This window comes from Streptomyces sp. NPDC033165 (assembly GCF_055577965.1).
Map to the genome: position 1 here is coordinate 1 of NZ_JBVIPK010000011.1, position 56634 is coordinate 56634.

Sequence of the window (56634 nt, forward strand, 5' to 3'; positions counted from 1 at the left end):
CTCCCCTGCCCCCCTCCCCCCCCCCCCCCCCCCCCTCCCTCCCCCCCCCCCCCCCCCCCCGCGCCCCCCCCCCCCCCCCCCCCCCCCCCCCCCCCCCCCCCCGCTTCCGGGTGCTCCGGGGCCGCCGCCGGGCCGGTCGAGCCGGTGAGGGTCCTGGCTCGGTCTCCGGCGGGGCCCCGGAGGGGCGGGCCGCTCTGCGGCCCTGGTCGGTGGGCAGGGCCGTTCGTGCGGCCCTGCCCAGGAGATCCGGGGTGTTCGTGCACCCCGGACCGGTGAGTCCGGGTCAGCGGCTGTCACTGCCCCGGGACTCGGCTGCGGCCCGGCCTGCCTCAAGGCGGGCGACCGGGATGCGGAACGGCGAGCAGGAGACGTAGTCCAGGCCCACCTCGTGGAAGAAGTGCACCGACTCCGGGTCACCGCCGTGCTCGCCGCAGACGCCGAGCTTGAGGTCCGGGCGGGTGGCCCGGCCCGCCTCGACGGCGCTGCGGACCAGCGCGCCGACGCCGTCCTTGTCGATCGTCTCGAACGGGGAGACCCCGAAGATGCCCTTCTCCAGGTACGCGGTGAAGAACGAGGCCTCCACGTCGTCGCGGGAGAAGCCCCACACCGTCTGGGTCAGGTCGTTGGTGCCGAACGAGAAGAACTGGGCGGCCTCCGCGATCTGGCCCGCCGTCAGCGCGGCGCGCGGCAGCTCGATCATGGTGCCGATGGTCAGCTTGAGGTCGGTGCCGGTGGCCGCCTGGACCTCCGCGATGACCTGGTCGGCCTCCTCGCGGACGATCTCCAGCTCCTGGACCGTGCCCACCAGCGGGATCATGATCTCGGCGCGCGGGTCGCCCTTGGCGTTCTTGCGGTGGGCGGCGGCCTCGGCGATCGCCCGCACCTGCATGGCGAACAGGCCGGGGATGACCAGGCCCAGGCGCACCCCGCGCAGGCCCAGCATCGGGTTCTGCTCGTGCAGCTTGTGGACGGCCTGGAGGAGGCGCAGGTCGTTCTCGTTGGCGTCCTTGCGGGACTCCGCGAGCGCGACGCGCACCGACAGCTCGGTGATGTCGGGCAGGAACTCGTGCAGCGGCGGGTCCAGCAGCCGTACGGTCACGGGCAGCCCGTCCATCGACTCGAACAGCTCGATGAAGTCGGCCTTCTGGAGCGGCAGCAGAGCGGCGAGCGCGCTCTCGCGCTCGCCGTCGGTGTCCGCCAGGATCAGCTTCTCGACCATCTCGCGGCGCTCGCCGAGGAACATGTGCTCGGTGCGGCACAGGCCGATGCCCTGGGCGCCGAAGCGGCGGGCGCGCAGGGCGTCCTCGGCGTTGTCCGCGTTGGCCCGCACGCGCAGCCGGCGCACCCGGTCCGCGTACGCCATGATCCGGTGCACGGCGGCGACCAGCTCGTCGGCGTCGTCGGCGCCCGCGTGCATCCGGCCCTCGAAGTACTCGACGACCGGGGACGGTACGACGGGTACCTCGCCCAGGTAGACCTTGCCGGTGGAGCCGTCGATGGAGACGAGGTCGCCCTCCTCGATCACCGTGCCGCCGACCGTCATCCGGCGGCGCTTGGTGTCGACCTCCAGGTCCTCGGCGCCGCAGACACAGGTCTTGCCCATGCCGCGCGCCACGACCGCCGCGTGCGAGGTCTTGCCGCCGCGCGAGGTGAGGATGCCCTCGGCGGCGATCATGCCTTCGAGGTCGTCGGGGTTGGTCTCGCGGCGGATCAGGATGACCTTCTCGCCGGAGCGGGACCACTTGATCGCGGTGTACGAGTCGAAGACGGCCTTGCCGACAGCGGCACCCGGCGAGGCGGCGATGCCCCGGCCGAGGAGCTCGGTCTTGGCGTCGTCGTCGAAGCGCGGGAACATCAGCTGCGCGAGCTGGGCGCCGTTGACCCGCTGGAGGGCCTCGGCCTCGTCGATCAGGCCCTGGTCCACGAGCTGGGTGGCGATCCGGAAGGCGGCACCGGCGGTGCGCTTGCCGACCCGGGTCTGGAGCATCCAGAGCTGGCCGCGCTCGATGGTGAACTCGATGTCGCAGAGATCCTTGTAGTGGTTCTCCAGCGTCTCCATGATCTGCATGAGCTGGTCGTACGACTTCTTGTCGATCGACTCCAGATCGGCGAGCGGCACCGTGTTGCGGATACCGGCGACGACGTCCTCGCCCTGCGCGTTCTGGAGGTAGTCGCCGTAGACGCCCTGGTGGCCGCTGGCCGGGTCGCGGGTGAAGGCGACGCCGGTGCCGGAGTCGGGTCCCAGGTTGCCGAAGACCATCGAGCAGACGTTGACGGCCGTGCCGAGGTCGCCGGGGATGCGCTCCTGGCGGCGGTAGAGCTTGGCCCGGTCGGTGTTCCACGAGTCGAAGACCGCGTTTATGGCCAGGTCCATCTGCTCCCGCGCGTCCTGCGGGAACTCCCGTCCGGCCTCGGTCTCGACGATCTTCTTGAACTGCTTGACGAGCTTCTTGAGGTCGGCCGCCGCCAGATCGGTGTCGACCGTGACCTTCTTGGCGTGCTTGGCCGCCTCCAGGGCCTCCTCGAAGAGGTCGCCGTCGACCCCGAGGACGGTCTTGCCGAACATCTGGATGAGGCGGCGGTAGGAGTCCCAGGCGAAGCGCTCGTCACCGGACTGGGTGGCGAGACCGGCCACCGAGGCGTCGGAGAGGCCGATGTTGAGGACCGTGTCCATCATCCCGGGCATGGAGAACTTGGCGCCGGAGCGGACGGAGACCAGCAGCGGGTCGTCCGCCTGGCCGAGCCGCTTGCCCATCCGCGCCTCCAGCGCGGCCAGGTGCGCACTCACCTCGTCGCGCAGCGCGGTCGGCGCCTCGCCGCTCTCCAGGTAGACCTTGCAGGCCTCGGTGGTGATCGTGAAGCCGGGAGGCACCGGCAATCCGAGGTTGGTCATCTCGGCGAGGTTCGCACCCTTGCCGCCCAGAAGATCCTTCAGATCCTTGTTGCCCTCGGTGAAGTCGTAGACGAACTTCTGGGGATCGTTGTTTTCCGACACGGGTCTCGACTCCTCGAGGACGCGGTGGCTGCCCTGACGGCGAGGAACATACCCAGATCGAAGGTGTCTGGGTACGTCCACTTGGTCGTCATGCGGCCGCAACCACCCATCCGCCAGCAGATCGAAAGGGCCGCTCTGCTGAGACGAGCAAAGTCATGCATTCATCTCTTGAAGGCCGCATGGCCGAAACTTGACCATTCTCGCTCATCTGAGCTTCTCAAGTAGCAAGTGAGTCCACTTCTCGAAACCAGCGACGTGGCACTGAGTGCCAGGCCTTCCAGAAGTGCAGCCACCCGAATTTCGCTCATCTGAGCGCAACCCCGATCAAGGGTGGCGCGAATCACGCTCGGTTCGGACCCCGAATTTCAGGATTCGGACCTCATCAGCACCTCATCCGGACCTCAGGCAGTCGCTCAGCACTCCGAGGTCGACCTCTTCCAGGCTACGGGCGAAGGTGCGCCCCCGCGCGGGCTCCACCGGCAGCAACGAGGGCACCACCAGCACCGCACACCCCGCGGCATCGGCGGAGGCCGTGCCGTCCGGGGAGTCCTCCACGGCGACACAGGCCGAGGCCGGGACGCCGAACCGCAGCGCCGCCGCCCGGTACGGATCGGGATGCGGCTTGGTCCGTACGGTGTCGTCGGCCGACAGCGTGAAGGCGAAGCCCGCCCCGGCCAGCGAGCCTCCCACCACCGCGTCCACCACACTCCGCGGCGAGGCGCTGACCAGGGCGTACGGCACTGCGGCTCCCTTCAGCGCGGCCAGCAGGGCGGCGGCCCCGGGGCGCAGCGGGGCGCCCGCGTCGACCTTGCGGAAGAACGAGTCGGTCAGCTCCACGGCGATGCCGGGGAGCGCGGATGCGGCCCGGCCCGTCACCGCGATCAGATGAGCGGCGGTGTCCTCGACGGCCCGGCCGACGACCTCGGGCGCATCGGCGGCGGTGAGCTCGTGGCCGAGCCCGGCGGCGACCTCCCGTGCCGTCTCCCACCAGAGCACCTCGGTGTCGACGAGGGTGCCGTCCATGTCGAAGAGCACGGCGGCGGGGGCGTTCACGCGTCCACCCGGCGCTCGTCGGCGTCCACGGCTTCCGGCGCCGGCGTTTCCCGTACCGGCACGACCAGCACCGGGCGGCGGACCGGGGTGACCCGTGCCCGTACCCCGGGAGCAAGCTCCGTGGCGTCCCGGGAGGGGAGGTCGGCCTTGGCCGCGACGCCGTCCGGGAGGTCGAGGAGGACCCGGGTGACCGAGCCGAGGAAGGAGGCGGAGACGACCGTGGCGGTGCCGTCCGGGTCGGCGGTGACGCCGATGCTCTCGGGCCGGATGAGCACCTCGACCGGGCCCCGGCCTGCGGGAACGTCACCGTCGACGGGGAGGGTGGCCCCCGCGACCTCGACCGAACCGCTGCCCGTCAGCCGTCCCGGCAGCCGGTTCATGGTGCCGACGAACTCGGCGACGAACGCGGTGGCGGGGCGCTCGTACAGCTCGGCCGGGGGCGCGCACTGCTCCAGGCGGCCCGCGTTGAGGACGGCGACCCGGTCGGCCATGGAGAGGGCCTCCTCCTGGTCGTGGGTGACGAAGATGGTGGTGATGCCCAGCGAGAGCTGGAGGCGGCGGATCTCCTCGCGGAGGGAGAGCCGGACCTTGGCATCGAGTGCCGAGAGCGGTTCGTCGAGCAGCAGCACCCGGGGCCGCAGGGCGAGCGCGCGGGCCAGGGCGACCCGCTGCTGCTGGCCGCCGGACATCTGGTGCGGGAAGCGGCCGCCGTGGTCGGGCAGTCCGACGAGGTCGAGGAGTTCGGCGGCGGTGGCGTGCCGCTCGGCGGCGGGCGCCTTCCGTACGCGCAGGCCGAAGGCCACGTTGTCGCGGGCGTTGAGGTGCGGGAAGAGGCTGTAGGACTGGAAGACCATGCCGGCGTCGCGCCGGTTGGCGGGGATGCGGGTGATGTCCTCGCCGTCCACGAGGACCTCGCCGGAGTCCGGCTGCTCGAATCCGGCCAGTACCCGCAGCGCGGTGGTCTTGCCGCAGCCGGAGGGGCCGAGGAGGGCGAGCAGTTCGCCGGGTTCGGCGGTGAGGTCGAGTCCGTCGAGGGCCACGGTCGGGCCGAACGCCCGGCGCAGCGAGCGGAACTCCACTCGCGCTCCGGTGGCGGCGCGCCCGTCGGCGGGCGACCCGGCCCGGGCGGTCCGGGTCGGCTCGGGGCGTTGGGCGGCGGCGGTGGGCAGGGCTGACATGGGTGGCTACTCCTTGCCGGGTACGGAGGTGGTGGAGGCGGCCGCCGGGACGGCGGTGGAGGACCCGGTTCCGGCACGCGAGAGGACGAGCAGGAGGGCCCAGGTGATCAGCAGGGAGAGCAGGGACACGGCGACCGACATCCGGGCCTCGGCGCCGGAGACGGTGACGATCCACACCGCGAAGGGGCGGAAGCCCAGCAGCGAGGCGACCGTGTATTCGCCGAGCACCAGCGCGAGGGTCAGGAAGGAGGCCCCGGCGAGCGAGGAGCGCAGGTTGGGCAGGATGACGCGCGCGATGACGTACAACCGGCCCGCTCCGCAGTTCCGGGCCGCCTCCACCAGCGTGGGCACGTCGACCGCGCGCAGTCCGGCGTCCAGCGAGCGGTGGACGAACGGCAGTGCCAGCACGGTGTAGGCGAGCACCAGCACCACCGGGAAGGACTCGTTCTGCACGGCGAGGAAGGTCTGGTAGAGCGGGGTGCGCGAGAAGTGCTCGGGCCCCCAGCGCAGCACCGTGGCGATCCCGGTGACCAGCGCGATCGGCGGCACCACCAGCGGCATCATGCAGACGATCTCGACGACGGCGCGCAGCCGGGGCGGCCCGAGCCGGACCGCGACGAGGGCGGGCACGACGAGCAGCAGGGCCAGGGCGATGGTGGCGGCGGCGAGGGAGAGCGAGAGCAACAGGCTCTCGGTGAAGCCTTCGGCCGACAGGATCCCGGTGTACGCCTGGAAGGAGACGCCCTGCCCGGGGACATGGACGGTGAAGACGAACGAGGAGACGAGGGGGGTGACGAAGTACAGCCCGGCGATCGCCAGCACGGCCCCGCGCCAGTAGCGCGGGCGCGGGCGGCGGGCCTTCTTCACCGTGGTGGGGACCGGAGCCGTGGAGACAGGGGTCAGTGCAGCCATCGGGAGCTCCGTCGCTGGAGGGGCAGGTAGACCGCCATCACCAGTCCGGCGATCACGATCATGTCGAGGCTCAGCGCGAGCGCCACGTTCTCCTGGCCGACCAGGACGTTCCCGGCGAGCGCATCGGCGATCTTGAGGGTGACCAGCGGAACGGAGCCGCCGACGAGGGCGGCGGCCGTGGCGTGCGCGGCGAAGGCGCTGCCGAAGAGCAGGACGAAGCCGCCGAGCAGCGAGGGCGCGAGGACCGGCAGGCCGACGTGGCGCCAGAACTGCCAGGTGCCGGCCCCGGTGTTGAGCGCGGCCTCCCGCCACTGCGGGCGCACCCCGTCCAGCGCCGGGACGACGACGAGCACCATGAGCGGGACCAGGAAGTAGAGGTAGATGACGGTGAGCCCGGTGAAGGAGTAGAGGTTCCAGCCGAGCGCCTCCAGGTGCCCGAGCTCCGTGACGACCCCGGAGATGCCGAGGGTCGCGACGAAGGCGAAGGCCAGGGGAACCCCGCCGAAGTTGGCGAGCACCCCGGAGGCGGTGAGTACCGCCCCGCGCAGTGCGCCGCGCCGGGAGGTCACGACGGCCTGGGCGATCAGCACCCCGAGCACGGTGGCGAGCGCGGCGGTCAGCGCGGACAGCTGGACGCTGCCGGTGAGCGAGGTGAGGTAGGGCCCCTGGAGCGAGCGGGACAGGTGTTCGCCGGTGACCTCGGTGGTGCCGGCGACCGGGTCGGTGCGGGTGACGGCCCCGTACAGCAGGGCGCCCGCGGGCAGTCCGAAGCAGAGTCCGGCGAAGACGAGCAGCGGGAGCGCGCCGAGCCAGGCGCGGGGCGGCCGGCGGCGGGTGGTGCGGCCACCGGCCTTCACGGCGGCCGCCCCGGGTCCCGGGGCGGCGGACGGGTGGGGAACGGTCATCAGGAGACGGCCTTGTCCCAGTTCTCGGAGAGCGTGGTGTTCGCCTTGTCGAGCTCTTCGGAGCTCGGGAAGGTCGGGGTGCCCTCGACCTTGGGCAGCTTGGCGACGAAGGTCTCGTCGGCGGTGCCGTCCTCGGTCATCGCGGGCAGCAGCACGGGCCGGGCGTAGCCCTTGAGCCAGAGGTTCTGGCCCTCGGCGCTGTAGAGGTACTCCATCCACAGCCGGGCGGCGGCCGGGTGCGGGGCGTCCTTGTTGACGGCCTGCGAGTAGAACTGGGCGTAGACGCCGTCGCTCGGCACGGAGACCTGCCAGTCGACGCCCTTGCTCTTGAACTGGTCGGCGTAACCGGCGTTCAGGTAGTCCCAGTCGATGCTGATCGGCGTCTCGCCCTTCTCGACGGTCGCCGGGGTGGACTCGACGGGGATGAAGTTGCCGCTCTTCTTCAGCTTGCCGAAGAAGTCGATGCCGGGCTGGATGTCCCCGAACGAGCCCTTGTTGGCCAGGGAGGCCGCGTACACCCCGCCGAACGCGGAGCCGGACTTGGTCGGGTTGCCGTTGAGGGCGACCTTCCCCTTGTACTCGGGCTTCAGCAGGTCGGCGAAGGTCTCGGGGCAGTTCTTGATGCGGGCGGCGTCACAACCGATGGAGACGTAGCCGCCGTAGTCGTTGTACCAGCGGCCGTCCGCGTCCTTCTGGCTGTCGGGGATCTTGTCCCAGGAGGCGACCTTGTACGGGGCGAAGAGGTTCTCGGCCGCGCCGCTGCGGGCGAAGGCGATGCCGAGGTCGAGGACGTCGGGGGCGCGCTCCTGGCCCTTGCGGGACTTGACGGCGGCTATCTCGTCGGCGCTGGAGGCGTCCGGCGTCTCGCTCTTGATCTTGATCTTGTACTTCTCCTGGAAGGCCTTGATCAGCTCGCCGTAGTTGGCCCAGTCCGGCGGCAGAGCGATCACATTGAGCTCGCCCTCCTTCTCGGCGGCGGCGACCAGCTCCTCCAGCCCGCCGAAGTCGGCGGCCGAGGTGGCCTCGGTCCACTTCACCCCGTTCACGCCGGTCTCGGCCTTCTCCTCGGGTGCGGCGCCGCAGGCGGTGAGCGCGGTGAGGGCGGCGGTGGAGAGGGCGAGGGCGGCAACGGCACGGCTGTTGGCGCGGATACGGGGGCGGGGTCGGGCTCTGCGCACGGTAGGTCTCCCAGGAGCGAAGCGTGAGGGCCACTTGTTCATACAAGCTGGCACCAGTTCGCCCGGACCAGGTGTCGGGGAAGTAAACGTCCCATGTCCGCTGCCGCAAGAGGACGGGAAGAGGAAGGCCCACTATCCAGGGGCTGTGCTAGGTAACGACCGCGCATCGAAACGCTCCGCGACGACGTTAGAGTGAGCGGCAGGACCGTCACCGAAGAGCGGACCTGTACACAGCCACGATCCGCATCAGCCGGCCGAGGGGGGCGCGTGGGCCATTCGCGTTATCGGGAGATCGCCGAGTCGCTGCGCCAGGCGATCCGCAGCGGCGCCTATCCGCCGGGCTCCCGGCTGCCGTCCGAGAGCGACCTCGCCGCCCGCTGGGAGGCCTCGCGCGGCACGGTCCGCCAGGCGGTGGCGCTGCTCGCCTCGGAGGGCCTGATCGGCTCCAGGCAGGGAGCCCGGCGGGTGGTCCTGCGCCAGGAGCGCCGCCAGAGCTTCCAGCAGCTCAACAGCTTCGCGCAGTGGGCACAGGCGATGGGGTGCGAGGTCACCAGCCGCATCCTGACCCGCACGATGCGCACCGCGACCGCCGAGGAGGCCGAACGCCTGGACACCGAGCCGGACAGCGAAGTGCTGTACGTGCTGCGGCTGCGGTGGCTCGACGGCGAGCCGGTGATGGTCGAGCGGACCGTGTACGCGGACTGGGTGGCTCCGGTGGTCCTGGCGCTGCCGGAGGACTGCGTCTCGATCATGGACAGCATCGCGGAGCGGGCGGACATCGTCGCGCACTACGGCGAGCACCTGATCGACGCGGTCGCGGCGGGCAGCGAGGACGCCCGGCTGCTGAGGGTGCGCCGGGCCAGCCCGCTGCTGCGGCAGCGCCACCTGACGTACACGGCGGCGGGCCGGGCCATCGAGTGGACGGACGACCGCTACCGGGCGGGCAGCGTGGTCTTCAACGTGATGAACTCCGCTGCGGCGGCCCCGCTGGAGAGACGGGCGGGCCCGGACGTAAGGGGGTGAGGCCCTTCGCGTGCGGCTGTGTACGGCGTCAGCCGCCCGATCCCATGCGGCTATCTACGGCGTCAGCCGCCCCGATCCCATGCGGCTTCGTACGGCGTCAGCCGCCCGAGGTGTCCAGCTCCGCGTCGGCGCTGACGCCCGAGCAGTCGTACGGGTCCTTCAGCCAGCCGTCCGGCAGGACGACCCGGTTGTTGCCCGAGGTCCGCCCGCGCGGCCCGTCGGCGCCGTCCGGCCAGGGCTGGTCGAGGTCCAGCTCGTGCAGTTGTCCGGCCAGCTCCTCCAGCGAGGAGGTGACCGCCAGCTTCTTGCGCATCTCGGAACCGACCGCGAAGCCCTTCAGGTACCAGGCGACGTGCTTACGGAAGTCGATCACGCCGCGCGCCTCGTCACCGATCCACTCCCCCAGCAGCGTCGCGTGGCGCACCATGACGTCCGCGACCTCGCGCAGGGCGGGCGCGTGCCGGGTCGGACGCCCCTCCATGGCGCTCACCAGATCGGCGAAGAGCCAGGGCCGCCCCAGGCACCCGCGCCCGACGACGACGCCGTCGCACCCGGTCTCGCGCATCATCCGCAGGGCGTCATCGGCGCACCAGATGTCACCGTTGCCGAGGACGGGGATCTCGGGGACGTGCTCCTTGAGCCGGGCGATGGCGTCCCAGTCGGCGGTGCCGCCGTAGTGCTGGGCGGTGGTGCGGCCGTGCAGGGCGACGGCGGTGACGCCCTCCTCGACGGCGATGCGGCCCGAGTCGAGGAAGGTGAGGTGGTCGTCGTCGATGCCCTTGCGCATCTTGATGGTGACGGGCAGATCCCCGGCGTTGGAGACCGCCTGGTTCAGGATGGCCCGCAGCAGGGGCCGCTTGTACGGCAGCGCGGAGCCGCCGCCCTTGCGGGTGACCTTGGGAACCGGGCAGCCGAAGTTCAGGTCGATGTGATCGGCGAGGCCCTCGTCGACGATCATGCGGACGGCCTTGCCGACGGTGACCGGGTCCACTCCGTACAGCTGGATCGAGCGCGGGGTCTCGGTGGCGTCGAAGTGGATCAGCTGCATGGTCTTCTCGTTGCGCTCGACCAGCGCCCGCGTGGTGATCATCTCGCTGACGAAGAGCCCCTTGCCCCCGGAGAACTCCCGGCACAGCGTCCGGAACGGGGCATTGGTGATGCCGGCCATCGGGGCCAGCACGACCGGCGGCTGCACGGTGTGCGGGCCGATGCGGAGCTGCGGGAGGGCGGGGGCGAGCGTGGTCATTGCTCCATTGTCGCGTACGCCGGACGGGGGGCGGCCCCGCTGCCGCGCACGGTGGCCCGATGGGTGTGACGTGCCTGCGAGTCCTTGAAGGACGCGAAGACTCTCAAGGAGCAGGCAGCGCAGATGAAACTGGACGCAGCCGAGTACGTGCGCCCCGAGAAGTGGGGCAGCGGCGCCATCAAGCCGATCGCCGAATTCCTCAGCTACCGCTCCTGGATCGGCGGCGAAGGGTTCGGTCCTGAGCGGCGTCAACGGAAAACACCACCGCCCCGGGGCCGAGGCCCGGACGACGCTCGGGCTGTTCGGCATCGGGGCCCTGGGGCTCGCTATGACCATCCCGGGGGTCGTGGCGTACTTCCGGGAGCACTGAGATCGCCATCCACCGTCCGGCGCGGCGCGGGCGGTGGTCCGGTGGCGGCCCGAACGGTGCGACGCGCATTCCCTGTCATGCCGTTCGACCGCCCCGGCCCGGAGAGACCACCCCGGTCAGAGACTCGCGGTCCGCAAGACCGGTGCGGGCGCGGAGGAACTCTTCGGTCACGCAGCGTATCCGCCGCGTACTGGCCAAGCCGACCCCGCAGCACATCAGAAGACGGACAACCCGGTGAGCGTGGTGAAGCGGTCGAGGGCCGACACGCCCGCCACCGAGTTGCCGCGCCGGTCGAGGCCCGGGCTCCATACGCACAAGGTGCACACCCCGGGCACGATGGCGATGATCCCCCCGCCGACACCGCTCTTGCCCGGCAGCCCCACCCGATAGGCGAAATCTCCGGCCGCGTCGTACGTCCCGCAGGTGAGCATCACCGCGTTGACCTGCTTCGCCTGGCTGCGGGTCAGCAGCGCGGAACCGTCGGCCCGGACCCCGTGCCGGGCCAGGAACCCCGCAGCCAGGGCCAGGTCCGCGCACGACGCCTCGATCGAGCACTGGCGGAAGTACGCGGAGAGCAGCTCGGGCACCGGGAGTGTGATGTTGCCGTAGGCGGCCATGAAGTGAGCCAGAGCGGCGTTGCGGTCACCGTAGGCCGCTTCGGAGGCAGCGACTTCCGGCATGAAGTCGATGGCGGGATTGCCACTCTCCGAGCGCAGCAGCTCCCGCACCTGACCGGCGGCGTCCCCGGTCAGGGCCTGTAGCCGGTCGGTCACCACCAGAGCGCCGGCGTTGATGAACGGGTTCCGGGGGACACCGTTCTCGTATTCCAGCTGCACCAGGGAATTGAAGGGGTTGCCCGAGGGCTCGCGGCCCACGCCCCGCCAGAGCTGCTCGCCGTCCAGGGAGAGCGCCAGCGCCAGGGCGAACACCTTGGTGATGGACTGCGTCGAGAACGGCTGCTGCCAGTCGCCGACACCGTAGACGGTCCCGTCCGGCTCCGCGACGGCCATGCCGAACCGCCGGGGGTCGGCACCGGCGAGCATCGGTATGTAGTCGGCAGGGCTGCCGTGGTCGGTGAGGGTGGCCATCTCCTCGGCTATGCGGCTGATCACATCGCTGAAGCGGTGAGGGCCGACGCGCGGGACCGGGCTGCCTGGCCGGGGGGCGGCGGAGGTGTGGGACACGGCAATTCCTGACGGGGAGAGAAAGCGAGGAGGCACGGCGGGCGGAGTCGAAGCGGAAGGTCGCCCATAGTCTGACCCGCTCACCGGAATCAGCCAACAAGACCCCCGCGCTACGAGCCCCGGACACCTCCCGGGGCGGGCGGTCACACGTCGAGGTCGCCCCGGACCAGGCCGTCACGCGTCGAGGTCGCGCTCCGGGACAGGGGCAGCCCCCTCCCGGCCCTGTGCCCCTCCGGGTGATGGCTGATCCCTGGAACAGAGACGCACGAAGGTACGGCATCGACAGAAGCACGGGCTTGCCGCCCAGGACGAACCGGCGACTCCCGACCCAGACGCTCTCCCCGTCTGAAGGCCGAGCCCCCTCGCCGCGTTCTCCGAGGCGGCCCCTCGCACGCCTCGCCCTGGTCCACCACCAGGTCCCGCCCCGCGAGATCCGCCACCCGGACAGATCGGCCGGTCTCCCGCTGCTCGCCCACCAACCGCCCGACCGCTGAATCCGACGGCGTCTGAGCGACCCACCGGGTACTCAGCGCACGCGCGATCCGCCGGCGCTCGGGCTCGCGCCCGCTGTGTGGATCGCGGCCCCCCGGAACGTTCCTCTGCTCCCCGAACAGCAGGATCGCCCCACCATGCGCGGCACAGTGGGGCGGTCCTGGTCCGACTTGTCAGACGGCGTCGAACGTCCCGGTCCGCACGCCCGCGACGAACGCGGAGAACGCGGCGACCGGAACGTCGACCACCGGGCCGTCCACGCTCTTGGAGTCACGGACCGGGACGATGCCGCGCGAGGCGACGAGGTCAACGGCGACCTCCACACAGTTGCCGCCGTTGTTGCTGTACGAGGACTTGAACCATCGAGGGGATTCGGTCGTCACTGGGTGCCCTTTCGCAACTGGCTGATCTTGGCCACAGACGCCGTCTGCGACAGCGATGCGCCCTGGAGCTGATGGTAGGCCGTCAGCATGGGCAGCACGAACGAGCTTTCCCGGTCGAGATGGCCCTGGGTCTGCGACTCGGCATAGCAGATCACTGACCGGTCCGGCAGCGTCAGGATGTTCACCGGAAGGTCGAAGGTCCGCTGCTCGCCGATCTCGTACGGAGCCACCTGGAGCAGCGTGTTGGGCAGTTCGGCGAACTCGATCAGACGGTCCAATTGAGCATTCATGACGGCTGAACCACCCACAGGGCGACGGATGCAGCTCTCGTCCATGGTCACGAACAACATGGGCGGTCTGGGCCTCACCAATGCCGCCTGCCGCTCCGCCAGGAAGGACACGCGTTCGTCGGCCTGCTCCGGCGTGATCGCCCCTCGCCGTACGGCGCTGTCGGCGAGCACCCGTGCGTACTCCGGGGTCTGCAACAGACCCGGAATGATCCCCACTTCGTACAGCCGGAGCTCAACCGCGCGACCCTCGTACCCCACGTACTCCGGGAACCCCTCCAGCAGGCTCCCGTGCTTCATCTCCTGCCACTCGCGCTCGAACGATTCGGCCGACCCGATGAGATCAAATACCCGGTCAGTTTTCCTCGCGAACGGCAGAGTTGCCGGTTTGCGGCCGGTTTCGATCGCAGAGACATGCCTGCCCGAGCAGCCGACCAGCGTCGCCAGCTGATCCTGAATCCAGCCACGTTCCTCGCGCATCCTGCGTAAACGCGCGCCGAAGGCTGCCTGCGGGCTCGCCTCCGGATTCAGCTCCTTACGGTTTACCAACGTGCCCTCCCGTATCCCCACGTTGAAGACAGCTCGACCCTAGGTCACGCTGAATCGCCCCGGTAGCCGAACAGCTACGGAGAGGAGCGATCGATGTACGGTGAGAACGTACGCCCGAATACGCAAGAGCCCCCCGAACTCCCCGCCCCCGGAACCCTCCTGGTCGACACCAGCCGCGGCGACCGCGTCGGCGAGTTCCGGGGCGTCGCAGGCCCTCGCTGGTCCCTCCGCCCCGTCGGCGGCGGCACCGAGTGGGAAGCCGAGCCCCGCCACGTACGGCCCGCGCTGCCCATAGAGCGGCTTCGCGCCCGTACCGCACACGTCAACGCCCGTAGCCGGGGTGAGGTCCTGTGAGCCCCCTCGGCGTACTGGCCCAGTACCGCGCGCACGGACTCGCCGTATGACGCGCGCGACGGGTTACGCGGCCGAGGTCACCCTGTCCGACGGGCAGCGGTCCGCCTCGCTCGGCGGGGTCAGCGTACGGAACCGGCGGCTCGTCCTCCTGTGGCTGCGCCGACAAGCCCTCCGCCTCGCCAACGGGCACGGGCTTCCCGCGGCAGCCGATCCTGTGCGGCCGCCGACCGCCGACGTACGACCGGTCCGCTTCCACGGTTCCGGCGCTCCGGAGGGGCTGCGCCTCTGGGCCACTGATGCCGCGCACCAGGATCACGCGATACGGGCCCTGGAGGCGGGCCTTCCCGCGCTGTTCACGGTCCTCGACCCTGCCGTCGGGCTGAGTCTGACGCTCGCCGGGTGGCAGGACACGACACGGAGATGAGCGACGTGCTCCAGTGCACCGCCGTAACCCCTGCCCCTCCGCACCTCTCGCACCTCTTGCGCCTCCCCTGCCTCTCCCATCTCCCGTACCTCCTCTGCGAACTCGGCGAGCACGACCAGCGCACCGAGCACGCAGCGTGCCTGGGGGCGGCCGAGACGCCGGACGCACCGGCCCCGTGGTTCTTCTGGACCGGCGCCGGACCGGAACGTGTCCACCGGGCCGAGGCCGTCCCGTGGTGTCCCGCCGTCCTCCGGCACCTCGGCACAGGCGTCGTGCGGCGATGCACGTTCTTCGACCACCACACCTCGCCCCACTCCTGGGGCGTGACCGACCCGCTCGGTGATCTGATCGCCGAGGGGCCCACATCCGGCGAGGACCCGAAGGGGTGGGCTCAACCGTGAACCAGCGCAAGGCCGTTGCGCCGCCTGCCGGACCGGCTGAGCCGCTGGTGGGCCGCATCGTCGAGGCGGCCCGACATGGGCAGGTCAGACCTCAGTGAGAGCGGCGGCGACGATCCTGCCGAGCTGTTCGGCCAGGCCGTCCGGGGAGCGGTTCTGGAGGTAGACCGTGGCGAAGACCGGGCCGGCCACCAGGGCGTGGACGAGGTCGACGTCCGGGGAAGACAGGAGCTCACCGCGGGCGACCGCTCGGCCGAGCAGTTCGGCGAGGCCGGCCTGCTGGACGGTGACGAAGGCGTTGCGGAAGCGAGCGGCGAGCTCCGGCGAACTGCGTATGTCGGCGAGCAGCCCGGGGATCGCGGCGGCGGCGACCGGCGTGGTGACGTGGTCCACGATCTCCTGGACGAGCGCCGTCAGATCCCCGAGCAGGCTTCCCGTATCGGGGGGCGGGGGCAGGTCCACGCTGTGCACGGCTGCCGCGAACACCATCTCCTGCTTCGTCGCATAGCGCCGGTAGATCGCCGCCTTGCCGATCCGCGCGCGCTCGGCCACGGCGTCAACCGTGAGCCCGGCGTATCCGCTGTCCGCCAGGAGGCTGCGAGTTGCGGCGAGGATCGCTTCGTCGACCCGGCTGTCTCTAGGTCGTCCCATGAGGCCATGTTACGGTACCCCCGGTTCCGAAACTCACGGTCTCGAAAAGGGGGAGCGGTAATGGGGCGCTGGGCAGGACGAATCCTGATGTTCCTGGGAGCGATGCACCTCATCGTGATGGGCGTGCAGAACGTCGAGTACGTCGACGAGTGGTTCACCGGGGCGCTGTGGGGGCTGCCGCGTGACGAGTTCATCCACCCCCGCGACGCGAACGGCGCGTTCTGGGTCTCGATCGGCAGCTTCGCCGCGCCGATGATGCTGCTGGGTGCGCTCGTGTCCGACCTGGCCCGGCGGAGCATCGCACCGCCGGCGTCCATCGGCTGGGGGCTGGCGGTGTGGTGCGTGGTGGGGGCCGCGGTTCTGGAGCCGACGCCGATCCTGCTGGGGCTGATCCCGGCGGTACTGCTGATCCGAGGCGCGCGGGCTGCTCGTTCGGCGTGAGGCACCTTCGGTCCCTCCGGCGCATCGACGCGCCCCACCCGAACCGGCCTGCCGGGACACGCGCGTGGGCCCGGATCACGGGTGATCCGGGCCCACCGTCGTACGAGATGGAGCTCAGGTGTCAGCTCTGCGCGGGGCCGTCCTGCTCGCCCGGCTCGGCGGTGGTGGCAGCCTGAGCCTCGGCGCGCTCGCGCATCTTGCGGACCAGCTCCTGCTTCTTGCTCTCGGCGGCCTTGCGGTCGGCGTCTCGCGCGGAACCCGCGCCCTGCTGTTCGGCGCGGGACAGCTTCTTGCGCTGTCCGCCGACACCGAGGAGGTTGTTGCGGCTCTTGGCCACGGCGTTCTCCCATTCGTGGTGAGAAGTGAGGAAGGAAGTGATCGGGTGATCGGTGATCGCAGTCGATCCGATGGGCGGCGGGGGACGTCGCACCCGCCGCGCTCTCACTCGTAGATCTGGAAGAACGAAGACATGCCGGAACCGTACCCCGCTCCCGGAGCGCGCCGCACCAGGTTTTCGGGCCGCCGGGGGAGCTCAGGCCGTCGGGTCGACCGTCGCCTGGTGAGCCTCGGTGAGGTGCTCCTCGGCCTTCAGCCACGGCAGGAACTGCGCCGAGCGCCGCCACCCGCAGGTGGCGCACGCCAACTGGCGCGTCATGCCCGACTTCCTTACCCGCACGACGTGTTCACGGCCGTGCTGGTCCCATCTGGTGACCTTGCTGGTGGTGATCGACGGCATCGCGTACCTCCCGGATCGGCGGGGCTCCGGTGGACGACGAAGCCCCCGGTTCCGTACCCGGAACCGGGGGCCTCACGCGCGTACGGACGCGTACGGAGCCGTCAGCAGCCGAGCAGACGGGCGCCCAGGTACGCCTGGATCTGGTCCAGGGAGACGCGCTCCTGCTTCATGGTGTCGCGCTCGCGCACGGTCACCGCGTTGTCGTCGAGGGTGTCGAAGTCGACGGTGACGCAGAACGGGGTGCCGATCTCGTCCTGGCGGCGGTAGCGGCGGCCGATGGCGCCCGCGTCGTCGAACTCGATGTTCCAGTTCTTGCGCAGGTCGGCCGCCAGGCCCTTGGCCTTCGGCGAGAGCTGCGGGTTGCGGGAGAGCGGCAGGACCGCGACCTTGACCGGCGCCAGGCGCGGGTCGAGGCGCATCACGGTGCGCTTCTCCATGACGCCCTTGGCGTTGGGCGCCTCGTCCTCGACGTAGGCGTCGAGAAGGAACGCCAGCATCGCGCGGCCGACACCGGCCGCGGGCTCGATGACGTACGGCGTCCAGCGCTCATTGGCCTCCTGGTCGTAGTACTGGAGGTCCGTGCCCGAGGCCTTGGAGTGCGCCTTCAGGTCGTAGTCGGTGCGGTTGGCGACGCCCTCCAGCTCACCCCACTCGCTGCCGCCGAAGCGGAAGCGGTACTCGATGTCGGCGGTGCGCTTGGAGTAGTGGGACAGCTTCTCCTGCGGGTGCTCGTACCAGCGCATGTTCTCCTCGCGCATGCCGAGGTCCGTGTACCAGTTCCAGCGCTGGTCCATCCAGTACTGCTGCCACTCCTCGTCCTCGCCCGGCTTGACGAAGAACTCCATCTCCATCTGCTCGAACTCGCGGGTCCGGAAGATGAAGTTGCCCGGAGTGATCTCGTTCCGGAAGGACTTGCCCATCTGCGCGATGCCGAACGGCGGCTTCTTGCGCGAGGTCTGCTGCACCTGGCCGAAGTTGGTGAAGATGCCCTGGGCGGTCTCGGGGCGCAGGTAGGCGACCGAGCCGGAGTCCTGGGTCGGGCCGAGGTGGGTGGAGAGCAGACCCGAGAACTGCTTGGGCTCGGTGAAGGTGCCCTTGTTGCCGCAGTTGGGGCAGTTGAGGTCGACAAGGCCGTTGACCGGCGGCTTGCCGTGCTTCTCCTCGTACGCCTCCTCCAGGTGGTCGGCGCGGTAGCGCTTGTGGCAGGAGGTGCACTCGGTGAGCGGGTCCGAGAAGGTGGCGACATGGCCGGAGGCGACCCAGACCTCCGGGGCCAGGATGACCGACGAGTCGATACCGACCACGTCCTCGCGCGCGGTGACCATGTAGCGCCACCACTGACGCTTCAGGTTCTCCTTCATCTCGACGCCCAGCGGCCCGTAGTCCCAGGCGGCCTTCTGACCACCGTAGATCTCACTGCAGGGGTAGACGAAGCCACGGCGCTTGCTCAGGCTGACGATGGTGTCGATCTTGTCGGCGGCCACGGTGCTCTCTTCATTACGACGGCGAAATTGGACAGGTGCGGCGCGTAGCGCCTCGGTGGGGGGTGGTGGTGGGGAGACGGGCGGGCGAATGCTTCAGATTACCGGCGCGCGCACCCCCCGGATCAAATCGGTGGGGACGCGCAGGACTCCGCCGCCTCCGCTCTGTGATCTTCCGGGCATCTCATCTGCCTTGTTGACAATCGTTTCCACATTTGTTGAAAATGACTGTCATGAACGTACGTCGTCTGATACCCACCACCGCCGTCGCCGGAGCAGTCGCCCTCGGTCTGACCGCTCTCTCGGCCTGCTCCACCTCCGACGCAGCGGACGGGGGCAGCGGCGGCAGCGGCAGCGGCAGCGGTGACAAGCTGAAGGTGACGGCGTCCTTCTACCCGATGCAGTTCCTGGCCGAGCGGATCGGCGGCGAGCACGTCGCCGTCACCAGCCTCACCAAGCCGGGCGTCGAGCCGCACGACCTGGAACTCACCCCGCGCCAGATCGGCTCCATCAGCGACTCCGACTACGTGCTGTACCTCAAGGGCGTCCAGCCCGCCGTGGACGACGCGATTCTGCAGTCCGGTGTGAAGAACACCGTCGACGCCGCGACCCTCACCACGCTGGAGAACCACGGAGCCGAGGTCAGCGGCCACGACCACGGCCACGAAGGCGAAGAAGAGCACGACCACGAGGACGAGCACGGCCACGAAGAGGAAGCCCCCGAGGAGCACTCCGAGGGCGACGGCCACAACCACGGCGAGGAGGGCGGCGACCCCCACGTCTGGCTGGACCCGGTGAAGTACGCCGAGGTCGCCAAGGGTGTCGGCAAGTCCCTGGAGAAGGCCGACCCCGACCACGCCGCCGACTACAAGAAGAACACCGAGGCCCTGGTCACCGAGCTGAACCAGCTGAACACGGCGTACGAGACCGGGCTGAAGAACACCGCCACCAAGACCTTCATCACCACCCACTCCGCCTTCGGCTACCTCGCCGAGCGCTACGGGCTCACCCAGCAGGGCATCGCGGGCATCGACCCCGAGGCCGAGCCGACCCCGGCCCGTATCCAGGAGCTCCACACCATCGCGGAGAAGGAGAAGGCCACCACGGTCTTCTTCGAGACGCTCGCCAGCGACAAGACCGCCAAGACCCTCGCGAAGGACACCGGGCTGAAGACCGACGTCCTGGACCCGCTGGAGGGAATCACGAAGAAGTCCAAGGGCGCTGACTACTTCGAGGTCATGCAGTCCAACCTGACCGCGCTGCAGAAGGCGCTCGGCGCGAAGTGACCCGCACCGCCACCGGGCCCCGCACCGCCGTCAGGACCCGCACCACCACCGGATCGGAGGCACTCATGGCAGAGGGTGAGAGCACCACCCGCGAGGCCGTCCTGAGCCTGCGCGGCGCCACGGCCACCCTCGGCGCGCGCTCCGTCCTGCGCGGGGTGGACGTCACCGTGCGCCGGGGCGAGGTCGTCGCGCTCCTCGGGGCCAACGGGTCCGGCAAGTCCACCGCCGTACGGTCCGCGATCGGCCAGGTCCCGCTGACCGGCGGCACCGTCGAGCTGTTCGGCACCGAGCTGCGCCGCTTCCGCCAGTGGGGCCGGGTGGGCTACGTCCCGCAGCGCACCACGGCCGCGGGCGGGGTGCCTGCCACGATCCGTGAGGTCGTCGCCTCCGGGCGGCTCGCCCGTACGAAGCTGCGGTGGCCGGGAAAGGCGGACCGGGCAGCCGTCGACCGGGCCATCGAACTGGTGGGCCTGGCCGACCGCGCCAAGGACTCCGTGAGCGCCCTCTCCGGCGGCCAGCACCAGCGGGTCCTGATCGCCCGTGCCCTGGCCGCCGAGCCGGAGCTGCTGATCATGGACGAGCCGATGGCCGGGGTGGACCTGGCCAGCCAGGAGATCCTCGCCTCGACCCTGCGCGAGCAGGTGGCGCTGGGCACCTCCGTGCTGCTGGTGCTGCACGAGCTGGGCCCGCTGGAGCCCCTCATCGACCGGGCCGTCGTCCTGCGCGACGGCTGCGTCACACACGACGGCCCGCCCCCCGAGGCGCTCGGCCAGCACGCCCTGCCCGGCCACGACCACGTACACCCCCATGCGGCCGCCGAGCCGGTCCGGACGGGACTGCTGACCTGATGATGCTGGAATTCCTGAACCCTCCCTTCATGCAGCGGGCGCTCATCGCGGCCGTCCTGGTCGGCATCACCGCGCCCGCCATCGGCATCTACCTGGTGCAGCGCCGGCAGGCCCTGATGGGCGACGGCATCGGGCACATCGCGATGACCGGGGTCGGCCTCGGCTTCCTGCTCTCCACCAGCCCCGTGTGGATGGCCACCGCCGTCGCCGTGGCCGGTGCGGTCGCCATGGAGCTGATCCGCTGGTACGGACACACGCGCGGCGATCTCGCCCTGGCGATGCTGTTCTACGGCGGTATGGCGGGCGGCGTGATGCTGATCAACCTGTCCGACACGGGTTCCAACGCCAATCTGACCTCGTACCTCTTCGGATCGCTCTCCACGGTCTCCGACGAGGACGTCATCGCGATCTGCGCGCTGGCCGCCTTCGTGGTGCTGGTCACCGTGGGACTGCGGCGGCAGCTGTTCGCCGTCAGTCAGGACGAGGAGTTCGCCCGGGTGACCGGGCTGCCGGTGCGGGTGCTGAACCTGCTGGTCGCGGTCGTGGCCGCGGTGACCGTGACCGTCGCGATGCGGGTCGTCGGGCTGCTGCTGGTCAGCGCGCTGATGGTGGTACCGGTGGCGGCCGCCCAGCAGATCACCAAGTCCTTCAAGGTGACCTTCGTGCTCTCCGTGGCGATCGGCACGGCGGTGACCCTGACCGGCACCGTGACCTCGTACTACCAGGACGTTCCGCCGGGCGCGACCATCGTGCTGCTGGCCATCGCGGTGTTCGTCGCGCTGACCGCGCTCGCCGCTCCGCTCGCGAAACACCGGGCCCGGGCGAGCGCGGCGAAGGAGGCAGAGTGCACCCTGGAGGTACCGGCCGCCCGCCGGGGCACGGACGACGTGCACGTGTGACGACGTCCCACCGTGCACGTGTGACGGCGTCGCACCGTACGTGTGCGCCTGAGGCACCCGGGCGGGCTGGCACAATGGCCCGACACATGTACGGGCGACACGAGGAGGCACCTGTGGCCACGGCGCCGATCAGTGGCACGAACGCAGCGCCGGTACGCGGCCGGTCCACCCGGCAGCGGGCGGCGGTGGCGGCGGCGCTCGACGAGGTCGATGAGTTCCGCAGCGCCCAGGAGCTGCACGACGTCCTCAAGCACCGCGGCGACTCCGTGGGCCTGACCACGGTCTACCGGACCCTTCAGTCCCTCGCCGACGCGGGCGAGGTCGATGTGCTGCGCACCACCGAGGGCGAGGCCGTCTACCGGCGCTGCTCGACCGGTGACCACCACCATCACCTGGTCTGCCGGCTCTGCGGCAAGGCGGTGGAGGTCGAGGGCCCGGCCGTCGAGCAGTGGGCCGAGACGATCGCCGCCCAGCACGGCTATGTCAACGTCGCGCACACCGTCGAGATCTTCGGGACGTGTGCGGAGTGCGCCGAGAAGAAGGCGTAGGAGACATCAGGAAGGGGTGGGCCCGGTACGCGTACCGGGCCCACCCCTTCGCGTGATCACTTGGCGGCTTCCGCCTCCACCGCACCGCCGAAGCGGCGGTCGCGCTGGGCGTACTCCAGGCAGGCCCGCCACAGGTCCCGACGGTCGAAATCCGGCCACAGAACGTCCTGGAAGACCATCTCGGCGTACGCGCTCTGCCAGATCAGGTAGTTCGAGGTGCGCTGCTCGCCGCTGGGACGCACGAAGAGGTCCACGTCCGGCATGTCCGGGTAGTAGATGTACTTCTGGAACGTCTTCTCGTTGACCTTCGACGGGTCGAGCTTCCCGGCCGCCACATCCTGCGCGATGCGCTGCGCGGCGTCCGCGATCTCGGCGCGGCCGCCGTAGTTGACGCAGAAGTACAGCGTCATCGCGTCGTTGTCCTTGGTCTGCTCCTGGGCGACCTGGAGTTCCTGGACGACGGACTTCCACAGCTTGGGCATCCGGCCCACCCAGCGGATGCGGATGCCGAGCTCGTCCATCTCGTCGCGGCGGCGGCGGATCACGTCGCGGTTGAAGTTCATCAGGAACTTCACCTCGTCCGGCGAGCGCTTCCAGTTCTCGGTGGAGAAGGCGTACAGCGAGAGGTTCTTGACGCCCATCTCGATACACCCCTTGAGAACGTCCATGACGACGCCCTCACCGACCTTGTGGCCCTCGGTGCGGGGCAGACCCCGCTCCTTGGCCCAGCGGCCGTTGCCGTCCATCACGACGGCGACGTGCTGGGGCACCAGCTCGCCGGGGATCTTCGGAGGCGTCGCGCCGGAGGGGTGCGGCTCGGGGGTCTTGTACGTGCGCCGGTTACGGCCGCCGAGGATCCCGCGTACTGCCATGAGCTTCTCAGTCTCCCTGTGTCACTTCTCCACGCACCGCGTCATCTGCCGACGCACCGCGTCACTTCTCCACGTACCGCAGCGAGCGCAGGCCGCGCTCCAGATGCCAGTGCAGATAGGCGGACACCAGCCCGCTCCCCTCCCTGACATGACGCGCCTCGCACGCGTCCGCCGTCGCCCAGTCGCCGCTGAGCAGCGCGCTCAGCAGGCCGAGGGCCTGTGCCGAGGGTACGACGCTGCCGGGGACCCGGCAGTCACCGCATATGACGCCCCCCGCCGCGACGGAGAAGAACCGGTTCGGACCGGGCATTCCGCACTTGGCGCAGTCCTCGAAGCTGGGCGCGTACCCGTTGACCGCGAGCGAGCGCAGCAGGAACGCGTCCAGGATGAGGTGGGGGGCGTGCTCGCCCCGGGCGAGGGTCCGCAGGCCGCCGACGAGCAGCAGATACTGCTGGATCGCCGGTTCCCCCTCGTGGTCGGTGAACCGCTCGGCGGTCTCCAGCATCGCGGTGCCCGCCGTGTAGCGGGCGTAGTCGGCGACGATGCCCCCGCCGTACGGGGCGATCGTCTCGCTCTGGGTGCAGAGCGGCAGCCCGCGGCCGACGAGCTCGCTGCCGCGCGCGAAGAACTGCACGTCGACGTGGGAGAAGGGCTCAAGGCGGGCGCCGAACTTGGACTTGGTACGGCGCACCCCCCGGGCGACGGCGCGGACCCGGCCGTGGCCGCGGGTCAGGATCGTGATGATCCGGTCGGCCTCGCCCAGTTTCTGCGTACGCAGCACGATGCCGTCGTCCCGGAACAAGCTCATGGGCCCATTGTCGCCCACCGGGGGCCGGTGGCGGAGGCCCCTGGGCCGTTCTCCCGGTCCACGCGGGGTGTACGGGTGCTACGAGGGCGTGCGGGCGGCCGCGGCCAACAGGCGGGCGGTGTCGTCGGCGGGGAGCTGGAGGGCGCGGCCGACCGTGGTCAGCACCTGGCGTTCGGCGGCGCAGTAGGGGCCGTCGGCGAGCGCGATCCGGGCCCCCTGGAGGAGTACGGACTCGCGGCCCGCGGTGGCCAGATGCGGGGCCAGCGGGGCCAGCACCTCGTGCAGCTCGATGGCGAGGGTCGGGCCGCACGCCTCGGCCGCCGGGTCGGCCCCGGAGCCGTGGCCGGTGTCGGCGGCCAGCACCTCCACCACGGTGTACAGCTGCTCCTGGGTGCAGTCGTCGAGTCCGGCGTCGCGCACGGTGGATACCGCGGCCTCCAGGACCGTACGGGAGGTGGTGCCACCGGCGGCGAGGACGGCCAGTGTGACCGTGTGGACGGCCTCGCGGAGCATCGCGGAGAACCGGGTGGTGGTGGGGTGGTCCAGCGCCTGGGGGGCGTGGTGGGCGCGGCAGGCGGCGCACTCGACGACGGGCCCGGTCTCGCCGCGGCGGAGCAGCGGGACGCCGAGGACGGTGAGGCGGCGGTGGCCGGTGAGCCGGCGGTAGTTGCGGTCTCCCCCGCAGCCGGGGCAGAAGAAGGAGCCGTCGCCGACGGCGTTCCAGACGGTGCGAACGCCGCAGAGGACCGGCCTCAGAGCGCGTTGTCCTTTGACTGATCGCACGTCGCACACCTCCGTGACGCTCCGGCAACACTGCCGTGGGTTGGACGTGATGTTAGCCACATCCGTGATGTGGCGTCAGCCTCTCGGACGTCACAACCCTCGGACATGGCCGAACCCCGACCGCCCGGAGGGGGCGATCGGGGCTCGGCGATGCGGCCGCACAGGGTCGAACCGGACGTCCGTACGAGGAGGTCCTCAGCCGGTCAGCGGGCCGCGCGGTTGACCGCGGAGACGACCGCCTTGAGCGAGGCGCGGGTGGTGTTGGCGTCGATGCCGATGCCCCACAGGACCTTGCCGTCGATCGCGCACTCGATGTACGAGGCGGCCTGGGCGCTGGCGCCCTCGCTCATCGTGTGCTCGGTGTAGTCCAGCAGCCGGGCGTCGATGCCGATGGCCTGCAGCGCTTCGAAGAACGCGGAGATCGGGCCGTTGCCGGAGCCCGTCAGGACGGTGTCGGAGCCGTCCACGACCGCCTCGACGGTCAGGGTGTCGGTGCCGTCGGTGTCGGAGGTGGTCTGGCCGGAGCGCAGCTGGATGCGTCCCCAGCGGGCCTCGGCGTCGTCCGGGTTGGGCAGGTACTCGTCCTGGAAGGTGGTCCAGATCTGGGCCGGGGTGACTTCGCCGCCCTCGGCGTCGGTCTTGGCCTGAATGATCCGGGAGAACTCGATCTGCATCCGGCGCGGCAGGTCCAGCTTGTGGTCGTTCTTCAGGACGTACGCGATGCCGCCCTTGCCGGACTGCGAGTTGACGCGGATGACGGCCTCGTAGGAACGGCCGACGTCCTTCGGGTCGATCGGCAGATACGGCACGGCCCACTCGATGTCGTCGACGGTCTTCCCCTGGGCGGCCGCATCGGCCTCCATGGCGTCGAAGCCCTTCTTGATGGCGTCCTGGTGGGAGCCGGAGAAGGCCGTGTAGACCAGATCGCCCGCGTAGGGGTGGCGGGGGTGGATCTCCATCTGGTTGCAGTACTCGCTGGTGCGGCGGATCTCGTCGATCTGCGAGAAGTCGATCTGCGGGTCTACTCCCTGGCTGAACAGGTTCATGCCCAGGGTGACCAGGTCGACGTTGCCGGTGCGCTCGCCCTGTCCGAACAGGCAGCCCTCGATGCGGTCGGCACCCGCCATGATGGCCAGCTCGGCGGCGGCGACGGCGGTGCCCCGGTCGTTGTGCGGGTGGACCGACAGGCAGACATGCTCGCGGCGGGTCAGGTGGCGGGACATCCACTCGAAGCGGTCCGCGTGAGTGGAGGGCGTCGAGCGCTCCACGGTGGCGGGCAGGTTGAGGATGATCTCGCGCCCCTCCTCCGGCTGCCACACGTCGCAGACCGCCTCGCAGACCTCCAGGGCGAAGTCCAGCTCGGTGTCGGTGAAGATCTCCGGGCTGTACTGGTAGCCGAAGACCGTCTCGGGGCCCAGGATCTTCTCGGCGTACTCCATGACCAGCCGGGTGCCGTCCACCGCGATCTGCTTGACCTGCTCCTTCGAACCCCGGAAGACGACCCGGCGGAACGTGGGGGCGGTGGCGTTGTACAGGTGCACGGTGGCCCGGCGGGCGCCCACCAGCGACTCGACGGTCCGCTCGATCAGCTCCTCGCGGGCCTGCGTCAGGACGGAGATCGTCACGTCCTCGGGGATCGCGCCCTCTTCGATGATGGAGCGGACGAAGTTGAAGTCGGTCTCGCCCGAGGACGGGAAGCCGACCTCGATCTCCTTGTAGCCCATCTTGACCAGCAGGTCGAACATCTCGCGCTTGCGGGCCGGGGACATCGGGTCGATCAGCGCCTGGTTGCCGTCGCGCAGATCGGTGGACAGCCAGCGGGGCGCCACGGTGATCCGGTTGTCGGGCCAGGTGCGGTCGGGGATGTCGACGGCCTCGTATCGGCCGTACTTGTGGACCGGCATCCCGGAAGGCTTCTGCAGCTGCGTCGCGTTGGTGATCGGCGTGGGGCGGCCGACAGCGTTACCGGCGGGATTCACGGTGGTCATGACGTAGGGCTCCTCGGGGTCCGACAAGGGGTCGGCCGACTGTGTCGCTGCACACCAGACTCCGCGGGGAGGGGGTCGGCCTACGACTACAGGCCCTCGCCGCGGCAGCTAAGGAGAAGCAGCCCGAAACGCATGATGCGACGAGCGTAACCGAGTGTGGCCCGTGGTGTCGGTGCGTATCAGTATGCGGGACCGGTCACCGATGACGGGTAAACAGTGACTCATCACTCCATTTCGTCAATCGCCGTCGCAACCAGTGACAGCACGGTGACGTACTGCCACAGTCGTGGGTATGCACCTTCGAACCGACGGCGAGCTCCACCCCGTCTTCTGCACCATCGTTCCGCCCCACGTCCTCGACCGCCTGGCCCGGTCCGCCGACGCCCGGCTCGCGGATCCGGCCCGCCGCACCCTGGAGGCGGATGGCCTGCGCCGCGACCGCCGCCGGACGACGGCGCTGGCCGCCACCCCCGCCGCCCCGAGCGCGGGCGCCGTCCCGACCAGGCCGCACCGCACGGTGTACGACTGCGAGAACCGCACCGCGCTGCCGGGCGTCACGGTCCGCGGCGAGGGCGACAAGCCCACCTCCGACGCCAGCGTCAACCGCGCGTACGCCGGGCTCGGCGCCACTTTCGAGCTGCTGCTCTCCGCGTACGGCCGCAGCTCCATCGACGGCAAGGGCCTGCCGCTGATCGGCTCCGTGCACTACGGCCAGGAGTACAACAACGCGTTCTTCGACGGCGAGCAGATGGTCTTCGGGGACGGCGACGGCGAGATCTTCCTCGACTTCACCGTCGCGGTCGACGTGATCGCCCACGAACTGGCCCACGGACTCACGCAGTACACCGCCAACCTGCGCTACGAGGGCCAGTCCGGCGCGCTCAACGAGTCCGTGTCCGACGTCGTCGGCGCGCTGGTCAAGCAGTACTCGCTGGGCCAGAGCGCGGAACAGGCCGACTGGCTCATCGGGGCGGGGCTGCTCGCGCCCCGGGTGAGCGGCGTCGCGCTGCGCTCGATGAAGGCCCCGGGCACGGCGTACGACGACGATCTCCTCGGCAAGGACCCGCAGCCGGGCTCCATGGCGGACTACATCGAGACGGACCGGGACAACGGCGGCGTCCACCTGAACTCCGGCATCCCCAACCGCGCCTTCTACCTCCTGGCCACCGCCCTCGGCGGCAACTCCTGGGAGCGCGCCGGGCAGATCTGGTTCGACGTGCTGACCGGCGGCGAGCTGACGGCCACCGCGGACTTCGCGGAGTTCGCCCGGCTGACGGTCGCGGCGGCGGGGAGTCGCTTCGGCGAGGGCGACGAGCGGGAGGCGGTCCTCAAGGCCTGGTCGGAGGTGGGCGTCCCGACCCGGGCCTGAGGAGCGCCGCGAGGCGGTCTTGAGCGTTCACCCGGCCCCGGCTAGACAGGACCCCATGCGTATTCAGGTCACCCGGACCGGCGGCTTCGCCGGCATCGCCCGCCGCTGCGAGGTCGACACGGAGGGCCGGGCGGACGCGGCGGAGTGGGAGTCGCTGGCCGAGGAGGTGCTCGCCGACGCCCCGGGCGCGCCGCCGCCCGGGGTGCCGGACGGATTCCGGTACGAGATCACGGCCGGGGACCGCACCGTGTACTGCGCTGACCCCGATCTGACCGGGGCGCAGCGCACGCTGATCTCACGCGTCCTGAAGGAGGGCGCGTGAGATCGGCACCCGTGCCGTACGCGAGCGGGAACCCGGGCTCGCACGGCTGCTCCGGGGCCGTTCCCGGGGCCGCACTCGCACCCTTCGGCCCCGGGGAGCCTCAGCGGCTTCCGCACGGCCGCGGCGTCCTCCGAACCCCGTGGCGTCGAGCCGCCGGTCCCGGTCCGGCTCAGAACCCGAGCTTGCGCAGCTGCTTGGGGTCCCGCTGCCAGTCCTTGGCGACCTTCACATGCAGGTCCAGGAAGACGGGCGTGCCGAGCAGCGCCTCGATGTGCTTGCGCGACTTGGTGCCGACGTCCTTCAGACGCTTGCCCTTCGGGCCGATGATGATGCCCTTCTGGCTGGGCCGCTCGATGTAGACGTTGGCGTGGATGTCCAGCAGCGGCTTGTCCGCCGGCCGGTCCTCGCGCGGCAGCATCTCCTCGACGACGACCGCGATGGAGTGCGGCAGCTCGTCGCGTACGCCTTCCAGCGCGGCCTCGCGGATCAGCTCCGCGACCATGACCATCTCCGGCTCGTCGGTGAGGTCACCCTCCGGGTAGAGCGGCGGGCCCTCGGGAAGCAGCGGGGCGATGAGGTCGGCGAGCAGGGCCACCTGGCCCGCCCCTCGCCCGTCATCACCCTTGCCCTCGCCCGAGGGAGCGCGTCCGGCCCCCTGCTCCTCCTTGACCGCCGAGACCGGAATGATCTCGGTCCACTCGAAGCCCAGCTCCTCGGCGAGCGCGGAGACGGCCAGGAGCTGCTCGGCCAGCGCCTTGGACTCGACCAGGTCGGTCTTGGTGATGATGGCGATCTTGGGGGTCTTCTTGATCCCCGCGAGCTCCTTGACGATGTACTTGTCGCCGGGGCCGAGCTTCTGGTCGGCGGGCAGGCAGAAGCCGATGACGTCGACCTCGGCCCAGGTGGTCCGTACGACGTCGTTGAGCCGCTCGCCCAGCAGCGTGCGCGGCTTGTGGAGGCCGGGGGTGTCGACCAGGATCAGCTGCGCGTCGTCACGGTGCACGATGCCGCGCACCGTGTGCCGGGTGGTCTGGGGGCGGTTGGAGGTGATCGCCACCTTCTGACCGACGAGAGCGTTCGTGAGGGTGGACTTGCCCGCGTTGGGACGGCCCACGAAGCAGGCGAAACCGGCCCGGTGGGGGGAGGTGTTCTCCGCCTGCGGGGCAGCGGCTTCTTGGTTCGGTCGAGCGCTCATGGCGACCATTCTCCCCGATCGCGGCGGCGCTCCGGCACAGTGGGCCCGCGGGGGCGCGCCGGAGCACCGGGCGCGCCCGCCCCGGACCTCCTGTCTCAGCCCGCCGAGACCCGCAGCCGCAGGGTGCCGTCCGGGCCCGCGAGCAGCACCGGGGTCTCCGGTCCGCCCAGGTCGCGGACTGCGGCCCGGTCGTCGTCGGAGGGCGTCTCGGCGGCGGAGACGACCGCCGCGGCCTCCAGGGAGGTGGCGCCGCTGGCGACCGCCATGGCGACGGCGGTCTGCAAGGCGCTGAGCTTCAGCGAGTCGAGCGCCACCGTGCCCGCCACATACGTGCGCCCCGTCTCGTCCCTTACGGCGGCGCCCTCGGGCACCCCGTTGCGGGCCCGGGCGCTGCGCGCCAGCGTGACGATCTTGCGGTCCTCGGCGTCGAGGTCGGTGGTGCCGGTGGTGTCGGTCATGGCACGAGCATACGAAGGGCCCGCCGGGCCGGGTGTCCTCACCCCTGGTCAGGGGCCGCTCTCCGGGGCGCTACGGGCGGTCCAGCCGCAGCCGGTCCGCCTTCGGGAGTCCGGCGACCACCAGGTCGTAGGAGTCCTCGATCATTTCGCGCAGCAGCTTGTCCGGGACTCCGGAGACGGTGACCGTGTTCCAGTGGCGCTTGTTCATGTGCCAGCCGGGCACGACGGCCGCCGGATGCACCCCGCGCAGCCGGATCGCCTCGTCCGGGTCGCATTTGAGGTTGACCGTCAGCGGGCGCGCGTCGAGCGCGGTGAGGGCGAACATCTTGCCGAGGACCTTGAAGACCGAGGTCTCGGGTCCGAACGGGAACTCCTCCACGCTCGCGTTGAACTCCAGGCAGAAGGCCCGCAGCCGCTCCGGCGTCATTCCGTCTCCCCCTCCTCGCCCTCGGGGCCCTTCTCCTGCGGCTCCACCAGCACTGTGACGATCTTGTTCCGGCGGCCGGCCGTGGACTCGGCGGTCAGCCGGAGCCCGCGGCCGTCGGGGAGGTCGACGACGGCCGACGCACCGGCGATCGGGACCCGGCCGAGCGCCTTGGCGAGCAGTCCGCCGACGGTCTCCACGTCCTCGTCGTCGTACTCGTCGAGCCCGAAGAGGTCGCCGAGGTCCCCGATGTCGAGGCGCGCGGTCACCCGGTAGCAGCCGTTCGCCAGCTCCTGGACGGGCGGCAGCTCGCGGTCGTACTCGTCGGTGATCTCGCCGACGATCTCCTCCAGGATGTCCTCGATCGTGACGATGCCCGCCGTGCCGCCGTACTCGTCGATGACGACGGCCACATGGCTGCGGTCCCGCTGCATCTCGCGCAGCAGGTTCCCGGCGTTCTTGGTGTCGGGGACGAAGGCGGCGGGGCGCATCGCGGTGGAGACCGGATCGGACTCGGACTGGCGGTTGATGTGCGTCTTGCGGACCAGGTCCTTCAGATAGACGATGCCGACGATGTCGTCCTCGTTCTCGCCGGTGACCGGTATCCGGGAGAAGCCGGAGCGCAGGGCGAGGGTGAGGGCCTGACGGATCGTCTTGTAGCGCTCGATGGAGACCAGGTCGGTGCGCGGCACCATGACCTCGCGGACCAGGGTGTCGCCCAGCTCGAAGACGGAGTGCACCATGCGGCGCTCGTCGTCCTCGATCAGCGACTCCGCCTCGGCGAGGTCGACCATGGCGCGCAACTCGGCCTCGCTGGCGAAGGGCCCCTTGCGGAACCCCTTGCCGGGGGTCAGCGCGTTGCCGACGAGGATCAGCAGCTGCGGGATCGGCCCCATGATCCGGGCCAGCGGCAGCAGGACGTACGCCGAGGCCGTGGCCGTGTTCAGCGGGTGCTGGCGGCCGATGGTGCGCGGGGAGACGCCGATGGCGACGTAACTGACGAGGACCATCACGCCCATCGCGACGGCCAGTGCCTCCCAGGTCTCCGGGAACTTCTGGAGGCAGACGTACGTCACCAGCACCCCGGCCGACATCTCGCAGGCGACCCGCACCAGCAGGGCGACGTTGAGATAGCGGGTCGGGTCGGCGGCGATCTGCGCCAGCCTCGCGCTGCCGCGCCGCCCGGCGCGGACCGCCTCCGCCGCCCGGAAGCTGGAGGTGCGGGCGATGCCCGCCTCGGCGCAGGCGGCCAGCCAGCCGACCATCACCAGCAGCACGGCACCGGTGATCAGGGGCGCGCTCACGAGACGGTGGGGGCCGGGGACGCGCCGGTGAGCCCCTGCTCCCCGCGCCAGCCGTCCACGATCGCGGCCTGGAGACCGAACATCTCGGCCTTCTCGTCGGGCTCCTCGTGGTCGTACCCCAGCAGGTGCAGCACTCCGTGGACGGTCAGGAGCTGGAGCTCCTCGTCCATGGAGTGCTGGGTCGGCGCTTCCTCGCCCTGCTTCTTCGCGACCTCCGGGCAGAGCACGATGTCACCGAGGAGCCCCTGCGGGGGCTCCTCGTCGTTCTTCGCCGGCGGACGCAGCTCGTCCATCGGGAAGGACATGACATCGGTCGGACCCGGGAGGTCCATCCACTGGATGTGCAGCTGCTCCATGGCGTCGCTGTCCACCACGATCACCGAGAGCTCGGACAGCGGGTGGATCCGCATCCGGGCCAGTGCGTAGCGGGCGATGTCGAGGATCGCCTGCTCGTCGACCTCGGTTCCGGACTCGTTGTTGACGTCGATCGACATGGTGCGCTGCGACTACTTCCCTTTTCGGCGGTCACGTCGGCCGTCGGCGCGGCCCTCTGCCCGGCCGTCCGACTCACCGTCTCGTTGACCGTTTCGGCTGTCGTACTTCTCGTACGCGTCGACGATACGGCCGACGAGCTTGTGCCGGACGACATCCTGGGAGGTGAGCCGGGAGAAGTGCACGTCGTCCAGGCCCTCCAGGATCTCCTGGACCTGCCGCAGCCCGCTCTTGGTACCGCTCGGCAGGTCGACCTGGGTGATGTCACCGGTGATGACGATCTTGGAGTCGAAGCCGAGACGGGTGAGGAACATCTTCATCTGCTCGGCGCTGGTGTTCTGCGCCTCGTCGAGGATGATGAAGGCGTCGTTGAGGGTGCGGCCCCTCATATACGCCAGCGGCGCCACCTCGATCGTGCCCGCCGCCATCAGCCGCGGGATCGAGTCGGGGTCGAGCATGTCGTGCAGGGCGTCGTAGAGCGGGCGCAGATACGGGTCGATCTTGTCGAACAGGGTGCCCGGCAGGAAGCCGAGCCGCTCCCCCGCCTCGACGGCGGGGCGGGTCAGGATGATGCGGCTGACCTGCTTGGACTGGAGCGCCTGGACCGCCTTGGCCATGGCGAGGTAGGTCTTGCCCGTACCGGCGGGGCCGATGCCGAAGACGACCGTGTGCTGGTCGATCGCGTCGACGTACCGCTTCTGGTTGAGCGTCTTGGGGCGGATGGTACGGCCGCGGTTGGAGAGGATGTTCTGTGTGAGCACCTCGGCGGGCGTCTCGCCCTGGGGCTCCCCCTGTCCGTTGCCGGCCGCCCTGAGCATGGCGATCGACCGTTCCACTGCGTCCTCCGTCATCGGCGCTCCGGTGCGGAGCACGAGCATCATCTCGTCGAACAGGCGCTGGATGAGGGTGACGTCGGCCGCCTCGCCCGTGGCACTGATCTCGTTGCCCCGGACATGGATGTCGGCCGCCGGGAAAGCCTCTTCGATCACGCGCAACAGCGAGTCACCCGATCCGAGGAGCATCACCATGGGGTGTGCGGCCGGGATCCTGATCTGGGCACGCGCCTGCGGCTGTGTGGGTGTCTGAGTCATGGGCCGGCCCTCGGGCCTGCGCATACCTCCCGTTGCAGGGTTCTCGCTGCTCGACAACCTCTGGATTACCAAGCCTACGACCTGCCACGGACAACGCGGAGTGGTTTTACCGGCCGTGTGTACGACATGGCCGGAGCCCGTTCACTGCCGGAAGTGCCCGCTCACTGGCGGAAGCCGATCGTGGGCACCGCGCGCCGCAGGGGCCAGGCGCGGGCCGTGGTGGGCAGCAGGTCGTCCAGGAAGGCGTAGCGCTCCAGGGCGGCGGGGTCCTGGTCGTCGCAGGTGCGGATCTGCTGCCACCAGGCGGCGACCTCCGCCCAGCCGGGTGCGGAGAGCGAGCCGCCGAACTCCTGGACGGAGAGGGCGGCGGTGAGTCCGGCGAAGGCGAGCCGGTCGGCGAGCGGCCAGTCGGCGAGGGTACCGGTGACGAACCCGGCGACGAAGACGTCGCCCGCGCCGGTGGGGTCGAGCGCCTCCACCTCGATGGCGGGCACCTGGGCGCTGACGCCGGTGCGCCCGTCGACGGCGTACGCGCCCTCGGCGCCCAGGGTGACCACGGCGAGCGGGACACGTCCGGCGAGCGCGTGGGCGGCGGCGAGCGGGCAGTCGGTGCGGGTGTAGCGCATCGCCTCCTCGGCGTTGGGCAGGAACGCCTCGCAGTGCGCCAGGTCGGGCAGGGCGTCCAGATCCCAGCGGCCGGTCTCGTCCCAGCCGACGTCGGCGAAGACCCGGGCCCCGGCCCGGGCGGCGGTGGCGACCCAGGGCTCGCTCCGGCCCGGGGTGAGCGAGGCGATCGCGGCGCGGGCGCGCGGCGGACACTGCGGGAAGGCCGGGCCGGGCGCCCCGGTTCCGGTGGGCGGCGGGGCCTCGTGGCCGTGCGAGACCATCGTGCGCTCGCCCTCGTACGCCATGGAGACGGTGACCGGGGAGTGCCAGCCGGGGACGGTGTGCGACATCGACAGGTCGATGCCCTCGCCCTGTTCGAGGGCGTCCCAGCAGTATTCGCCGTAGTGGTCGTCGCCGAAGGCGGCGGCGAGCGAGGTGCGCAGGCCGAGCCGGGCGAGCGCGGTGGCCATGTTGGCGACGCCGCCGGGGCTGGAGCCCATGCCGCGGGCCCAGGACTCGGTGCCGCGCACGGGGGCGCTGTCCAGGCCGGTGAAGATGATGTCGAGGAAGACCGGGCCCGTCAGGAAGACGTCGCAGAAGGGGTCCCGGGGGGCGCGCAGCGCCAGCAGCGGGTCGATGCCCGGAGTGTCTGTGCTCACCGTGCGCTCCCGGTCGTGCGGCGGATCTCGGGGTGATCCGGACAGTGTGAGATGCGGCCAGTCTGCCCGATCGGGCGCCGCGAACGGGGGTGTCGTCGCCGATCCGCTCCGCCCGGTCCGACCTGCATAAACATGCGCGACTACCCCGGGTTTCCCTGCATAAACGCATAAGTGACCCAGATCACATCTGACTGGCTTTCGTGGGGCCGGAAGCGCTTGATACAAATTGCCCCGCGCGCACCTTCGGGGACGTTCTCCGACGAGAGCCGCATCTCCCAGCACCTCGCTGCGAACCTCCGCGTTCTTGCATTCCCCGCTCGCTTCGCTGTGCCCTGCCCTGCCCTGCTCCGCCCTTCCACTGTGCCCTCGCCGCTGTACCCCTCCCCTCCCCCTGCCTGCTCAGGCATGTCTTCAGGAACGCCCATGTCCTCGCGCCCGCGCGCCGCGTGGCCCTTGGTCGCCGTGTTCACCGCCGGTTACCTCGCCGCCTATCTGCTCCCCACCGTCGTCGGCCGGCTCAGCGCCCATCTCGGGCTGAGTCCCGCCCAGGCGGGCCTGGTCGGGAGCGCCCTGCTGCTGAGTTCGGCGAGTGCCGGGTTCACCCTGGCGGGCCGGGTGGAGCGGTACGGGGCCCGCACCCCGGCCCGGGCCGGTCTTGTGCTGGCCGCCGTGGGATACGGCTGCGCCGCGCTGGCCGGGTCCGTGCCGCTGGTGGTGGCCGGCGTGGTCGTCGGCGGCTTCGGCTCAGGGACCGCGACGGCGGTCGCCGCGGCCGGGATCGCCGCGCAGCGCGACCCGCACCGGACGTCCTCGCTCGGCCTGCTCACCGTGTCGGCCACGGCGGGCGCCCTCTACCTGACCATCCCCCATCTCGGCGGCGGGCACCGGCTTCCGTTCGCCTCGATCGCCCTGGTGGCCCTGCTCGTCTGGCCCGCGACCGCCCGGCTGGGCGGTGCGACGACGGCCGGGGAGTCCCCCTCGCAGACCACCGGGCGGCTGCCGCGCCGGCGCTCCGGTCTCGTACTGGCCGGCGGCATGCTCGTCTGGTCCATGGCACAGAACGCGCTGTGGGGCGTCAGCAGCCGCATCGGCGTGGTCCAGGCGGGGCTGTCCGAGGTCACCGTCGGCGCGGTGTTCGCGGCCGCGCTCGGCGCGGGGCTGCTCGGGGTGATGGGCGCCGGGGTACTCGGCGCGCGGCTCGGCCGGGCGGTGCCGATCGGGCTGGGGACGATGGTCATCGCGGGGAGCATCGTGCTCAGTTCCTCTGCCCGGGACCTCGCCTCCTTCGCGACCGGCGAGGTCCTGTGGAACACCTTCTACCCGGTGGTCCTGTCCTATCTGATCGGTCTGGCCGCCTCGCTGGACGTCCGCGGCCGCTGGGCGGTCCTGGCGGGCTCCGCCTCCTCCCTGGGGGTGGCCTGCGGCCCGTTGCTGGGCAGCGTGCTCTCCGAGGAGGCGGGCTACCCGGTGATGGGGCTGATCCTGGGCGCGGCCACTCTGCTGGTCGCCGCGCCCGTCACCGCGGTGGCACTGCACGTCGGTGGCCGTCCGCTGGTGCCCGGTTCGGTGCGCCGCCGCGGTGGCGCACCGGCCGCCCTGCTGGCCGCCACCACCGGCAGCCTGTCCGGCGCCGTACCGAAGCTCGGTTCGCCGGAGCAGCCCGTCACGGAGCTTCGCGTACCGGCCCTGCGGCGCAGGCGGCTGGTGCGCAGCGCGATCCGGACGGCCGGTCCGGACGGCGGACCCGGTCAGTCGAACGCGTACGCCTCGACCTCGGAGAGGTAGCGCGCCCGGCGCTCCTCGTCGTGGTCGAGGAAGGCCGCCTCGAAGGAGTTGCGGGCCAGGGTGCGCAGCTGTTCCCGGTCCAGGGCGAGCGCGTCCCGCACGGCGTCGAAGTTGTCCCCGGCGTACCCGCCGAAGTAGGCGGGGTCGTCGGAGTTCACCGTGCACAGCAGGCCCGCCGCCATCATCTCCGGCAGCGGGTGGTCCTTCAGCGTGTCGACCGTCCGCAGCCTCACGTTGGAGAGCGGGCAGAGCGTGAGCGGCACCCGGTCGGCGACCAGCCGCGCCACCAGCTCCGGGTCCTCCAGGCAGCGCAGCCCGTGGTCGACGCGCTCGACGCCGAGGACGTCGAGGGCCTCGCGGATGTACGCGGGCGGGCCCTCCTCCCCGGCGTGGGCGACCTTGCGCAGACCGAGCGCGGTGGCCGCCTCGTACACCTCGCGGAACTTGGCGGGCGGGTGGCCGACCTCGGCGGAGTCCAGGCCGATCGCGCTGATCCGGTGCAGATACGGCTTCGCGGCGTCCAGGGTGCCGAGGGCCGACGCGGCGGAGAGGTCGCGCAGGAAGCACATGATCAGCTGGGTGGAGACGCCGTGGGTCTCCACGCTGCGCTCCAGCGCCCGGCCGAGGCCCTCGATGACCGTGCCGATCGGGACGCCCCGGGCGGTGTGGGCCTGCGGGTCGAAGAAGATCTCGGCATGCCGCACGCCCTGGGCGGCGGCGCGGGCGAGGTAGGCGTCGGCGAGTTCGGTGAAGTCCTCCTCGGTGCGCAGGACGGCCATCAGCGCGTAGTAGAGGTCCAGGAAGGACTGGAGGTCCTCGAAGCGGTAGGCGGTGCGCAGCTCGTCGGCGGTGGCGTACGGCAGGGTCACCCCGTTGCGTTCCGCGAGGGCGAAGGCCAGCTCGGGTTCGAGGGTGCCTTCGATGTGGAGGTGGAGTTCTGCCTTGGGGAGGTGCACGGTGTCTCGCAAACGGTGGTGCGGGTGTTCTCAGCGGTGGTGCGGTTGGTTCACTGGTGGTGCCGGGTGGGGAGCGGGACTCTGATCAGGTCCTGTGCGACGGTGAGTTCGCCGTCGAACCCGGCCGCGCGGGCCTGGGTTTCGAAGAGCTCCGGGTCGCTGTAGCGCTGGGAGAAGTGGGTCAGCACGAGGTGGCGTACGCCCGACTCCTTCGCCACCCCGGCGGCCTGTCCGGCGGTCAGGTGGCCGTGGTCCGCGGCCAGTTTCGCGTCCTCGTCGAGGAAGGTCGACTCGATGACGAGCATGTCGCAGCCCGCGGCGAGCGCGTACACCCCGTCACAGAGCCGGGTGTCCATGACGAACGCGAACCGCTGTCCGCGCCGGTGTTCGGAGACCTCCTCCAGCGTGACGCCGCCGAGCGCACCCTCGCGCTGGAGGCGGCCGACATCCGGTCCGGTGATGCCGTGCTCCTTGAGGAGGGCGGGCAGCATGCGGCGGGTGTCGGGCTCGGTGAGGCGGTAGCCGTAGGACTCGACGGGGTGCGAGAGCTTGTGGCTGTCCAGGGTGTACGAGGCGGTGGTGGCGAGGACTCCGCCCGATCCGGCGGCCGGGGCCTCGGTCAGCTCGACGGTCTCGCGGTAGGCCGTGGCGTACCGCAGCCGGTCGAAGAAGTGCTGCCCGCTCGCCGGATAGTGCGCGGTGACGGGGTGCGGCACCTGGTCGAGGTTGATCCGCTGGATCACCCCGGCGAGTCCGAGGGAGTGGTCACCGTGGAAGTGGGTGACGCAGATCCGGTTGATGTCGTGCGCGGCGACTCCGGCCCGCAGCATCTGGCGCTGGGTGCCCTCGCCGGGATCGAAGAGGACGCCCTCGCCGTCCCAGCGCAGCAGATAGCCGTTGTGGTTGCGGTGCCGGGTGGGGACCTGGCTGGCGGTGCCGAGCACCACCAGCTCGCGTACGGACATGGCGGGAGACTCCTACGGGGCGGGCGTTATCCGGGGGGCCACTGGAGGCCGCGGCCGCCCAGGACGTGGGCGTGGGCGTGGAAGACGGTCTGTCCCGCGCCGGAGCCCGTGTTGAGGATGATCCGGTAGCCGCTGCCGTCGACCTTCTCGTCGGCCGCGACCGCTCCGGCCTCGCGCAGGACGTCGGCGGCGATCTGCGGTTCGGCGGCGGCCAGCGAGGCGGCGTCCGGGTAGTGGACCTTGGGGATGACCAGGACGTGGGTGGGGGCCTGGGGGTTGATGTCGCGGAAGGCGACGGTGGTCTCGCTCTCGCGGACGATGGTCGCCGGGATGTCTCCCGAGACGATCTTGCAGAACAGGCAGTCGGTCTGCGGCTCTCCCGCCATGGCCGGGCCTCCTCGTTCGTTCGTGGTCGGTTCACTTCTCCGAAGATCAGTACACGGGCATGCTAGCGCCGGGCGTTGCGCAGGCCCATGATCAGAGGTGACTCGCTGGACATGACCTCACTCTACGTAACGCCACTGACAACGCGTCCGGGCAGCCCCTCGGGCCCGGCACCGACGGCCGTGCCGTCAGGGCCTGTTCGCCCAGGCGCCCCGTTCACCCCCAGCGGCCGGTACGTCCCAGCAGCAGCGCGGTTGCGGCCGTCCCCGCGGTGGAGGTACGCAGCACGCTGCGGCCGAGACGGTAGGGGCGGGCGCCCGCCTCGGCGAAGGCGGTCAGTTCCTGCGGGGAGACGCCGCCCTCGGGGCCGACGACGAGCACGATCGTGCCCTCGGCGGGGAGTTCGGCGGTGGCGAGCGGCGTGCTGTCGTGGTCGCGGTCCTCGTGCAGGACCCCGGCGAAGTCGGCGTCGGCCAGCAGGGCGGCGACCTGCTTGGTCGTCAGGGCCTCGGCCACCTCGGGGAAGCGCACCCGGCGGGACTGCTTGCCCGCCTCGCGTGCCGTACTGCGCCACTTCGCCAGGGATCTGGCGCCCCGATCGCCCTTCCACTGGGTGATGCAGCGGGCGGCCTGCCACGGCACGATCGCGTCGACGCCGGTCTCGGTCATGGTCTCCACGGCCAGCTCGCCGCGGTCGCCCTTGGGAAGCGCCTGGACGACGGTGATCCGGGGGGTGGGCTCCGGCTCCTCGTGGATGCTCTCCAGACCGGTGACCGTGAGGCGGTCCTTGCCCTCGGCGGCGCGTACGACACCCTCCGCCCAGTGGCCGAGGCCGTCGGTGAGGACGACGTCCTCGCCGGGCTGGAGGCGCTTCACGGAGACGGCGTGCCGCCCTTCGGATCCCTCCAGGACGAACTCCGGCCCGGTGGGCATCCGTTCGACGACGAAGACCGGTGCGGTCACCGGGGGCTCCTCATGCTCAGGGCCGACCGGGCGGCCTCCAGTTCGGCGGCGAGCAGTCCGACCAGCTCGCCCGCGGGCAGTTCGCGGGCCATCCGGTGGCCCTGCCCCGCCCACAGGGCCATGCCCTGCGCGTCCCCGGCCTTGGCGGCGGCCTGGCGCAGCCCGCTGGTGACGTAGTGGACCTGGGGGTAGGCGGCGGGGGCGTACGGGCCGTGCTCGCGGATGAAACGGTTGACCAGGCCGCGTGCGGGCCGCCCGGAGAAGGCGCGGGTCAGCTCGGTGCGGACGAACAACGGGTTGGTCAGGGCCTGCTTGTGCAGCAGGTGCGCCCCGGACTCGGGGCAGATGAGGAAGGCGGTGCCGAACTGGGCGGCGTCCGCGCCCGCCGCGAGGACGGCGGCGATCTGGGCGCCGCGCATCAGGCCGCCGGCGGCGACGAGGGGGATCTGCACGGTCTCGCGGACCTGGGTGACCAGGGAGAGCAGCCCGGTGCCGGTGTGGTCGGCCTGCGGGTCGTCGCGGTGGGTGGACTGGTGGCCGCCCGCCTCGACGCCCTGGACACAGACGGCGTCGGCACCAGCCCACTGCGCCGCCTGGGCCTCTTCGGCGGAGGTGACCGTCACGATGGTCAGCGTCCCCGCCCTGGCGAACGCGTCGAGGGTGTCGCGGGTCGGGCAGCCGAAGGCGAAGGAGACCACGGGGACCGGGTCCTCCAGCAGGATCGCGACCTTCGCCTCGTAGCCGTCGTCGCCGCTGCTGTCCGGGTCGCCGAGCGGCGTCTCGTACCAGGCGGCCTCACCGGCGAGCTGCTGGCGGTAGACGTCCACGGCGCTGGGGTCGGCGAGCGCGGGCTGCGGCATGAAGAGGTTGACGCCGAACGGCCGGGAGGTGAGCCGCCGCAGCTGTTTGATCTCGTTGTACATCCCGTCCGCCGTTTTGTACCCGGCGGCCAGGAACCCGAGCCCGCCCGCTTCGGCGACGGCTCCGGCGAGCTGAGGTCCGGACGCGCCGCCCGCCATCGGGGCCTGCACGATCGGATACCGGCAGAGATCGGTCAACTCGGAGGACATGACCGCATCGTGCCACGTCCCGCGCACAGGGCCGAATCAGCCAGCCGACGACCTGACCGGTTCTTCCGCCGTACGCCGCACCGCCCGCCGGAAGAAGACCGGCGGGCGGTGCGGTGAAAGGCGAAAAGCGGCTCAGCGACCGTTGAACGCGTCCTTCAGACGGGAGAACAGACCCTGCTGACCTGGCTGGAACTGGCCGGTGGGCCGCTCCTCACCGCGCAGCTTCGCCAGCTCCCTCAGCAGCCGCTCCTGCTCCGGGTCGAGCTTGGACGGGGTGATCACCTCGACGTGCACGATCAGGTCGCCCCGACCGCCGCCGCGCAGATGGGTGATCCCTCGCCCGTGCAGCGGCACGGACTGGCCGGACTGGGTGCCGGGCCGGATGTCGATCTCCTCCAGGCCGTCCAGCGTCTCCAGCGGGCACTTGGTGCCCAGGGCCGCCGCCGTCATGGGGATGGTGACCGTGCAGTGCAGGTCGTCGCCGCGCCGCTGGAACACGGAGTGCGGCAGCTCGTGGATCTCGACGTAGAGGTCACCGGGCGGGCCGCCGCCGGGGCCGACCTCGCCTTCACCGGCGAGCTGGATACGGGTGCCGTTGTCGACGCCCGCGGGGATCTTGACCGTGAGCGTGCGGCGCGAGCGGATGCGGCCGTCACCGGCGCACTCCGGGCACGGCGTCGGCACGACCGTACCGAAGCCCTGGCACTGCGGGCAGGGCCGCGAGGTCATGACCTGGCCCAGGAATGACCGGGTGACCTGCGAGACCTCGCCGCGGCCGCGGCACATGTCACAGGTCTGGGCGGAGGTGCCGGGGGCCGCGCCCTCGCCGCTGCACGTGTTGCAGACGACCGCCGTGTCGACCTGGATGTCCTTGGTGGTGCCGAAGGCCGCCTCGGCGAGGTCGATCTCCAGCCGGATCATGGCGTCCTGGCCGCGCCGGGTGCGCGAGCGGGGCCCGCGCTGCGAGGCCGTTCCGAAGAACGCGTCCATGATGTCGGAGAAGTTGCCGAAGCCTCCGGCACCGAAACCGCCCGCGCCGCCGCCACCGCCGTTGCCGGAGAGCGGGTCGCCGCCGAGGTCGTAGACCTGCTTCTTCTGCGGGTCCGACAGCACCTCGTAAGCGGCGTTGATCTCCTTGAACCGCTCCTGGGTCTTCGGGTCCGGGTTGACATCCGGATGCAGCTCGCGGGCGAGCCGACGGAATGCCTTCTTGATCTCGTCCTGCGATGCGTCGCGGCGTACGCCGAGTACGGCGTAGTAGTCGGTGGCCACTTACGACTCCGCCAGGATCTGTCCGACGTAACGTGCCACTGCGCGTACCGCTCCCATCGTTCCGGGGTAGTCCATGCGGGTCGGTCCGACCACGCCGAGTTTGGCGACTGCCTCGTCGCCCGAACCGTAGCCGACCGCGACGACGGACGTGGAGTTGAGCCCCTCGTGGGCGTTCTCGTGCCCGATCCGTACGGTCATGCCCGAGTCCGTGGCCTCACCCAGCAGCTTCAGCAGGACGACCTGTTCCTCCAGTGCTTCCAGCACCGGCCGGATCATCACCGGGAAGTCGTGTCCGAAGCGGGTGAGGTTGGAGGTGCCGCCGATCATCAGCCGCTCCTCCGTCTCCTCGACCAGGGTTTCGAGAAGAGTGGAGAGAACCGTGGAGACCGTCCCCCGGTCCTCGCTGTCGAAGGATTCCGGCAGCTCCCGCACCAGCCGCGGGACATCCGCGAAGCGGCGTCCGACGACCCGGCTGTTCAGCCGGGCCCGCAGATCCGCGAGCGATGCCTCACCGAACGGCGCGGGACAGTCGATCATACGCTGTTCGACCCGGCCGGTGTCCGTGATCAGGACCAGCATCAGCCGGGCGGGGGCCAGCGACAGCAGCTCCACGTGCCGCACCGTCGAGCGGGTCAGCGAGGGGTACTGCACGACGGCGACCTGCCGGGTCAGCTGCGCGAGCAGCCGCACGGTCCGGCCGACGACGTCGTCGAGGTCGACCGCGCCGTCCAGGAAATTCTGGATGGCCCGGCGCTCGGGCGAGGACAGCGGCTTGACGCCCGCGAGCTTGTCGACGAAGAGGCGATACCCCTTGTCGGTCGGGATGCGTCCCGCGCTCGTGTGCGGCTGCGCGATGAAGCCCTCGTCCTCCAGCACCGCCATGTCGTTGCGGACGGTGGCCGGGGAGACGCCCAGCCGGTGCCGCTCGGTGAGCGCCTTGGAGCCGACGGGCTCCTCGGTGCCGACATAGTCCTGGACGATGGCGCGCAGCACTTCGAGTCTGCGTTCGCTGAGCATCGCGCACACCTCCAGCTGTCGTTCTCCGGTCCCTGTCTGGCACTCGGTGCGTACGAGTGCCAGCAATCCCCCGGTCAGTGTACGGGGGCGGGGTGGGGCGTGGGCAAGGGCGACCGGCCAGGTCCCGGCGGGAGGCCGCAGGTCGCTGCCGATAGCGTCGCCGTATGGACGTCGCTTGGGAAGACTTCGGCTGGGAGCGGTTGGGCAACGGTATCGGCCGGCGGCGGCTCCCCGGCTGGGACGCCACCGTCGCGCTGGTCGCCGGGACGGAGGGCGTACTGCTCCACGACACGGGTTCGACGCTGCGCGAGGGCGTCGAGCTGCGGCGCCAGGCCGAGGCGCTGCTCGGCCGCAGGGTGACGCATATCGCACTGAGCCACCCCCATTTCGATCACGTACTGGGCACGGCGGCGTTCGCCGGGGCCCAGGTGTACGGGTCGGCGGGCCTCACGGCCCTGCTGCGGGGCGGGGAGCAGGAGCTGTACGCGTCGGCGGTGCACCACGGGGTGCCGGAGGACGAGGCGGCCGGGTCGGCGGACACGCTGGTGGCCCCGCACCACGAGGTGCACGGCGAGCGGACGCTGGATCTGGGCGGCGGCCGCCGGGTGCTGCTGGCCGACCTGGGCCCCGCGCACAGCAGCCACGACCTCGCGGTGCTGGTGCCGGGGGCGGGCCCGGACCCGGCGGTGGTGCTCTGCGGCGATCTGGTCGAGGAGTCGGGCGAACCGCAGGCGGGCCCGGACGCGGTCACCTCGCGCTGGCCGGCCGCGCTGGACCGGCTGCTGGAGCTGGGCGGCGAGGACGCGGTGTACGTACCGGGGCACGGGGCTGCTGTCGACGCGGCGTTCGTCCGGGCGCAACGGGCGGCACTGGCGGAGCGGTTCGCGGTGGCGTGAGGATTCCCGCGATGGCGGAGCGGTTCGCGGTGGCGTGAGGATTCCCGCGATGGCGGAGCGGCTCCCTGAGGGTCGCGGCGTGAGGTTTGTCGCGCCGGTGTGACGATTATCGTCGGGGCATGCGCAGCTACCAGCCGGACCTGACCCCGCCGTGGAAGCGGTCCGCCCCCGTGCCCGAGGTCCCCGCCGAGCCCGATCTGGTCGTGGAGGAGGTCGCCACCGGCTTCTGCGGGGCGGTGATCCGCTGCGAGAAGACGGCCCAGGGGCCCACGGTCACCCTGGAGGACCGCTTCGGCAAACACCGGGTGTTCCCGATGGAGCCCCGCGGCTTCCTGCTGGAGGGCAAGGTCGTCACCCTGGTGCGCCCGTCGGCGGGCGGTCCGGTGCGCCCCGCCCGTACGGCCTCCGGTTCGGTGGCGGTGCCCGGTGCGCGGGCCCGGGTGGCGCGGGCCGGGCGGATCTATGTGGAGGGCCGGCACGACGCGGAGCTGGTCGAGCGGGTGTGGGGCGACGACCTGCGCGTCGAGGGTGTGGTCGTGGAGTACCTGGAGGGCGTCGACGACCTTCCCGCGATCGTCGGAGAGTTCGCACCGGGCCCTGACGCGCGGCTGGGGGTGCTGGTGGACCATCTGGTGCCCGGCTCCAAGGAGTCCCGGATCGCCGAGCGGGTGACCGGTGCGCATGTGCTGGTGGCGGGGCACCCGTACATCGACGTGTGGGAGGCGGTGAAGCCGTCCTCGGTGGGGATCGACGCCTGGCCGGTCGTACCGCGCGGGCAGGACTGGAAGACGGGGGTGTGCCGGGCGCTGGGGTGGCCGGAGAACACCGGGGCGGCCTGGCAGCACATTCTGTCGAAGGTGCACAGCTACAAGGATCTTGAACCGCAACTCCTGGGCCGCGTGGAGGAATTGATCGACTTCGTCACCCTTCCGGCCTGATGTCCAGGGCCTGACGCCGGTCCGATGTGGGCCTGACCGCCCCTCTCCAGGACGATCATGTGCCGATCCCTGTGAATGCCTGCGCCCCACGCGCACCATCGGTTATTGAGGGTGGGGACACGGGCTCATGGACACACGGGGGAAGGGCACGGGGCGATGGCGCGCGAGGTCTGGCGGGACAGTGCGGACAATGAGGCGGCCTCCGCCGTCTTCCACCTGATGCAGCAGCTGATCGACCGGTACCGGGTGAACCGTCCGGTGATGCCGCTCGTGGTCGCCCAGGCGGCGGACGCCGGGGCCGGGCCGGAGATCGACGCCCGGGTCGAACGCCTCGTCCACCAGGTGCATCGGGCCAACGAGCTGCGCCGGGTGCCGGTGCGGCTGCTGGACGGCGACGGGGCCACACCGTACGAAGCGGCGCTCGACATGGTGCGCACGCTGTCCGAGAAGCCGTGGGAGACCCGCGAGAACGCCCAGTACAAGCCGTTCCCCTTTCCGCGCTCCCGGCTGCTCGGGGCGATCGAGCAGGCGACCGCGACGGTGGTCGAGCAGTCCGGCGGCGGCGCGGAGGGGGTGCGCGAGGAAAGGATTCTGGAGCAGCTGAGCCGGTTGCGCTGGCGGGCGGACCGGCCTCGCCGGGGCACCTGGTGGGACTCGCTGCGGGATTCGGTGCGGCCGGAGACCTTCATCGGCGCGCTGTTCATCGCGCTGCTCGGTGTGCTGTTCGGGGAGATCGACTGGCTGCTGACGGCCCTGGTGGCGGCGGGCGCGCTGATCGCCCTGGCCGTCGCGGGGCTGCTGACCCGGGCCGCGCCGCCGCTGCTGTGGCTGCGCCGGGCCAGCCGCTGGTTCGCCACCACCTCCTCACTGGCCGCCTCCAGCACCGGCTATCCCTCGGACGGCTGGTCGTGGTTCTCGCCGAGCGGGTCGTGGCGGGTGATCCGGGCGCGGGCGGCGGCGGTCGCGGAGCGGGTGGCGGACGCGGGGGCGGGCGACGAGCACGCGCGCCAGTTCCATCTGGAGCTGCGGGTGCAGGCGCTGCTGGAGGACCTGCGGCACGCCTACCGGCCGCACGCGCTGGACTGGCGGCGCAGCAAGCGCACGGTGCCGCCGGTGGTGTTCCTGCCCCGGGCCACCCAGGACGACGGCGGCATCCTGCTGATCAACGCGATCAACAACGTACGGTCGCGGCGCAGTGAGGTCGATCCGCTGCTGCTGCTCGCCTCGCTGCCGGCCGCCGAGATCATGCGGCACACCCCGCCGCTTCCCCCGGAGCGGCCGGGCCCCGGCGCGCCGACCGGTGCGTCGGGGGCCCGGGCCCGGTACGAGCGGTGGGTCGACGATCTGAGCCTGGGGCAGTCGCCGGTGGCGGCCGCGACGCTGGCGTGGGTGCTGCGGCTGCCGCTGTCCACGGAGAAGCTGACCCACGAGCACGCCCACGCCCAGCTGGTGACCTACCGGGTGCGGCGCACCTGGGCCTGGTGGGTGATGTCGCGGGCGAGCATCGCGCTGGTCGTGGTGGGCAGCCTGCTGGGGGCGTTCCTGTGGGCCGGGCACTGGCGGGAGACCTACTGCCACGGCCCGCTGACCGACCGCAACACGGACGCCGTCTGGGCCGGGGCCGACGGCGACCGGGAGTGCGTCGGGGTGGCGACCGCGCCCGAGGTGCGGTTCGCACGCGGCAACGACCTGGAGCTGAACGGGGCCGGGAAGGGCATCACGTTCGACCGGATCGAGCGGGCGATCCGCGAGGAGAACGCGGACATCGAGCCGGGCGACCGGTACGTCACGGTCATCTACGCCGGTCCGCTCACCTCCACGGGCAAGGACCGCGAGGAGACCCGCAAGGGCCTGGAGGAGCTGACCGGCGTCTACCTCCAGCAGCGGGCGGTGAACAAGACCGTGCGGCGGTCGGTCAAGCTGCGGGTGCTCACCGCCAACGGCGGCGAGGACATGCTGCGGCAGCTCACCGCCGTCCGCAAGATCATCGAGGTGGCGGAGCGTGACCCCACGGTGGTCGGCGTGGTGGGCCTGGGCCGCAACACCGACGAGAGCGACGACGCGGCGGCTCTGCTGCGCGACGCCGGGCTGCCGCTGGTCAACACGACGAACTCCAGCAGCGACCTCCCCCGCCGGTACCCCAACTACTTCGGTCTCGCGGCGACGGACGAGGAGCAGACGTACGCGCTGGGGCTGGTCGCCGGGCAGATCGCGAAGACCATGGAGGCCCCGCACTCGATCGTGCTGTCGCGCCGGGCCCGGAACGGGGACAAGGACCGCTACACCGCCGAGCAGCGGGCCGCGGGCAAGGAGATGCTCCGGGACGCGGGCTTCACGCTGGGCCGGGACGTGGAGTACGGCCTCGCGGGCGGCGCCAGTCTCAACGCCCCGCTGACCACCATCTGCCAGGCCGAGCGGGTCCCGGACGCGCTGTACTTCGCGGGGCGCGTCGAGGACGTACGGACCCTGATGCGGGGCCTGTCGGAGACCACCGGGTGCTCGGACCGGCGGATGACGGTGTTCACGGGCGACGATCTGACGAAGAGCACGTTCAGCGACAGCACGTCCATCGCGACGAACGTCACGCTCTACCACAGCTCGCTCGCCCCGCTGGACCGGGGAAAGAACCTGGGCTTCTACGGGGACGCGCACCGCACCCTGCGGGCCCTGCACCCGGACGGCGAGGTCACGAGCCTGGCCTCGGGGCGTCCGGCGTACGAGGACGAGCTGTTCGCCAGCGGGCAGACCGTCATCGCCTACAGCGCGACGGCGGCCCTGTACGACGCCGCCGCGCGCGGGGACGCCCGCCGGAGCGCCGCCGAGACATGGGCGACGCTGCACACGGTGGACCTGAACAACATGCCCACGGGGACGATCTCGTTCAGCCGGGCGAAGGCCTCGGTCTCCGACAACGTGCACGGCCTGAACATCGTCAAGGTGGTCCGCCCCGGGCCGACCGCCGAGCGGACCCTCGTCTGCGGCAAGCCCGCCGGGGTCGCGCCGCCGCTGACGGCGAAGGACTGCAAGCCGTGAGGGGGCGCGCCGGGATCAGTCGACGAGGTCGCGGACGACGGCGTCGGCCAGGAGCCGCCCGCGCAGGGTGAGGACCGCGCAGCCCTCTTCGTACGGCTGCGGCTCCAGCAGGCCGTCGGCCAGGGCGCGGTGGGAGGCGGCGAGGCCGTCGGGTTTCAGGAGGGAGAGCGGGCAGCCCTCGCGGAGCCGCAGCTCCAGCAGGATGCGCTCGACCCTGCGGTCCTCAGCGGCGAGGATCTCGCGGCCCGCGCCGGGCGACCGGCCCTCGGCGAGCGCCTGGGCGTACGCGCCCGGGTGCTTCACGTTCCACCAGCGGACCCCGCCGACGTGGCTGTGGGCGCCGGGGCCCGCGCCCCACCAGTCGGCGCCGCGCCAGTACAGCTCGTTGTGGAGGCAGCGGCCCGCCTCGGTGGTGGCCCAGTTGGAGACCTCGTACCAGTCGAACCCGGCGGCGGCGAAGGCCTCGTCCGCGATCAGATAGCGGTCGGCGTGGGCGTCGTCGTCGGTCATGGGGATCTCGCCGCGCCGGATGCGGCGGGCGAGCTGGGTGCCCTCCTCGACGATGAGCGCGTACGCGGAGACGTGGTCGGGGCCCGCGCCGATCGCCGCGTCCAGGGTGGCCCGCCAGTCGTCGTCCGACTCGCCGGGGGTGCCGTAGATCAGGTCGAGGTTGACGTGGTCGAAGCCCGCGGCCCGCGCCTCGGCGACACAGGCCTCGGGGCGGCCGGGAGTGTGCGTGCGGTCCAGGATCTTCAGGACGTGCTGCTTGGCGCTCTGCATTCCGAAGGAGACCCGGTTGAAGCCGCCCTCGCGCAGCGCGGAGAGATAGGCCGGATCGACGGACTCCGGATTGGCCTCGGTGGTGATCTCCGCGTCCTCGGCGAGCCCGAACTCGTCCCTGATCGCCGCCAGCATCCGTACGAGGTCGGCGGCGGGCAGCAGGGTGGGGGTGCCGCCGCCGACGAAGACCGTACGGACGGGGCGGAGGTCGTCGCCGAGGACCTTGCGGGCCTGGCGGACCTCCTCGATCAGGTGGGCGGCGTAGTTGTCCCGGGAGGCCAGGGCGCCGCCGGAGCCGCGCAGCTCGGTGGCGGTGTAGGTGTTGAAGTCGCAGTAGCCGCAGCGGGTGGCGCAGTACGGAACGTGCAGGTAGAAGCCGAGCGGGCGGTCGGCTGCGCCTTCCAGGGCATGGCGGGGCAGTGCCCCGTCGTCGGGCACGGGCTCACCATCGGGCAGTACGGAAGGCATAGGGACCATTGTCGCTCGCCGCGGGAGTCCGCCGGACCGGGCCGCCTTTCACCGGCGCGCTTCAGTCCGCGTGCAGCACCAGCAGGGCCACGTCGTCGTCCGGCGGGTGCTCGGCGAACTCGTGAACCGCACGTCGGATGCGCTCGGCCGTCGCGTCGGCGGGCAGCCCGGCACACCCGGCGAGCACCCGGGCCAGCCCGTCCCCGTCGTCGAACATCAGCGGGCCCGACCGCCGCTCGGTCACCCCGTCGGTGACGCAGAGCAGGCTGTCCCCGGGCGCCAGGTCGAAGGTCTGGCTCTCGTACGCCACCTCCTCCAGCACCCCCAGCAGCACCTGCGGCTCGGCCGCCGGGCGTACGGAGCCGTCGGGCCGCAGCAGCAGGGGCAGCGGATGCCCGGCGCTGGCCACCGTGCAGCGGACCCCGCCGCCGGCCAGCGGCACGACCTCCCCGTACAGCAGGGACAGGAACCGGGACTGCGAGCCGTCGTGGAGCTGCTGTCCCCCGGCGGCGGCGACCATCAGGGCGGCTGCCTCGGCGGCCTCCATGGCGTCGTCCAGGAGCAGCCGGTTGAGCCGGTCCAGCACCTCGCCGACGCCGAAGCCCTCCCGGGAGAGCAGCCGCAGCCAGGGGCGGGCGAGGCCGGTGACGACGGCGGCCTCGGGGCCCGATCCCTGGACGTCGCCGAGGACGAAGCACCAGCGGTCGCCGGGGCACGGGAAGATGTCGTAGAAGTCGCCGCCGACCACTCCGTCGTCGCTCGGTTCGTAGACGAGGGCGCTGGTGACGCCGGGGATGTCGGCGACCTTGCTGGGGAGCAGGCCGCGCTGGAGGATGCGGCTGATGGTGGCCTGCCGGGTGTACGCGCGGGCGGCGCCGACGGCGAGGCCGAGGCGGCGTACGAAGTCCTCGATGAGCGACGCGACCGCTTCCGGGACCTGGGCGACGCCTTCACGCCCGACGAGGACGGTCCCGAGCGCGCGGCCGCCGGCGGTGATCCGGAAGGCGAGCGCGGCGCCGTCGCGGCTGCCGGGGTACGAGGGCGGGGTGTCCTCCGGCGCCGTCTCGGCGGGGTGGGTGTCCCCGGAGTGGTGGGCGTCCCCGGAATGGTGGATGTCCTCGCCGTGACGGGCGTCTTCGCCGCGGTGGGCGGGCCAGGGCACGGGGACGGATACGGGGCCGGAGCCGATACCGGCCGGGAGGCGTAGGGGTTCCCTCTCCAGGGCCGTACGCAGGGGCTCGGCGCCGGTCTGGTCGCTGTGCCAGACCCGGGCGAGCCGGGGTTCGGCGGCCGGTCCCCCGCCCTCGGCCTCCAGCCAGATCGCGCACCAGTCCGCCAGGCGGGGCACCAGCAGCTGGCCCGCTATGGCGGCCACCAGGTCCTCGTCGAGCTGCCCGGCGAGCAGGTCGGACGCCTCGGCGAGGAAGGCCGGGGCGCCCCGGCCGTCCCAGACCGCGTCGTCGCGTTCGGTGCGCCGGGCGGCGGGGGCGAGGGTCCGGGCGGCGCGCAGACCACGCCGGAGGGCGTCCTGGTCGGGCCGGGCGGGCGGGCCGCTCCAGTCGTCGACGGGGAGGCGGGCCCAGACGGTCTTGAGGCCGCTGCGGTAGGTGATGCCCCAGGACTCGGCGAGGGAGGCGACGAGCTGGAGCCCCCGGCCGTACTCGGCGGGGTCGGGCGGGGCGGCGGGGGCCTCGGCGGGCGGTTCGTCGCCGCTCACCGGGCGGGCCGGGTGGTGGTCGGTGACCTCCAGCACGAGGGCGGCCGCCGGCTCCTCGCCACCCGCCTCCTCCGGCCCGGGGACCTCCAGTCTCAGTACGAGGTCGACCGTGGTCCCGGCGTGCACGACGGCGTTGGTGACGAGCTCGTTGGTGACGGTCACGGCATCGTCCGCGAGCCGGTCGCCGAAGCCCACGGCAGCGGGCACCCCGAGCCCGGCCCACTCCGCGAGCGCCGCCCGCACGAACCGGCGGGCGGCGGACGGGGCGACGGGTATTCCGGGCAGGCTGGTGCGGCTGGCCAGGCGCGGGCCGTGTGCGTACCCGGCACGCGTGGTACCGGGACGCTGCACGGTGTCCCGCTGCAAGGGGATGGGTGCCACAGTGCGGCTCCTACGGGTCCGACGACTCCGACAGAGTGACAGACCGGACGCACCCATAAGCACCGAGTTACCGAAGTGGTCGGAAAATCGAGCGGGGTCGAACACAAGGCTTCGCGAAAGCCCGCACGGCCGAACGCCGGAGCAGCGACGGCGCGGCCTCCGGCGACCCGTGGCCGCGCCCGCCGCGGCGCGCGCAGGATGCCCGCATGCCAAAGCCGGTACGGGCGGGGCCCCCGCACGTGGACCGCCGTGCGAGCGGTGCGCGCGTGGCCGGGCTCACCGCCCCGCCGCCGGGCTGAAGCGCCTCGGGGGGGGCGACTGTGCGGTGCACGTGCAGCGGGCGGGGAACCCGGGCCCGTGAAGGTCCGGACTCCCCGCCCGTGCCCGGTCCGGGGCCGAGCCCCCGGACGGTTCGTGGTGGAGCCGACGGCTCCTACGCCTCGCGGGAGCCCGCGTACATCTCGTCGATGAGCCCCTGGTACTCCCGCTCGACGACCGGCCGCTTCAGCTTGAGGCTGGGGGTCAGCTCGCCGTGCTCGACATCCAGGTCGCGCGGCAGGAGGCGGAACTTCTTGATGGTCTGCCAGCGCTGAAGGCCCTCGTTGAGGCGCTTGACGTACCCGTCGATGAGCTCGACGGTCTGCGGGGCGGCGACGACCTCCGCGTACGACTTGCCCTCCAGTCCGTTCTCGGCGGCCCAGCCGAGGATGGTGGGACCGTCGAGGGCGATGAGCGCGGTGCAGAAGTTCCGGTCCGCGCCGTGCACCAGGATGTTGGAGACGAACGGGCAGACCGCCTTGAACTGGCCCTCGACCTCCGCCGGGGCGACGTACTTGCCGCCCGACGTCTTGATCAGGTCCTTCTTGCGGTCGGTGATGCGCAGATAGCCGTCGGCCGAGAGCTCGCCGATGTCCCCGGTGTGGATCCAGCCGTCCGACTCCAGGACCTCCTCGGTCTTGTCGGGCAGCTTGTGGTAGCCCTCCATGACGCCGGGGCCGCGCAGCAGGATCTCGCCGTCGTCCGCGATGCGCACCTCGGTGCCGGGGAGCGGCTTGCCGACGGTGCCGGTGCGGTAGGCCTCGCCCGGGTTGACGAAGGAGGCGGCGCTGGTCTCGGTGAGTCCGTAGCCCTCCAGGATGTGGACCCCGGCGCCCGCGAAGAAGTAGCCGATGTCCGGGGCGAGGGCGGCGGAGCCGGAGACGCAGGCGCGCAGTCGGCCGCCGAAGGCCTCGCGGATCTTGGAGTAGACGAGCGCGTCGGCGACCTTGTGCTTGGCGCCGAGCGCGAAGGGGACGGACGCCTTGCCGGTGCGGCGGAAGTTGTCCTGGGAGACCTTGGCGTACTCGCGGGCGACCCCGGCCGCCCACTGGAAGATCTTGTACTTGGCGGCGCCGCCCGCACGGGCCTTGGAGGCGACCCCGTTGTAGACCTTCTCGAAGATCCGGGGCACGGCGGCCATGTAGGTCGGCTGGACGACCGGCAGATTCTCGATGATCTTGTCGATGCGGCCGTCGACGGCGGTGACGTGGCCGACCTCGATCTGCCCGGAGGTGAGGACCTTGCCGAAGACGTGGGCGAGCGGCAGCCAGAGGTACTGCACGTCCCCCGCGGTGATCAGCCCGGTCGCCACGGTGGCCTTGGCCATGTACGACCAGTTGTCGTGCGGCAGCCGTACGCCCTTGGGACGGCCGGTGGTGCCCGAGGTGTAGATGAGGGTGGCCAGCTGGTCGGACGTGATGGCGGCGACCCGCTCGGTGACCGCGTCCGGGGTCTTGGCGAGAAGCTCGGCGCCCCGGGCCTCCAGGTCGGCGAGCGTGATGATCCAGCCCTCGGGGTCGCCCTCGGCCGGCTCGACCCCGGCCGGGTCGATGACCACGACATGGGCGAGGTCCGGCAGGTCGGCGCGGGTCTCCCGGGCCTTGGCCAGCTGCTCGGCGTCCTCCGCGATGAGCACCCGGCTCTCGGAGTCGGCCAGGATGAACGCGGACTCCTCCGCGTTCGTGGACGGGTAGATCGTGGTGGTCGCGGCGCCCGCGCACATCACCCCGAGGTCGATGAGGATCCACTCCACCCGGGTGGCGGAGGAGAGGGCGACCCGCTCCTCCGGCCGTACGCCGAGGGTGATCAGACCGGCGGCGATGGCGTAGACCCGCTCGGCGGCCTGCCCCCAGGTCAACGACTTCCAGTCGTCGGGACCCTCGCCCGAGGCGGACGGCACCGGATAGCGGTACGCCTCCCCGTCGGGGGTGGCCGCCACGCGGTCGATGAAGAGAGCCGCCACGGAGGGCGGCCGGTTATCGATCAAAGTCTGTGTGTCGCTCACGACGTCCTCCGGGCCTGCGGCATTGCTACGACCGGCTTCTTTGATACGGCGACTGCTGATGTTCCTGTGCTGAGCAACCTGCTTGTTCGGCTTGTTTAACTGGCCAGTAACCATCGGGTCGTGATCAGAGTAGAGCGCACTCGTCCACCACGTAAGAGGCAACGGGCCGCCGCTTTCATAACGAAAGGGCCCTCACCACCGCACGGTACTGCGGTGATGAGGGCCCTCGGGCTTCGACGCGGGGCTGCATTCCTGCCCTTGCTCCCCGGCCGCCTTCTGCCCCTGCTCTCCCGGCTGCTTCCTGCCCTTGCTCTCCCGGGCTACTTCTTGCCCTTGCTCTCCCCGGCGGACTCGTCGGTGGACAGGACGGAGATGAAGGCGTCCTGCGGCACCTCCACGTTGCCGACCATCTTCATCCGCTTCTTGCCCTCCTTCTGCTTCTCCAGCAGCTTCCGCTTACGGGAGATGTCACCGCCGTAGCACTTGGCGAGGACGTCCTTGCGGATGGCGCGGACGGTCTCACGGGCGATGACCCGGGAGCCGATGGCCGCCTGGATCGGCACCTCGAAGTTCTGCCGCGGGATGAGCTTCTGGAGCTTGGCGACGAGCCGGACACCGTACGCGTACGCCTTGTCCTTGTGGGTGACCGCGGAGAACGCGTCCACCTTGTCGCCGTGCAGCAGGATGTCGACCTTGACGAGGTGGGCCGACTGCTCGCCGGTGGGCTCGTAGTCGAGGGAGGCGTAACCCCGCGTCTTGGACTTCAGCTGGTCGAAGAAGTCGAAGACGATCTCGGCGAGCGGCAGGGTGTAGCGGATCTCGACCCGGTCCTCGGAGAGGTAGTCCATGCCGAGCAGGGTGCCGCGCCGACTCTGGCACAGCTCCATGATCGCGCCGATGAACTCGCTGGGGGCCAGCACCGTGGCGCGCACGACCGGCTCGTGCACCTTGTCGATCTTCCCCTCGGGGAACTCGCTCGGGTTGGTGACGATGTGCTCGGTGCCGTCCTCCATCTCGACCCGGTAGACCACGTTGGGCGCGGTGGCGATCAGGTCGAGGCCGAACTCGCGCTCCAGCCGCTCGCGGACCACGTCCAGGTGGAGCAGGCCGAGGAAGCCGACACGGAAGCCGAAGCCGAGCGCGGCGGAGGTCTCCGGCTCGTAGACCAGGGCGGCGTCGTTGAGCTGGAGCTTGTCGAGCGCCTCGCGCAGGTCGGGGTAGTCCGAGCCGTCCAGCGGATACAGCCCCGAGAAGACCATCGGCTTCGGGTCCTTGTAACCGCCCAGCGCCTCGGTCGCCCCGTTGCTCAGCGAGGTGATCGTGTCACCGACCTTGGACTGCCGCACGTCCTTCACACCGGTGATGATGTAGCCGACCTCGCCCACGCCGATGCCGTCGGCCGGGGTCATCTCCGGGGAGGAGACGCCGATCTCCAGCAGCTCGTGGGTGGCGCCGGTCGACATCATCCTGATGCGCTCGCGCTTGTTGAGCTGGCCGTCGACGACACGGACGTAGGTGACGACACCGCGATACGGGTCGTAGACCGAGTCGAAGATCATCGCGCGGGCGGCGGCGTCCGCGACCCCGACCGGGGCCGGAACATCCCGCACGACCCGGTCGAGCAGCGCGTCCACGCCCACGCCGGTCTTGGCGGAGACCTTGAGCACGTCCTCGGGCTGGCAGCCGATGAGGTTGGCCAGCTCCTCGGAGAACTTCTCCGGCTGTGCGGCCGGCAGGTCGATCTTGTTGAGCACCGGGACGATGGTGAGGTCGTTCTCCATCGCCAGGTAGAGGTTGGCCAGTGTCTGGGCCTCGATGCCCTGAGCGGCGTCGACCAGCAGAACCGTGCCCTCGCAGGCCGCGAGCGAGCGGGAGACCTCATAGGTGAAGTCCACGTGGCCCGGGGTGTCGATCATGTTGAGGACATGGGTCCGGCTCTGGTCCTCGCCCTCGGTGGGCGCCCAGGGCAGCCGGACCGCCTGGGACTTGATGGTGATGCCGCGCTCGCGCTCGATGTCCATCCGGTCGAGGTACTGAGCACGCATCTGCCGCTGGTCGACCACTCCGGTCAGCTGAAGCATCCGGTCGGCGAGGGTCGACTTGCCGTGGTCGATGTGCGCGATGATGCAGAAATTGCGGATCAGCGCCGGGTCGGTACGGCTCGGCTCTGGCACGTTGGAAGGAGTCGCGGGCACGCAGGGTCCTGATTCTTGAGACGCCGAACGCCGTGTCTCGGGTCGATGTCGGGTCGGTCGGATCGATACGTAGGCTCCATCGTCCCACGCCTGCGGGACAGCGACCGGTTTGGGCCGGTCCGAGGGTGACTGCTACCGTGGACAGCTGTGCCTCGTGGCTCTCATCAGCGGCGTGGCGCACATAGAAGATCCAACGAACCTGAAAAGGCTCTTTCGTGGCGAACATCAAGTCCCAGATCAAGCGGAACAAGACCAACGAGAAGGCGCGCCTGCGCAACAAGGCCGTCAAGTCGTCGCTCAAGACCGCGATCCGCAAGGCCCGCGAGGCCGTCGTCGCGGGTGACGTCGAGAAGGCCACCACGGCCGTCCGCGACGCCTCCCGTCAGCTCGACAAGGCTGTCTCGAAGGGTGTCATCCACAAGAACGCCGCCGCCAACAAGAAGTCGGCGCTGGCGTCCAAGGTTGCCTCCCTGCAGGCCTGAGCTTCATCCCGAAGCTCACTGATGTGACCGCCGGAACGGACTCGACGGGCCCTCTCTCCCGTCCCTGACCGGCACCCCGCGCCGCACACCGAACCTGCGTTCGCCACGCGGGTGCGGCGCACCAAGAGTGTGACCCGAAGCCCCGGAACCCGATCTCCCCAGATCGAGGACCGGGGCTTCGGCATGTGCGTATCGGGCCCTGGGGTTGTCCCTGGATGCACCCCAGGGTTTGCCCCGGGGGGGTACATCCAGGGACAACCCCAGGGGTGGGTCCAGGCCGTCCGGGGGGTACCGACACTCGGCCCGGGCATTTCAGCCCGCCCGAGGTACGCCCAGCCCGCCCGGGGCACCTCCGGACGACGCGAGGGGGATTCAGCCCGCCCCGGGGACACCCCCGGCGACCCGGGGCACGCTCAGCCCACCCGGGGAGTAACCTCCGGACGACACGGGGCACACCCAGCCCGTCCGGCGCTTGAGGACGGAACCGGCGCTCACACGAGAGCCCGCACGCAACGGCGAACCCTACGGCGAACCGCCCACCGCGCCCCGAGAGGGCTACCGCCCCGACCTCGCCGCACGGGCGACCACGACGACGGCCTTCTCCAAGGCGTACTCGGGATCATCCCCTCCGCCCTTCACCCCCGCATCCGCCGCCGCCACGGCCCGCAGGGCCACCGCGACCCCGTCCGGCGTCCACCCCCGCATCTGCTGCCGCACCCGGTCGATCTTCCACGGCGGCATCCCCAGCTCCCGGGCGAGGTCGGCCGGCCGCCCGCCCCGCGCCGAGGACAGCTTCCCGATCGCCCGCACCCCCTGC

The 56634-nt window shown here is 71.2% G+C and carries 53 protein-coding genes (1 of these 53 only partly in view); 16 read left to right on the top strand and 37 right to left on the bottom strand.

Going from position 1 to position 56634, the window contains the following annotated elements; genetic code table 11:
- Nucleotides 1-283: 283 nt before the first annotated feature.
- From ppdK to ACZ5WC_RS23940, 6 genes are all read right to left on the bottom strand, one after another.
- Nucleotides 284-2995: a pyruvate, phosphate dikinase gene (gene ppdK / locus ACZ5WC_RS23915; RefSeq protein ID WP_468542719.1), complete on the bottom strand. Its 2712-nt coding sequence runs from the start codon at nt 2993-2995 to the stop codon at nt 284-286.
- Between the two features lie 390 nt (nt 2996-3385).
- Nucleotides 3386-4048: an HAD family hydrolase gene (locus tag ACZ5WC_RS23920; RefSeq protein WP_468542720.1), complete on the bottom strand. Its 663-nt coding sequence runs from the start codon at nt 4046-4048 to the stop codon at nt 3386-3388.
- Nucleotides 4045-5226 (bottom strand): ABC transporter ATP-binding protein, encoded by a 1182-nt coding sequence (locus ACZ5WC_RS23925; RefSeq protein ID WP_468542721.1) that lies wholly within the window; start codon nt 5224-5226, stop codon nt 4045-4047. Before ACZ5WC_RS23925 ends, ACZ5WC_RS23920 begins: the two co-directional genes overlap by 4 nt.
- 6 nt (nt 5227-5232) lie before the next feature.
- Complete coding sequence (locus tag ACZ5WC_RS23930) at nt 5233-6138, bottom strand: ABC transporter permease (RefSeq protein WP_468542722.1); 906 nt, start codon at nt 6136-6138, stop codon at nt 5233-5235.
- Nucleotides 6126-7043: an ABC transporter permease gene (locus ACZ5WC_RS23935; RefSeq protein ID WP_468542723.1), complete on the bottom strand. Its 918-nt coding sequence runs from the start codon at nt 7041-7043 to the stop codon at nt 6126-6128. Before ACZ5WC_RS23935 ends, ACZ5WC_RS23930 begins: the two co-directional genes overlap by 13 nt.
- Nucleotides 7043-8221, bottom strand: coding sequence for an ABC transporter substrate-binding protein (locus ACZ5WC_RS23940; RefSeq protein WP_468542724.1), 1179 nt, complete (start codon nt 8219-8221; stop codon nt 7043-7045). Before ACZ5WC_RS23940 ends, ACZ5WC_RS23935 begins: the two co-directional genes overlap by 1 nt.
- A gap of 267 nt (nt 8222-8488) precedes the next feature.
- Between ACZ5WC_RS23940 and ACZ5WC_RS23945 the strand changes: the two genes are divergently transcribed.
- A complete protein-coding gene (locus ACZ5WC_RS23945) occupies nt 8489-9244 on the top strand; it encodes a GntR family transcriptional regulator (RefSeq protein ID WP_468542725.1) in 756 nt (251 codons plus the stop codon).
- A 97-nt stretch (nt 9245-9341) separates the two neighbouring features.
- On the opposite strand, the gene dusB is transcribed toward ACZ5WC_RS23945, so the two are convergent.
- The 4 genes from dusB to ACZ5WC_RS23965 form a co-directional block, all read right to left on the bottom strand.
- Nucleotides 9342-10490 (bottom strand): tRNA dihydrouridine synthase DusB, encoded by a 1149-nt coding sequence (gene dusB, locus ACZ5WC_RS23950; RefSeq protein WP_468542726.1) that lies wholly within the window; start codon nt 10488-10490, stop codon nt 9342-9344.
- A gap of 585 nt (nt 10491-11075) precedes the next feature.
- Nucleotides 11076-12044 (bottom strand): glutaminase, encoded by a 969-nt coding sequence (locus tag ACZ5WC_RS23955; RefSeq protein WP_468542727.1) that lies wholly within the window; start codon nt 12042-12044, stop codon nt 11076-11078.
- Between the two features lie 665 nt (nt 12045-12709).
- Entirely contained in the window at nt 12710-12919 is a 210-nt protein-coding gene (locus ACZ5WC_RS23960) for a DUF397 domain-containing protein (protein WP_468542728.1), read from the bottom strand.
- A complete protein-coding gene (locus tag ACZ5WC_RS23965) occupies nt 12916-13755 on the bottom strand; it encodes a helix-turn-helix domain-containing protein (RefSeq protein WP_468542879.1) in 840 nt (279 codons plus the stop codon). Before ACZ5WC_RS23965 ends, ACZ5WC_RS23960 begins: the two co-directional genes overlap by 4 nt.
- A gap of 93 nt (nt 13756-13848) precedes the next feature.
- Between ACZ5WC_RS23965 and ACZ5WC_RS23970 the strand changes: the two genes are divergently transcribed.
- Genes ACZ5WC_RS23970 through ACZ5WC_RS23980 form a run of 3 tightly spaced genes read left to right on the top strand, consistent with a single transcriptional unit; the run spans nt 13849 to nt 14934 of the window.
- Nucleotides 13849-14109 carry a hypothetical protein gene (locus tag ACZ5WC_RS23970; RefSeq protein ID WP_468542729.1) on the top strand — a complete coding sequence of 87 codons (261 nt, stop codon included), beginning with the start codon at nt 13849-13851 and terminating at the stop codon, nt 14107-14109.
- Between the two features lie 46 nt (nt 14110-14155).
- Nucleotides 14156-14533: a hypothetical protein gene (locus ACZ5WC_RS23975; protein WP_468542730.1), complete on the top strand. Its 378-nt coding sequence runs from the start codon at nt 14156-14158 to the stop codon at nt 14531-14533.
- Nucleotides 14509-14934 (top strand): hypothetical protein, encoded by a 426-nt coding sequence (locus ACZ5WC_RS23980; protein WP_468542731.1) that lies wholly within the window; start codon nt 14509-14511, stop codon nt 14932-14934. The genes ACZ5WC_RS23975 and ACZ5WC_RS23980 overlap by 25 nt, the downstream gene beginning before the upstream one ends.
- A gap of 84 nt (nt 14935-15018) precedes the next feature.
- Here the strand turns inward: ACZ5WC_RS23980 and ACZ5WC_RS23985 are convergent, their stop codons facing one another.
- Nucleotides 15019-15582 (bottom strand): TetR/AcrR family transcriptional regulator, encoded by a 564-nt coding sequence (locus ACZ5WC_RS23985; protein ID WP_468542732.1) that lies wholly within the window; start codon nt 15580-15582, stop codon nt 15019-15021.
- A 60-nt stretch (nt 15583-15642) separates the two neighbouring features.
- Between ACZ5WC_RS23985 and ACZ5WC_RS23990 the strand changes: the two genes are divergently transcribed.
- The gene (locus tag ACZ5WC_RS23990; protein WP_468542733.1) at nt 15643-16023 is read left to right on the top strand and encodes a DUF6463 family protein; all 381 of its coding nucleotides are present in this window, start codon (nt 15643-15645) and stop codon (nt 16021-16023) included.
- A 121-nt stretch (nt 16024-16144) separates the two neighbouring features.
- On the opposite strand, the gene ACZ5WC_RS23995 is transcribed toward ACZ5WC_RS23990, so the two are convergent.
- The 3 genes from ACZ5WC_RS23995 to ACZ5WC_RS24005 all read right to left on the bottom strand — a co-directional run bounded on the left by ACZ5WC_RS23995 (nt 16145) and on the right by ACZ5WC_RS24005 (nt 18243).
- Nucleotides 16145-16360 carry a DUF6243 family protein gene (locus ACZ5WC_RS23995; RefSeq protein WP_468542734.1) on the bottom strand — a complete coding sequence of 72 codons (216 nt, stop codon included), beginning with the start codon at nt 16358-16360 and terminating at the stop codon, nt 16145-16147.
- A gap of 195 nt (nt 16361-16555) precedes the next feature.
- Nucleotides 16556-16759, bottom strand: a complete 204-nt coding sequence (locus ACZ5WC_RS24000) for a hypothetical protein (RefSeq protein WP_468542735.1) — start codon at nt 16757-16759, stop codon at nt 16556-16558.
- 101 nt (nt 16760-16860) lie between these two features.
- Nucleotides 16861-18243 (bottom strand): glycine--tRNA ligase, encoded by a 1383-nt coding sequence (locus ACZ5WC_RS24005; RefSeq protein ID WP_468542736.1) that lies wholly within the window; start codon nt 18241-18243, stop codon nt 16861-16863.
- A gap of 230 nt (nt 18244-18473) precedes the next feature.
- On the opposite strand from ACZ5WC_RS24005, the gene ACZ5WC_RS24010 reads away from it, so the two are divergent.
- The 4 genes from ACZ5WC_RS24010 (at nt 18474) to ACZ5WC_RS24025 (ending at nt 21821) form a co-directional block, all read left to right on the top strand.
- Complete coding sequence (locus tag ACZ5WC_RS24010; protein WP_468542737.1) at nt 18474-19526, top strand: metal ABC transporter substrate-binding protein; 1053 nt, start codon at nt 18474-18476, stop codon at nt 19524-19526.
- A gap of 65 nt (nt 19527-19591) precedes the next feature.
- A complete protein-coding gene (locus ACZ5WC_RS24015) occupies nt 19592-20374 on the top strand; it encodes a metal ABC transporter ATP-binding protein (protein WP_468542738.1) in 783 nt (260 codons plus the stop codon).
- Nucleotides 20374-21273, top strand: coding sequence for a metal ABC transporter permease (locus tag ACZ5WC_RS24020; protein WP_468542739.1), 900 nt, complete (start codon nt 20374-20376; stop codon nt 21271-21273). The genes ACZ5WC_RS24015 and ACZ5WC_RS24020 overlap by 1 nt, the downstream gene beginning before the upstream one ends.
- A 113-nt stretch (nt 21274-21386) precedes the next feature.
- Nucleotides 21387-21821 (top strand): Fur family transcriptional regulator, encoded by a 435-nt coding sequence (locus tag ACZ5WC_RS24025; protein WP_096623283.1) that lies wholly within the window; start codon nt 21387-21389, stop codon nt 21819-21821.
- Nucleotides 21822-21877: 56 nt separating this feature from the next.
- On the opposite strand, the gene ACZ5WC_RS24030 is transcribed toward ACZ5WC_RS24025, so the two are convergent.
- The 4 genes from ACZ5WC_RS24030 to leuA form a co-directional block, all read right to left on the bottom strand.
- Nucleotides 21878-22693, bottom strand: coding sequence for an isoprenyl transferase (locus ACZ5WC_RS24030; protein ID WP_468542740.1), 816 nt, complete (start codon nt 22691-22693; stop codon nt 21878-21880).
- Between the two features lie 61 nt (nt 22694-22754).
- Entirely contained in the window at nt 22755-23501 is a 747-nt protein-coding gene (gene recO, locus ACZ5WC_RS24035) for a DNA repair protein RecO (RefSeq protein WP_096623287.1), read from the bottom strand.
- Nucleotides 23502-23579: 78 nt separating this feature from the next.
- Nucleotides 23580-24284 carry a TerB family tellurite resistance protein gene (locus ACZ5WC_RS24040; RefSeq protein ID WP_468542741.1) on the bottom strand — a complete coding sequence of 235 codons (705 nt, stop codon included), beginning with the start codon at nt 24282-24284 and terminating at the stop codon, nt 23580-23582.
- Between the two features lie 203 nt (nt 24285-24487).
- A complete protein-coding gene (gene leuA / locus ACZ5WC_RS24045) occupies nt 24488-26272 on the bottom strand; it encodes a 2-isopropylmalate synthase (protein ID WP_468542742.1) in 1785 nt (594 codons plus the stop codon).
- A gap of 292 nt (nt 26273-26564) precedes the next feature.
- Between leuA and ACZ5WC_RS24050 the strand changes: the two genes are divergently transcribed.
- Both ACZ5WC_RS24050 and ACZ5WC_RS24055 read left to right on the top strand, forming a co-directional pair.
- On the top strand, nt 26565-27641 hold the full coding sequence (locus ACZ5WC_RS24050; protein ID WP_468542743.1) for a M4 family metallopeptidase: 1077 nt from the start codon (nt 26565-26567) through the stop codon (nt 27639-27641).
- Nucleotides 27642-27696: 55 nt separating this feature from the next.
- Entirely contained in the window at nt 27697-27963 is a 267-nt protein-coding gene (locus ACZ5WC_RS24055; RefSeq protein WP_468542744.1) for a protealysin inhibitor emfourin, read from the top strand.
- A 169-nt stretch (nt 27964-28132) separates the two neighbouring features.
- Here ACZ5WC_RS24055 and ACZ5WC_RS24060 read toward each other — a convergent pair whose 3' ends face one another.
- From ACZ5WC_RS24060 to ACZ5WC_RS24090, 7 genes are all read right to left on the bottom strand, one after another.
- Nucleotides 28133-29167 (bottom strand): GTPase Era, encoded by a 1035-nt coding sequence (locus tag ACZ5WC_RS24060; RefSeq protein ID WP_311119470.1) that lies wholly within the window; start codon nt 29165-29167, stop codon nt 28133-28135.
- 86 nt (nt 29168-29253) lie between these two features.
- Nucleotides 29254-29616, bottom strand: coding sequence for a cytidine deaminase (locus tag ACZ5WC_RS24065; protein ID WP_096623297.1), 363 nt, complete (start codon nt 29614-29616; stop codon nt 29254-29256).
- A 70-nt stretch (nt 29617-29686) separates the two neighbouring features.
- The gene (locus ACZ5WC_RS24070; RefSeq protein WP_311119471.1) at nt 29687-30043 is read right to left on the bottom strand and encodes an MmcQ/YjbR family DNA-binding protein; all 357 of its coding nucleotides are present in this window, start codon (nt 30041-30043) and stop codon (nt 29687-29689) included.
- Nucleotides 30040-31344, bottom strand: a complete 1305-nt coding sequence (locus ACZ5WC_RS24075; RefSeq protein ID WP_468542745.1) for a hemolysin family protein — start codon at nt 31342-31344, stop codon at nt 30040-30042. Before ACZ5WC_RS24075 ends, ACZ5WC_RS24070 begins: the two co-directional genes overlap by 4 nt.
- A complete protein-coding gene (gene ybeY / locus ACZ5WC_RS24080) occupies nt 31341-31838 on the bottom strand; it encodes an rRNA maturation RNase YbeY (protein WP_096623303.1) in 498 nt (165 codons plus the stop codon). The genes ACZ5WC_RS24075 and ybeY overlap by 4 nt, the downstream gene beginning before the upstream one ends.
- A 12-nt stretch (nt 31839-31850) precedes the next feature.
- Nucleotides 31851-32927 (bottom strand): PhoH family protein, encoded by a 1077-nt coding sequence (locus ACZ5WC_RS24085; RefSeq protein ID WP_468542746.1) that lies wholly within the window; start codon nt 32925-32927, stop codon nt 31851-31853.
- Between the two features lie 161 nt (nt 32928-33088).
- Complete coding sequence (locus ACZ5WC_RS24090; protein ID WP_468542747.1) at nt 33089-34192, bottom strand: carbohydrate kinase family protein; 1104 nt, start codon at nt 34190-34192, stop codon at nt 33089-33091.
- Nucleotides 34193-34615: 423 nt separating this feature from the next.
- On the opposite strand from ACZ5WC_RS24090, the gene ACZ5WC_RS24095 reads away from it, so the two are divergent.
- Nucleotides 34616-35977 carry an MFS transporter gene (locus ACZ5WC_RS24095; RefSeq protein ID WP_468542748.1) on the top strand — a complete coding sequence of 454 codons (1362 nt, stop codon included), beginning with the start codon at nt 34616-34618 and terminating at the stop codon, nt 35975-35977.
- Here ACZ5WC_RS24095 and ACZ5WC_RS24100 read toward each other — a convergent pair.
- The 7 genes from ACZ5WC_RS24100 to hrcA all read right to left on the bottom strand — a co-directional run bounded on the left by ACZ5WC_RS24100 (nt 35941) and on the right by hrcA (nt 42604).
- Nucleotides 35941-36933, bottom strand: a complete 993-nt coding sequence (locus ACZ5WC_RS24100) for an adenosine deaminase (protein WP_468542749.1) — start codon at nt 36931-36933, stop codon at nt 35941-35943. The genes ACZ5WC_RS24095 and ACZ5WC_RS24100 overlap by 37 nt on opposite strands.
- A 50-nt stretch (nt 36934-36983) precedes the next feature.
- Entirely contained in the window at nt 36984-37898 is a 915-nt protein-coding gene (locus ACZ5WC_RS24105; RefSeq protein ID WP_468542750.1) for a ribonuclease Z, read from the bottom strand.
- 26 nt (nt 37899-37924) lie between these two features.
- Nucleotides 37925-38284, bottom strand: a complete 360-nt coding sequence (locus ACZ5WC_RS24110; RefSeq protein ID WP_311119477.1) for a histidine triad nucleotide-binding protein — start codon at nt 38282-38284, stop codon at nt 37925-37927.
- Between the two features lie 214 nt (nt 38285-38498).
- Nucleotides 38499-39245, bottom strand: coding sequence for a 16S rRNA (uracil(1498)-N(3))-methyltransferase (locus ACZ5WC_RS24115; protein WP_468542751.1), 747 nt, complete (start codon nt 39243-39245; stop codon nt 38499-38501).
- Entirely contained in the window at nt 39242-40315 is a 1074-nt protein-coding gene (locus tag ACZ5WC_RS24120) for a nitronate monooxygenase (protein ID WP_468542752.1), read from the bottom strand. Before ACZ5WC_RS24120 ends, ACZ5WC_RS24115 begins: the two co-directional genes overlap by 4 nt.
- A gap of 132 nt (nt 40316-40447) precedes the next feature.
- Nucleotides 40448-41587, bottom strand: a complete 1140-nt coding sequence (gene dnaJ / locus ACZ5WC_RS24125) for a molecular chaperone DnaJ (RefSeq protein WP_468542753.1) — start codon at nt 41585-41587, stop codon at nt 40448-40450.
- Entirely contained in the window at nt 41588-42604 is a 1017-nt protein-coding gene (gene hrcA / locus ACZ5WC_RS24130) for a heat-inducible transcriptional repressor HrcA (protein ID WP_096623323.1), read from the bottom strand. It lies immediately after the preceding gene.
- A gap of 164 nt (nt 42605-42768) precedes the next feature.
- Between hrcA and ACZ5WC_RS24135 the strand changes: the two genes are divergently transcribed.
- The 3 genes from ACZ5WC_RS24135 to ACZ5WC_RS24145 all read left to right on the top strand — a co-directional run bounded on the left by ACZ5WC_RS24135 (nt 42769) and on the right by ACZ5WC_RS24145 (nt 47471).
- A complete protein-coding gene (locus ACZ5WC_RS24135; RefSeq protein ID WP_468542754.1) occupies nt 42769-43500 on the top strand; it encodes an MBL fold metallo-hydrolase in 732 nt (243 codons plus the stop codon).
- 119 nt (nt 43501-43619) lie between these two features.
- Nucleotides 43620-44438, top strand: coding sequence for a DUF3097 domain-containing protein (locus ACZ5WC_RS24140; RefSeq protein WP_468542755.1), 819 nt, complete (start codon nt 43620-43622; stop codon nt 44436-44438).
- A 156-nt stretch (nt 44439-44594) separates the two neighbouring features.
- Complete coding sequence (locus tag ACZ5WC_RS24145; protein WP_468542756.1) at nt 44595-47471, top strand: ABC transporter substrate-binding protein; 2877 nt, start codon at nt 44595-44597, stop codon at nt 47469-47471.
- A gap of 15 nt (nt 47472-47486) precedes the next feature.
- Here ACZ5WC_RS24145 and hemW read toward each other — a convergent pair whose 3' ends face one another.
- The 4 genes from hemW to lepA form a co-directional block, all read right to left on the bottom strand.
- Nucleotides 47487-48728: a radical SAM family heme chaperone HemW gene (gene hemW / locus ACZ5WC_RS24150; RefSeq protein ID WP_468542757.1), complete on the bottom strand. Its 1242-nt coding sequence runs from the start codon at nt 48726-48728 to the stop codon at nt 47487-47489.
- Between the two features lie 52 nt (nt 48729-48780).
- The gene (locus ACZ5WC_RS24155) at nt 48781-50817 is read right to left on the bottom strand and encodes a SpoIIE family protein phosphatase (RefSeq protein ID WP_468542758.1); all 2037 of its coding nucleotides are present in this window, start codon (nt 50815-50817) and stop codon (nt 48781-48783) included.
- Nucleotides 50818-51250: 433 nt separating this feature from the next.
- Nucleotides 51251-53140: an AMP-dependent synthetase/ligase gene (locus ACZ5WC_RS24160; RefSeq protein ID WP_468542759.1), complete on the bottom strand. Its 1890-nt coding sequence runs from the start codon at nt 53138-53140 to the stop codon at nt 51251-51253.
- 320 nt (nt 53141-53460) lie between these two features.
- On the bottom strand, nt 53461-55335 hold the full coding sequence (gene lepA, locus ACZ5WC_RS24165) for a translation elongation factor 4 (RefSeq protein WP_311119484.1): 1875 nt from the start codon (nt 55333-55335) through the stop codon (nt 53461-53463).
- Between the two features lie 215 nt (nt 55336-55550).
- Between lepA and rpsT the strand changes: the two genes are divergently transcribed.
- On the top strand, nt 55551-55817 hold the full coding sequence (gene rpsT, locus ACZ5WC_RS24170; RefSeq protein ID WP_003969243.1) for a 30S ribosomal protein S20: 267 nt from the start codon (nt 55551-55553) through the stop codon (nt 55815-55817).
- A gap of 555 nt (nt 55818-56372) precedes the next feature.
- On the opposite strand, the gene holA is transcribed toward rpsT, so the two are convergent.
- On the bottom strand, nt 56373-56634 hold the 3' end of the coding sequence (gene holA / locus ACZ5WC_RS24175; protein ID WP_096623337.1) for a DNA polymerase III subunit delta. 725 nt of this gene lie beyond the right edge of the window; 262 of the gene's 987 nt are visible here — the last part of the coding sequence; the start codon falls outside the window, past its right edge — the gene reads right to left on this strand; it ends in the stop codon at nt 56373-56375.

Bases quoted from the DNA above. Each gene is read 5' to 3' on its own strand.
- ACZ5WC_RS23930 (WP_468542722.1), bottom strand. From the start codon at position 6,138: ATGGCTGCACTGACCCCTGTCTCCACGGCTCCGGTCCCCACCACGGTG.
- ybeY (WP_096623303.1), bottom strand. From the start codon at position 31,838: ATGTCGATCGACGTCAACAACGAGTCCGGAACCGAGGTCGACGAGCAG.
- ACZ5WC_RS23990 (WP_468542733.1), top strand. From the start codon at position 15,643: ATGGGGCGCTGGGCAGGACGAATCCTGATGTTCCTGGGAGCGATGCAC.
- ACZ5WC_RS24120 (WP_468542752.1), bottom strand. From the start codon at position 40,315: ATGTCCTCCGAGTTGACCGATCTCTGCCGGTATCCGATCGTGCAGGCC.
- ACZ5WC_RS24030 (WP_468542740.1), bottom strand. From the start codon at position 22,693: ATGGCAGTACGCGGGATCCTCGGCGGCCGTAACCGGCGCACGTACAAG.
- ACZ5WC_RS24095 (WP_468542748.1), top strand. From the start codon at position 34,616: ATGTCCTCGCGCCCGCGCGCCGCGTGGCCCTTGGTCGCCGTGTTCACC.
- leuA (WP_468542742.1), bottom strand. From the start codon at position 26,272: ATGACCACCGTGAATCCCGCCGGTAACGCTGTCGGCCGCCCCACGCCG.
- ACZ5WC_RS24010 (WP_468542737.1), top strand. From the start codon at position 18,474: ATGAACGTACGTCGTCTGATACCCACCACCGCCGTCGCCGGAGCAGTC.
- ACZ5WC_RS24065 (WP_096623297.1), bottom strand. From the start codon at position 29,616: ATGACCGACACCACCGGCACCACCGACCTCGACGCCGAGGACCGCAAG.
- ACZ5WC_RS24135 (WP_468542754.1), top strand. From the start codon at position 42,769: ATGGACGTCGCTTGGGAAGACTTCGGCTGGGAGCGGTTGGGCAACGGT.
- dusB (WP_468542726.1), bottom strand. From the start codon at position 10,490: ATGACCACGCTCGCCCCCGCCCTCCCGCAGCTCCGCATCGGCCCGCAC.
- ACZ5WC_RS24000 (WP_468542735.1), bottom strand. From the start codon at position 16,759: ATGCCGTCGATCACCACCAGCAAGGTCACCAGATGGGACCAGCACGGC.
- ACZ5WC_RS24070 (WP_311119471.1), bottom strand. From the start codon at position 30,043: ATGACGCCGGAGCGGCTGCGGGCCTTCTGCCTGGAGTTCAACGCGAGC.
- hemW (WP_468542757.1), bottom strand. From the start codon at position 48,728: ATGGTCCCTATGCCTTCCGTACTGCCCGATGGTGAGCCCGTGCCCGAC.
- ACZ5WC_RS24050 (WP_468542743.1), top strand. From the start codon at position 26,565: ATGCACCTTCGAACCGACGGCGAGCTCCACCCCGTCTTCTGCACCATC.
- hrcA (WP_096623323.1), bottom strand. From the start codon at position 42,604: ATGCTCAGCGAACGCAGACTCGAAGTGCTGCGCGCCATCGTCCAGGAC.
- ACZ5WC_RS24140 (WP_468542755.1), top strand. From the start codon at position 43,620: ATGCGCAGCTACCAGCCGGACCTGACCCCGCCGTGGAAGCGGTCCGCC.
- ACZ5WC_RS23975 (WP_468542730.1), top strand. From the start codon at position 14,156: ATGACGCGCGCGACGGGTTACGCGGCCGAGGTCACCCTGTCCGACGGG.
- ACZ5WC_RS23970 (WP_468542729.1), top strand. From the start codon at position 13,849: ATGTACGGTGAGAACGTACGCCCGAATACGCAAGAGCCCCCCGAACTC.
- recO (WP_096623287.1), bottom strand. From the start codon at position 23,501: ATGAGCTTGTTCCGGGACGACGGCATCGTGCTGCGTACGCAGAAACTG.
- ACZ5WC_RS23935 (WP_468542723.1), bottom strand. From the start codon at position 7,043: ATGACCGTTCCCCACCCGTCCGCCGCCCCGGGACCCGGGGCGGCCGCC.
- ACZ5WC_RS24020 (WP_468542739.1), top strand. From the start codon at position 20,374: ATGATGCTGGAATTCCTGAACCCTCCCTTCATGCAGCGGGCGCTCATC.
- ACZ5WC_RS24060 (WP_311119470.1), bottom strand. From the start codon at position 29,167: ATGGTCGCCATGAGCGCTCGACCGAACCAAGAAGCCGCTGCCCCGCAG.
- ACZ5WC_RS24055 (WP_468542744.1), top strand. From the start codon at position 27,697: ATGCGTATTCAGGTCACCCGGACCGGCGGCTTCGCCGGCATCGCCCGC.
- ACZ5WC_RS24085 (WP_468542746.1), bottom strand. From the start codon at position 32,927: ATGACTCAGACACCCACACAGCCGCAGGCGCGTGCCCAGATCAGGATC.
- ACZ5WC_RS23925 (WP_468542721.1), bottom strand. From the start codon at position 5,226: ATGTCAGCCCTGCCCACCGCCGCCGCCCAACGCCCCGAGCCGACCCGG.
- ACZ5WC_RS24145 (WP_468542756.1), top strand. From the start codon at position 44,595: ATGGCGCGCGAGGTCTGGCGGGACAGTGCGGACAATGAGGCGGCCTCC.
- ACZ5WC_RS24015 (WP_468542738.1), top strand. From the start codon at position 19,592: ATGGCAGAGGGTGAGAGCACCACCCGCGAGGCCGTCCTGAGCCTGCGC.
- ACZ5WC_RS23985 (WP_468542732.1), bottom strand. From the start codon at position 15,582: ATGGGACGACCTAGAGACAGCCGGGTCGACGAAGCGATCCTCGCCGCA.
- ACZ5WC_RS24105 (WP_468542750.1), bottom strand. From the start codon at position 37,898: ATGTCCGTACGCGAGCTGGTGGTGCTCGGCACCGCCAGCCAGGTCCCC.
- ACZ5WC_RS24110 (WP_311119477.1), bottom strand. From the start codon at position 38,284: ATGGCGGGAGAGCCGCAGACCGACTGCCTGTTCTGCAAGATCGTCTCG.